Below are 57,671 nucleotides of genomic sequence, written 5' to 3'. Positions count from 1 at the left end.
GAGTTCGTCGACGGCGGGCACGGGTGGGGTGTCGTCGGTGAGTTGTTCGGCGCGGGCCGCGGGCACGGCGCCCTCCCCGAGCCGGTCGGGGGTGAGCTCGTGGTCGGTCCGCGCGGCTGCGCGGCGCTGCGTTCCGGGGAGCCGGGCGCTCCAGCGCGTGAAGTTCACGAATCCTTGCCTCGTGTCGTCGTCTTCGGCCGGCTCCGGACCCGGCCTGGGTCCTCGCGGGTTCGAGGGGCGGGCGTCCACCCGTCCTGGGTCGGGGATCAGTGTGGCAGTGTGACCGACCGGGCCGACATCCGTCAGACGCCTGCCCCGCCGGTGGAGTTCCTCGGTCCGGTCAGGACGACCCCTTCGGGTCGTTCGAGGGGTCGTGAGGAGGCTTTCCACCGGCCGCGAGTTCGAACTCCGCTCGGGGATGTTCGAGGGAACCGAGCGAGACGATCTCCCTCTTGAAGAGCCCGGACAGGGTCCATTCGGCCAGGACGCGGGCCTTGCGGTTGAAGGTGGGCACCCGGCTGAGGTGGTAGACGCGGTGCATGAACCAGGCAGGGTAACCCTTGAGCTTGCGTCCGTAGACGTGTGCGACGCCTTTGTGGAGGCCCAGGGAGGCGACCGAGCCGACGTACTTGTGGGAGTACGTCTCCAGGGGCTCGCCCCGCAGCGCGTGCGCGATGTTGTCGCCGAGGACCTTGGCCTGGCGTACCGCGTGCTGGGCGTTGGGGGCGGTCTCCTTGCCGGGCTCCTCGGCGGTCACGTCGGGGACGGCCGCGGCGTCTCCGGCCGCCCACGCGTGCGTGACGCCCTCGATCATCAGTTCAGGGGTGCATTTCAGCCGACCTCGTTCGGTGAGCGGGAGGTCGCTGGCGGCGAGGATCGGGTGGGGCTTGACGCCGGCCGTCCACACGACCGTGCGGGTGGGGAAGCGGGCGCCGTCGCTGAGGACGGCCACGCGGTCGGCACAGGATTCGAGGCGGGTGTCCAGGCGTACGTCGATGTTGCGGCGGCGCAGTTCGGTGACGGTGTAGCGGCCCATCTCGGCGCCCACCTCGGGGAGGATGCGGTCCGATGCCTCGACGAGGATCCACTTCATGTCCTCGGGACGGACGTTGTGGTAGTACCGCGCGGTGTAGCGCGCCATGTCCTCCAGCTCGCCGAGCGCCTCCACGCCCGCGTAGCCGCCGCCGACGAAGACGAAGGTGAGGGCGGAGTCGCGGATCGCGGGGTCGCGGGTGGAGGAGGCGATGTCCATCTGCTCGATGACGTGGTTGCGCAGTCCGATGGCCTCCTCGACGGTCTTGAAGCCGATGGCGTGGTCGGCGAGGCCGGGGATGGGCAGGGTGCGTGAGATCGAGCCGGGGGCGAGGACGAGTTCGTCGTACGTCAGCTGCCGGGCGCCCGTTCCCTCCTCCTCCGTAGCGAGGGTGGTCAGGGTGGCGGTGCGTTTGGCGTGGTCGATGGCGGTCGCCTCGCCGATGATCACGGTGCACCGGTCGAGGACGCGGCGCAGGGGAACGACGACATGGCGGGGTGAGATGGAACCGGCTGCGGCCTCCGGAAGGAACGGCTGATAGGTCATGTAGGGGTCGGGCGTGACGACCGTGATCTCGACTTCTCCGCGCCTGAGTTCCTGTTTCAGCTTCCGCTGGAGACGCAGGGCCGTGTACATCCCGACGTAGCCGCCGCCGACAACGAGAATGCGCGCGCGTTCCTTCACCACCCCATGACGCACCCGGCGCTTGAGTTTGTCCACAGCCCCGACAATTTGTGTGACCGGCGGTGTGGTGGGCGCGGGGTTGGCCGAATCGACGGCGTGCGGGGAAGGTTTGCAGGTCAGCGGGTGTGCGCCGGGGGTCTTCGGGGGGTGCAATCGGGACGTATGTGACCCGTACTCCTTTCGGGGGGCGCTCTGTGCGGAACCTGCCCCTTCTGAATTGACTCCCTCTCAACTATGTTCGTGTGTCGACGGGGTGTAGGGGGATGCGCTCATCGGGTCCGCGACGGGCGGTCCGTGAACCGGGTTCGTTCCCTGTGTCGCCCCGGCCTTTCAGTGGCGGGGAGAGTCTCCGGGGGGAGACGTCATTACCGGGGGATCGCTTATGCATGTTCAGGACTCTCATTGGTCTTCCGCGTCCGCCATCGCATCCGGTGGCGGAGCGATGAGCGCGGCGGCGGGGAACGGACGCGGGGACGCGTCGCGGTCGACGCCCCTGCGCGTGGACGCACAGCGCAATCTGGAGCACGTACTGCGGGCGGCGCGCGAGGTCTTCGGCGAGCTGGGGTACGGCGCGCCGATGGAGGACGTGGCGCGCCGCGCCCGAGTCGGTGTGGGCACGGTGTACCGGCGCTTCCCGAGCAAGGACGTCCTGGTGCGGCGGATAGCCGAGGAGGAGACCTCCCGGCTGACCGACCAGGCGCGGGCGGCGCTCGGTCAGGAGGACGAGCCGTGGTCGGCGCTGTCGCGCTTCCTGCGGACGTCGGTGGCCTCGGGTGCCGGGCGGCTGCTGCCGCCGCAGGTGCTGCGGGTCGGGGTTCCCGACGAGCAGGCCGAGCACTCCGACGGTGCCGTGTTCGACGCGGCGCGGGTGCCGCAGCAGCGGACGCAGCCCGGCGCCGGTGAGCTGCGACTGGTGTCGGAGGAGCCGCTGTCGGCCGACGACACGGGGGCGGCGGCGCTGCTCGACGTGGTGGGCCAGCTCGTGGAGCGGGCGCGGTCGGCGGGTGAGCTGCGGGCCGACGTGTCGGTGTCGGACGTGCTGCTGGTGATCGCGACGGCGGCGCCCTCGCTGCCGGACGCGGCGCAGCAGGCGGCGGCCTCGGCGCGACTGCTGGACATCCTGCTGGAGGGTCTGCGGTCACGGCCGTCGTGAACCCGGTTGGTCAACGGCGGGTGTCGCGGTGACTCGAAGGGGTGACGCCGGGGTGTGGGCGCTGTGCCGCTCACACCCCGTGCGCATTCCGCCCTTTTCGGATAGGTCCCCCAACTTCCTTGAGAGCCACGACAGTTGAGCCTTCCCCGCAGGGGTGACGGCTAGTACTGCCGTGCCGCGAATCCCCACGGACGAGTGGATGCCCAGTACTGCCGGGGCCCGTTCAAAAGCCGGTATGGCACGCTGACCCGGTGTTCGGGACCGGTAGGGCAGGCGGCGGGGGCTTTCCGCGATGAGTGTTGACGGGCGCGACGAGTCACACGGTGACGGTGAGGCGGACGGTCTCGCATCGCCCCAGGTACCGAGCCAGGGCGGACGGGCGGGACGCCCGCTGAACGCCGGTGACCCGGTCGAGGGCGGTGTCCCGTCACAGCGTGACCGGCGCGACGACGGAGTGCTGCCGCCGCCGCTGCCGCCGCAGAGGGATCTGCCGCCCTCCGACGCCGACCTGATCGGCCGGATGCGCTCGGGCGACGACACGGCCTACGAGGCGCTTTACCGGCGCCACGCGGAGGCGGTGCGCCGGTACGCCCGCACCTGCTGCCGGGACGCCCACACCGCCGACGACCTCACCGCCGAGGTCTTCGCCCGCATGCTCCAGGCCGTGCGCGGCGGCTCGGGACCCGAGCACGCGGTACGCGCGTATCTCCTGACGACGGTCCGCCGGGTCGCGGCGAACTGGACGAAGTCCGCGAAGCGGGAGCACCTGGTCGACGACTTCGCGCTGTTCGCCGCGCAGTCCACGCGCGTCGGCGAGGCCTCCGACGACACCGCGTCCGTCGGCTCCTTCGGAGCGGGCTTGGAACTCGGCGCGGACGTCCGCGCGATGCACGAGGCCGAGCAGTCCATGGCCATGCAGGCCTTCCGGTCGCTGCCCGAGCGCTGGCAGGCCGTGCTGTGGCACACCGAGGTCGAGGACGAGTCGCCGAGCGACGTCGCCACGCTCTTCGGCCTCGACGCCAACGGCACGCGCGTGCTGGCCTCCAGAGCCCGCGAGGGCCTCAAGCAGGCCTACCTCCAGGCCCACGTCAGCGCCACCCTCGCCGACGACGAGGAGTGCGCCCGCTACGCCGACCAGCTCGGCACCTACGCCCGCGGCCGGCTGCGCACCCGCGCCGAGCGCGGTCTGCGCAAGCACCTTGAGGAGTGCGCCAAGTGCCGCCTCGCGGCCGCGCAGATCTCCGAGGTCGCGAGCTCCATCCCGGCCGTCGTGCCGGTCGCGGTCATCGGCTGGTTCGGTGCCGCCGGGTACGCCAAGGTGGCCGCGCTCATCGCCGGAGGCACCGGAGTGGGCGCGGCGGGTGTCGCGGGCGCCGCGGCGGCGAGCAGCGGCTCGTCGGGCGGGGCCGGCGCGGCCGGCGGTGCGGCCGCCTCCGAGGGACTGGGCGCACCGGTCAAGGTCGGTATCGCGGCCAGCGTGCTGGTGGCGGCGGGCGTGGCGGCGGCGCTCGCCCTGGCCGGCAGCGAGAAGCCGGCCGACAACAAGCCCGAGGCCAAGCCGCCCGCGTCCACGCCGGTGGTCGAGCCCGCCGAGCCCACACCCACGCCGAAGAAGAAGCCCGCGCCCGCGCCACCGGTCATCGCACCGACCCCGACGCCGACGCCCACCCCGACACCCACGCCCACCCCGAAGCCCACCCCGACACCGACGCCCACACCCACCCCGAAGCCGACGCCGACCCCCAAGCCGAGCCCCACCCCCACCCCCACTCCGACGCCCACGCCCGCTCCGGCCGTCTATCAGTGGAGCGAGCTGGCGTACAACGTCAACGGCGACGGCACCCAGCCCGAGATGCGCATCGCCGAGAGCAGCTGGGTGTGGCAGCGGTACGGCGTCTCGATCGCCGACAAGAGCTACACGCACGGCGTGACCGTGCACGGCCGGTCCTCCGTCACCATCGACCTCAACCGCGCGTGCACGTCCTACGACGCCTCTGTCGGCGTCGACGACATGACCCTCGGGCTCGGCAAGATGTACTTCTCCGTCTACGCCGACGGGGTCCAGCTGTGGAAGTCCGGCATGGTCCAGGGCGGGGACGCGGCGATCCCGGTCCATGTCGACCTCACCGGGCGCAAGGCCGTACGGCTGGTCGTCGAGCCGCACAGTGAGTACGACGACCTGCTGCTGGCGGACTGGGCCGAGTCGAAGTTCCGCTGCGCGTAGGCCTGCCGCGGCTCAGGGGCCGGTCACACCCTCGCGCAGCACCTCGTCGAGTTCGCGCAGCACGTCGTGCGGGGTGAGGGCGGCACCGCGCGCGTACTCCACGCCGTACCGCACCGGACCGAGCCCGGTACGGGCCGCGGACTCGGCCCGCTCTGCGCGCGCGGCCTCCGGCATGGAGCGGGCGTCGCCGCCGCGCCAGTGTCCGGCGGCGGCCAGCAGGCGGGTCGCGCGCGGAAGGTCGCCGAGGTCGGCGAGCAGGGCCGACGTGGCGTCCACCAGCGTCGCCACGACCAGGTCGGCGCACTGCTTGTCCACCGCCTCCCGGACGGCGGCGGCCAGCTTCGGCAGTCCGTGCGCGGGACCCGACTCGGCGACCGTCACCATGGCCTCGACGGAGTTCAGCATCACGAGGAACTGCGGCGGCGGGGTGCCCCGCGCGGTCTCCACACGGGCCTCCTCCAGCAGCTCACGCGCGGTGACGGTGTCCTTGTCGTCCAGCGCGACATGCGCCCGCAGCAGCAGGACGAACGCCCGGCTGTCCCCGACGCTGTACCGGTCGGCGGCCTCACTCGCCTCGTCCAGGGCCGTGATCGCGGCCGAGCGGTCGCCCGCGCGGTAGGCGATCTCGGCGAGGCGGGCGATGAGGAACGGCGTCTCCGTGTACGCCCCCACCTCGTAGGCGAGTTGCAGCGCCTCCTCGTACTCACCCTTGGCCTGCGCCAGCCTGCCGCGCGCCATGGCCGTCTCCCCCGCCGCGCTGTACACCTGGGCCCGCAGCCAGCGGTCGCCGACGCGACGGCTGAGGAACCGCAGCTCCGCGAGGTCGTCGTCGACGCCCTTCATGCCGCCCGGGGAGTCGACCACCATGTGCGTGCGGAACATCAGGGTGACGCCCATCTCCCAGTCGCCGCCGTATTCGCGGCAGTTGGCGACAGCGGCGTCCAGAACGCTCCTGGCGTCCACCCGGTCGCCCATGAAGAACGAGGTCAGCGGCCAGACCAGCCCGGGCATCCGGGCGGCGTGCGGGCCGCCCTTCTCGAAGTACGCCCGCACCTGGGCGACGTACCGCCCCAGCCGCTCGTCCGGTTCGCGGGTGCGCGCCTCGATCTCCGACACGAGGAGGATGTGCAGCATCCGCAGTTCCATGCGGAGCGCGTGCAGCGGGTGCCCGGCCTCGCCGTCCGGGGCGGAGAGCAGGGCTTCCACGGGGTCCAGGGCCGCCATGAGCGAGCAGCGGGTCCGGGGGTCCGCGGGGAGTGCGGGGCCGGCCGCGGTGTCCGCGGGTGAGGTCGCGTCCAGGGCCGCGCCCAGCCGCAGGATCCGGTCGACCCAGTCCGCGCCCTCGCGCCGGTAGTTGCGCAGCCACCAGAACCAGCCCATGGCGAGGGCGAGGGCGCCGGCCCCCGCCTCGTCGCCGTCGTCCACGGCCCGGTGGAGCGCCGCGCGGATGTTGTCGAGCTCGGTCTCCAGGCGGGAGATCCAAGGGAGTTGACCGTCCGAGCGCAGCTCGGGCTCGGCCTCCGCGACCAGCGCGCCCGCCCACGCGCGATGCCGCCGCTCGGCGTCGGCGCGCTGCTCCGGAGCCTCGGCGGCGCGCTCCACGGCGTACTCGTGGATCGTCTCCAGCATGCGGTAGCGCATGGCGGCGCCGCTGTCCGACCGGTCCCCCGGGGCCGCCACGATCAGGGACTTGTCGACGAGCGCGCCGATCAACTCGGTGGCGGGGCCGCCGCACACGGCCTCCGCGGCGGCGAGGTCCCAGCCGCCCGCGAACGCGGACGTCTCGCGCAGCACCGTCCGCTCCCGCTCGTCGAGCAGGTCCCAGGACCAGTCGACGACCGCGCGGAGGGTCTGCTGGCGGGGCAGGACCGTGCGGCTGCCGGAGGTGAGCAGGCGGAAGCGGTCGTCCAGGCGGTCGGCGATCTGCCGGGGCGTGAGCAGCCGCAGGCGGGCCGCCGCGAGCTCGATGGCGAGCGGCAGTCCGTCGAGGCGGCGGCAGATCTCCGCCACGGCGTCGGCGTCGCGCAGGACGAGGTCCGCCGCGTCCGGGCGGACGGCCGTCGCGCGCTCCGTGAAGAGGCGGTGCGCCTGGTCGGGGAGGAGGGGCTCGACCGGGCGCACGGACTCGCCGGGGACGCCCAGGGGTTCACGGCTGGTGGCGAGGATCGTGAGCCCCGGGCAGTGGGTGAGGAGGGTTTCGGCGAGGTGGGCGGTGGCCTCGATGACATGTTCGCAGTTGTCAAGGATCAGGAGTTGGCTGCGCGGGGCGCAGTACTCGACGAGCAGGGCGACCGGGTCCTCCTGCGGGGTGGACAGCTCGGTGGCCAAGAGCACGGTCTGGCGCAGACCGAGCGCGCTGACCACCGCGCCGGGCACCGCGTCCGGACGGTCCAGCGGTGCCAGTTCGACCAGCCAGGCCTGGGGCAGGCCTGCGGCGGCCTCCTCGGCGAGACGGGTCTTTCCGGAGCCTCCCGGTCCGGTGAGGGTGACGAGCCGGGCCCTGTGCAATTCGGAACGGATGGCGTCGAGTTCGGGTTCCCGGCCCACGAACGAGTCAAGGCGCGGACGCAGGTTGCCGGTGCGGGCGCGATGCGGCGGCGCCTTGGACGAAGGCATCGGAGGCATCGGAGGCGTCGAAGGCATCGAAGCTGTCGGAGATGTCGAGGTCGGCGTCGGCGGCTGGGGCGGCGGCGACAGGAGTTCGGAGTGCAGGGCGCGGAGTTCCGGGCCCGGGTCCGTGCCCAGACCCTCGGACAGGGCGCGGCGGGCCGTCTCGTACGCGACCAGGGCGTCGGCCGGGCGGCCGGTGTCACGCAGGGCGCGGACCAGGAGAGCGTGCAGCTTCTCGTCGTAGGGATGGGCCGCGGTCAGCGCGGTCAGTTCCGGTACGGCGTCCTGGGCGCGGCCGAGCCGCAGGGACGCTTCCGCGCGGGTCCTGGTCGCCTCCAGGCGGAGCGTCTCCGGGCGGGTCGCGGCGGTGCGGTCGGGGAGGTCGGCGAGGGCCGGGCCGTGCCACAGGGTGAGGGCCTCGTCCAGGGCGTGCGCCGCGGCGCCGGGGTCTCCCCGGTGGAGGGCCTCGGTGCCCTGGTGCACGAGGCGTTCGAAGACGAAGAGGTCCACGTCCGCCTTGGTCGCGGCGAGTCGGTAGCCGCCGGGGGCCGAGACGATCGTGGGCTTGCCGACGGCTCGGCGCAGGCGGCCCACGAGGGCCTGGAGGGCGGCGGGGGCGTCCTGCGGCGGATCGGCGGCCCAGATGTCGTCGATGAGGGTGTCGGGGGTGAGGGTCTGGCCCGGACGCAGGGCCAGAGCGGTGAGCAGGGCTCGGACTCGGGGGCCGCCCAGGGGTACGACGGTTCCGTGGTCGTCCGCTGCCTGGGTGACGCCCAGAATTCTGTACCGCACCGGGTCATTGTCGCCGGGGACGCTGTGGGGGGCACGGGGTTTGTGGGCGGTGGGGTGTCGGGGGGCGAGTGGGCGGTGCGCGTCGGATTTTCTCGCCCCCGCCGCCCCTACCCGTCCCATCCCGGGGGCTGCCCCCCCAGACCCCCGCTGTCGGCCCCGAAAGGGCCTCGTCCTCAAACGCCGGACGGGCTGAAAGACGCGGGCCCGCGCTTCAGAGGTGCCGGACGGGCTGAAAGACGCGGACCGGCGCCCCTATCCCCTCCTCGCCCCCGCCCCCAGCGCCCCCCTCTGCGGAGTGATCCCCGCCGGTACCGCACGCGCGCGGGCCGGGGTGCCGGTCCAGCAGGTTCCTCGGCGGGAGAGGAGGCGGCGCAACCAGAGTTCCAGGGAGACGAGGTCGGCGAGGCCGTCCAGGGGCAACGGCTCGCCCTCTGCCGCCGCACGGAGGGCCTTGCGGACCACCCTTGCCTCCACCAGGCCCGCTTCCGCCAGCAACGGGGTGCCGAAGAGGGCCATCAGGGAGTCCGCGGCAACGCGCAGGCCCGTGCGGGCGGCCACCGCCGCGGAGGCGTGGGACGGGGCGCCCCAGCCCGGAGGAAGGTCGGCCACGCCGGCGCCCTGGAGGACGGTGCGGAGGATCGCGGCCCGGGCGCCCGGCTGGACGCGGAGGGCCTCGGGGAGGGCGCGGCAGGCGCGGACGACCTGGTTGTCGAGGAACGGGGCGTGCAGCCGCTGGAAGCGGATCTCCGCCGCCTGCTCCAGGACCCTCAGGTCCGCCGCGTGCCTCGCCAGCGCCGCACGCGCGCGGTAGTCGCCGGGACGCTGGCCCGGGCCCACCCCCGAGCGGCTCGTCCCGCCCTGGAGGCGAACCGATACTTCAGCCAGGGCCTCGCCGGTCAGCCAACGGGCCGCGGGGCCCGGTCTGGCCCAGGTGAGCGCGGCCAGGGACGCCCCGACCGCGCCGCCCGGCTCGTCGAAGCGGCGGTCCATCAGACGGTCGGCCAGGACCTCCAGGCCGGTGCGGTACGGCGTACGGGACAGACGTCGCGCCGCGCTGTACACGCGCGCGGGGACCATCACCGAGCCGTCCGCCTTGGCCAGCGCGGCGACCGGACGGACGAGATGGCGCCGTTTGCGGTCCATCAGGAGGTCGGCGAGGCGGGCGGGGTGGGCGTCCAGGACCTGGCGGGCGCCGTAGCCCGTGAAGTGGTCCGCGCTGCCCGAGGCCAGGCGCGCACGGTGGCGGGCGGCCGTCACCAGGCTCGCGCCGGGCTCGTCCGTCAGCGGGCCGTCCAGGTCGGCGTACGGCAGTGTCTCCTCGCCGCCGGCCACCACCACGTGGTGCAGGCGCGGGTTGGCGGCGAGGTTGCCCGCGCGTTCCAGTTCCCCTTCGCGGCCGCCCACCGCCAGGTCGTTGAACGTGACGGCCAGCAGCCGCTCGCCCGCTCCCGTGCCGTGGCCCAGGACCGTGCCCGGCATGCCCGGGAGGCCGGCGGCGAGCAGGGCGAGGGTGCCGGAGGCGGGGCCGCCGGAGAGGTCGGCGCCGATCCCGGGGACCGGCATCCCACGCGCGGCACGGCGTTCGGCGGGGCCCATGCCCGGGACCGGGCCGGGGTCGATGTCGGCGCCGGGCACATGCCGAGGGGCCGACAAGCGCGCGCGTACCGCCTCGACCAGCGCGTCCCGTACGGCGTCCACCGCGCGGTCGGGATCGGCCGCGGGCGCCGCCACCGCGAGGGAGGCCACCGGCTCGTACCCGGCGATCTCACGCGCCCCGGCGCGCAGGATCAGCGCGTGCCCCGGCGGGATGCGCCGTACGCCGTCGTAGGGGGTGGAGTCGTGCAGCGCCGCGGGGACGTCGGGGGCGGCCAGCAGCGCCGCCAGGTGGCCGAAGTCGAGGTTGGCCTCGATGAGGTCGGCGAGCGGGAGCGCGGCCGTCGCGTACGCCGTACCGCCGGCCCAGGGGGTGTAGAACACCGGGCGGGCGCCCGCGAGATCGCCGCAGACCGTGACACGACGGCCCACCTGGACGACCGCCGTGTAGCTGCCGGGCCAGTTGGTCAGATGGCGAAGTGCCCCTCCGCGTGCGGCGAACAGGCCGACCCGCAGCTGCTCGTCGGTCGCGCCGCAGGTGCCGAGGACGGCGATCCGGGTCTGGGCGTCGGCCGTCACGACCCGCACCTCGTCGGGACGCCAGTCGCCGACCGCCCACAGCGGATCGGGATCTCCCCACAGGAGTTGGGACCCCACCGGGTGCACCGTCTCGCCGTCCGCGCCGGTGGCCCCGGCGGAGCCGATCTCGGCCGCTCCCGCTGCGGTGCTGCTCCACCCCACCAACCACCGCATGGACGCCTCCACAGGCTGTGGACAACCAGTGCACCGTACGAATCGGTTCACCATGCTGCCATGAAGGACGCGCACCGGAGGGGCGGCGGGGCGGCTTGAGCTCCGCTGAATACGCCCCCGCGCGCGTGCCCGTGAAGAAGCGAACATCCGTACAGGGGAGGGGTCTGCGACCTGAATGCGCCCCCGATACGCTCCCCCCGAACGCCCTTAGCGCCGCCAACTTCCGTGGTGGGAGCGGTAATTACCCGAGGAAGGCGGGGTCGGTTTTCAGCCAAATTGGCGCTGCGGCGACAGGCTCGCGCACGCTCCGTACAGGCTCTGCGCAGCGCCTCGACAACGCGCAGTCCGGGGAACGGAGTTCGCCCCCCGGACCGTTCCGCCGCCCGCGGGGATGGAGGCGGCGGAATCCCCCAGCCCACTGGATCCAGTACAGCGGGCCGACCCACGCACGATCCATGGAACCGCTCCCCCGATGGCCGGAGAAGAGCGCACGCGCAGGCGCACGGCCACACAGCGGGAGCACGCCGCGACGGTGCGTGTGGGGCCCGTACGCGCGTACGGACCACAATCCCGCCATCCGGAAGAATGCCCCTTAACGCTTGGGATGCGGCGAACTACGCTGGGTTTACGAATGCCGCGTGGTTATGCCAGCGCGGCAGCCGTCTGTGTCGAGGGGTGGCGCATGTCCAGGGAGCAACGCGGGCCGAACGAAAAGCTCGGCGCCGTTCTCGCCCTCGCGGGAATCAGCAACGCAGGACTCGCGCGTCGCGTCAACGATCTTGGCGCTCAACGCGGGTTGACTCTTCGCTACGACAAGACCTCGGTGGCGCGCTGGGTGTCGAAGGGCATGGTGCCGCAGGGCGCTGCGCCGCACCTCATCGCCGCCGCGATCGGCCAGAAGCTCGGCCGCCCGGTGCCGCTCCACGAGATCGGTCTGGCGGACGCGGATCCCGCGCCCGAAGTGGGCCTGGCCTTCCCCCGGGACGTCGGACAGGCGGTGACGTCGGCGACGGAGCTGTACCGGCTCGACCTCGCGGGCCGCCGGGCCGGCTCCGGTGGCATCTGGCAGTCGCTGGCCGGATCGTTCGCAGTAAGCGCCTACGCAACGCCCGCTTCACGGTGGCTGATAACCCCGGCCGACAGCTCGGTCGCGCGCGAGGTGAACACCTGCGAGGACTCCGGCGCACCGCTCAAAGTCGGCCACAGCGATGTGCAGAAGCTGCGGGAGGCCGCCGAGGACGCCAGGCGCTGGGACTCCAAGTACGGAGGCGGCGACTGGCGTTCGTCCATGGTGCCCGAGTGCTTACGGGTGGAGGCGGCTCCGCTGCTGCTCGGCTCCTACTCCGACGAGGTGGGCCGGGCACTCTTCGGTGCCAGCGCCGAACTCACCCGTCTCGCCGGGTGGATGGCCTTCGACACCGGTCAGCAGGAGGCGGCGCAGCGCTACTACATCCAGGCCCTGCGGCTGGCCCGCGCGGCGGCCGACGTCCCCCTCGGGGGCTACGTCCTGGCCTCCATGTCCCTCCAGGCGACCTACCGGGGCTTCGGCGACGAGGGCGTCGACCTCGCCCAGGCCGCTCTGGAACGCAACCGCGGTCTGGCGACCGCCCGCACCATGAGCTTCTTCCGGCTCGTCGAGGCACGCGCGCACGCACGCGCGGGTGACGCGCACGCGGCGGGCGCCGCGCTGCGGGCCGCCGAGGGCTGGCTGGAGCGGGCGCGGGACGGCGACCAGGACCCGTCCTGGCTCGGCTTCTACTCCTACGACCGCTTCGCCGCCGACGCGGCCGAGTGCTACCGCGACCTCAAGGCGCCGCGGCAGGTGCGCAGGTTCACGGAGCAGGCCCTGTCGAAGCCGACGGAGGAGTTCGTGCGCTCGCACGGACTGCGGCTCGTCGTCTCGGCGGTCGCCGAGCTCGAGTCGGGCAATCTCGACGCGGCATGCGAGCAGGGCGTGCGGGCGGTGGAGGTCGCGGGGCGCATCTCGTCGGCGCGCACCACCGAGTACGTGAAGGATCTGCTGCACCGCCTGGAGCCGTACGGCGACGAGCCGCGGGTGGTGGAGCTGCGGGAGCGGGCGAGGCCTTTGCTGATGGCTCCCGCCTAGGCGCTGTCGTATCCCGCGTTTGAAGGGACTGTCAGTGGCGCAGTGCACTATCGAGGTGGGAGGTGGTGCACATGCGTTCAGCGGTCGCTTACGACTGTGACGTGCTCGTGGTCGGCGGAGGCATCGTCGGGCTGTCCACGGCGTTCGCGATCACGCGTGCCGCGCCCGGGACGCGGGTGACCGTGCTGGAGAAGGAGGCCGGGCCCGCCCGGCACCAGACGGGGCGCAACAGCGGGGTCATCCACAGCGGCATCTATTACCGCCCGGGGTCCCTGAAGGCGCGGTACGCGGTGAAGGGCGCCGCGGAGATGGTGAAGTTCTGCGCGGAGTACGGCATCGCGCACGCCGTCACCGGAAAGCTGATCGTCGCGACCGAGCGGGACGAGCTGCCGCGACTGCACGGACTGGTGCAGCGCGGGAGGGAGAACGGCATTCCGGTCCGGGAGCTGGGCGCCGCCCAGATCGCGGAGTACGAGCCGGAGGTGGAGGGCCTCGCCGCCATACACGTCGGCACGACCGGCGTCTGTGACTTCGTCGGCGTCGCCCGGCAGCTCGCGGAGGCGTCCGGAGCGGAGATCCGGTACGGCGCCCGGGTAGAGCGGATCGACCGCCGCCCCGAGCTGGGCGTCGCCGTGCGCACCGCCGCCGGGGACGTGGTCCGCGCGCGCGTGCTGGTGAACTGCGCCGGGCTGCACTGCGACGAGGTGGCGCGGCTGGCCGGGGACGACCCGGAGATGCGGATCGTGCCGTTCCGCGGCGAGTACTACGAGCTGGCGCGGCCCGAGCTGGTGCGGGGGCTGGTGTATCCGGTGCCGGACCCGGCGTTCCCGTTCCTCGGCGTGCATCTCACGCGCGGGTTCGACGGGGGCGTGCACATCGGGCCCAACGCGGTACCTGCGCTCGCCCGCGAGGGGTACGGGTGGGGTGTCGTACGGCCGCGGGAGCTGGGCGTGACACTCGCGTGGCCGGGGTCGTGGCACATAGCGCGGCGGCACTGGCGGTACGGGGCGGGTGAGCTGCGGCGGTCGGTGTCCAAGGCGGCGTTCACCGAGGCGGTGCGGCGGCTGCTGCCGGTCGTGCGGGAGGACGATCTTGTGCCTACTGCGGCGGGGGTGCGGGCGCAGGCCGTGTTGCGGGACGGGACGCTGGTGGATGACTTCCTGATCAAGGAGGGGGCGCGGACGGTGCATGTGCTGAACGCGCCTTCGCCTGCGGCGACGGCCTCGCTGCCGATCGGGCGGGAGGTGGCGAGGCGGGCGTTGGCCACGCTGGGCGAGGGCTGAGCGGGTGCCCGGCGTCGCTGTCGGCCGGGGGAGGGTTTCGCTCGCCCGCGCCGCGGGGTGCCGCCGCGCCCACCCGTGCCGCCCGAGCGGCACGACTGCCCGCAGCCAGGACGGGGAGACGCACGTAAAATCGACCCCACTGTGTCTGACTCCCGCAACGCCCCCGACGCGTCCCAGCCCTCCCACACTCCCGGTGTGTCCGTCCGGCACACCCGAGGCAAAGGCGAGCCCCGGTTCCCCGATGGGCCCAAGCCCGATCCCGCCGGGTCGCACTTCGAGCGGCGGATCCGGAGTTTTCAGCCGCGGCGCAGTCGGGTGACCGCAGGGCAGGCCGACGCGTTGCAGCGGCTGTGGCCCAAGTGGGGGCTGGACATCGACGGGCAGCAGGTCATCGACCTCGGTGAGCTGTTCGGCAACACCAACCCCGTCGTCCTGGAGATCGGGTTCGGCATGGGTGAGGCCACCGCGCAGATGGCCGCCGCCGATCCCGGCACCAACGTCCTCGCCGTCGACGTGCACACCCCCGGCCAGGGCAATCTGCTGGGCCTCGCCGACCAGGGCGCTCTGGCCAACGTCCGGGTGGCCAACGGCGACGCCATCATCCTGCTGCGCGAGATGCTCGCCCCCGACGCCCTCGACGGACTGCGCGTCTACTTCCCCGACCCCTGGCCGAAGAAGCGGCACCACAAGCGGCGGCTGATCCAACCGGAGTTCCTCAGCCTCGCCGCGACCCGTCTCAGGCCGGGCGCGATCGTGCACTGCGCGACCGACTGGGAGCCGTACGCCGAACAGATGCTTGAGGTGCTCACGGCGCACCCCGACTTCGAGAACACCCAGGCGGACGGCGGTTTCGCGCCGCGTCCCGACTACCGGCCGCTGACCCGTTTCGAGGGCCAGGGACTGGACAAGGGACATGTCGTGAACGACCTGTTGTTCCGCCGCGTACAGCGATGAAGAAGCAGCGACGAAGAAGCAGGACAGAAGCGAGCGAGACAAGCACCGCAGCCACCCCCCTCGTAAGGTCGATGCCGTGGCCACCTTTCCCCCGTACCCGACGCACCCTCCCACCGGCCCCGCCGGCGGTGCGCTGCGGCACGCGCACTGGTGGCAGCGGAACTGGGTGCGGTACGGCGCTCTGATCACCCTGCTGGCGCTGTCCGGGCTCGTCATCCTCGCCCTGGTGCGGGAACAGACCGGCACCGAGGGCTTCCTGGTCGGCCTCGGCCTCGCGATCCTCCCGGTGCCGCTGCTGATAGCCGCGTTCCGCTGGCTTGACCGCGTCGAACCGGGCCCCTGGCGCAATCTGCTGTTCTGCTTCGCCTGGGGCGCCTGCGCGGCGGCGCTGATAGCGATCGTCGCCAACAGCTTCGCCACGCGATGGATAGCGACGGCGACAGCCGACCCGTCCAGCGCGGACACCCTCGGGGCGACGGTGATAGCGCCGGTCGTGGAGGAGTCGGCGAAGGCCGCGGCCGTGCTCCTCGTGTTCCTCTTCCGCAGACGGGACTTCACCGGGATCGTCGACGGCGTGGTGATAGCCGGGGTCACCGCCACCGGCTTCGCGTTCACCGAGAACATCCTCTACCTCGGCACCGCCTTCGGCACCGACCAGCTCACCGGCGACCGCGGCATCGCCTCCGTGACCGCGGCGACCTTCTTCGTGCGGGTCATCATGTCCCCGTTCGCGCACCCCCTGTTCACGGTGCTCACGGGCATCGGCTTCGGCATCGCGGCCCTGTCCGCCGACCGGCAGCACGTCCGCCGGGTCCTGCTCCCCCTGTCCGGCCTGGTGCTGGCGATGGGCATGCACGCCGTCTGGAACGGCTCGTCCACCCTCGGGGAGTACGGCTTCTTCGCCGTCTACGCGGCCTTCATGCTCCCCGCGTTCGGGCTGCTGACCTGGCTGGTCATCTGGACCCGGCAGCGCGAGCTGCGGACCGTCCGCGAGGAGCTGCCCGCCTACGCCGTGACCGGCTGGCTCACCCCCGCCGAACCCTTCGCGCTCGGCTCGATGCGGGCCCGGCGCATCGCCCGCCAGTACGCCCGCCACCACGCCGGAAGGCCCGCGGCGCGCGCGGTGGCGCAGTACGAGGCGTACGCGACGTCCCTCGCGTTCCTGCGGCACCGCGGGCGCCGTGGCCGCGCCGGTGCCGACTTCGTCGTACGGGAGCGGGAGTTGCTGCACGAGCTGTGGGCCCGGCGCGAGGTCGCCCGCCCCGCGCTGGACCACGCGGCCCGTGTGACGGCACCGCCGGTTCCGGTGGTCCCGGCGCCCTGGCCGATGTACGGGGTGTACGGGTACGGGCAGCAGCCGGCGCCGTACTCCCAGCCGGCGTATCCCGCGTACAACCCGTACCAGTCCTGACGAGGGTTACGCCGACGCCTCCGTGAGCCGCTCCACCTCCGCGTCCGTGAGCGTCACCTCCGCCACCCGCACCAGCGCCGGCAGCTGCTCCACCGTGCGGGCCGAGGCGATCGGGGCGGCGACCGTCGGCTGGGCGGCGAGCCAGGCCAGGGCGATCGTGGCGACCGGCACGCGGTGGTCCTCGGCGATGTCGTCGAGGGCGGCGAGCACCGAGCGGCCCCGCTCGGTCTCCAGGTGCTTGCCGGCGCCCGCGGCGGCCCGGGCGCCCTCCACCACCTCGCCCTCGCGGTACTTGCCCGTGAGGAACCCGGACGCGAGCGAGAAGTACGGGACGGCGGCGAGGCCGGTGCGCTCCGCCAGGTCCTGGAGCTCACCCTCGTAGGTCGCGCGCGAGACCAGGTTGTAGTGCGGCTGGAGTGCCACGTACCGGGCCAGGCCCTCGCGCTCGGAGAAGGCCAGCGACTTCTCCAGCCGCTCGGCGGAGATGTTGGAGGCGGCGATGTGCCGCACCTTGCCCGCCCTGACCAGTTCGTCGAGTGCGCCGATGATCTCCTCGACCGGCACTTCGGGCTTGTCGAAGTGGGTGTAGTAGAGGTCGATGTGGTCGGTGCCCAGGCGGCGCAGGGAGGCGTCCGCGGCGGCCTTGATGTTGGCGGCCGTCAGGCCCTGGTACTCCGGGTGCTGGCTGACCTTCGTGGCGATCACGACGTCGTCGCGGTTGCCGCGCGCCTTGATCCACTTCCCGATGATGGTCTCGGACTCACCGCCCGAGTTGCCCTCCACCCACGCGGAGTAGGAGTCGGCGGTGTCGACGAAGTTGCCGCCCGCGGCGGCGTAGGCGTCCAGGACGGCGAAGGACTGTGCCTCGTCGGCGGTCCAGCCGAAGACGTTGCCGCCGAGGGAGAGCGGGAAGACCTCGAGGTCGGACGTGCCCAGCTTGCGAAGAGAAGTCATGTACGGGATCAACACCCGTACCGGAAGCCGATATTCCGGACACGGAGAACCGGCAGCCCTGACGTCGGGGGGTGAGCGTCAGGACCGCCGGGGTTCAGAAGGAGACCCGCCTCAGGGAGTGAGGCCCTTGCTGCGCAGCCATGCCATCGGGTCGATGCCGGTGTCCGCCCCGCCGGGGTGGACCTCCAGGTGCAGATGGGCCCCGGTCACGTTGCCGGTCGCGCCCACGCGCCCGATCACCTCACCGGTACTGACCTTCTGGCCGACGCTGACGCTGATCGAGGACTGGTGGCAGAACCACAGCTCGGTGCCGTCGTCGAGGGTGAGGATCGTGCGGTAGCCGTAGGAGCCGGCCCAGCCGGCCTCCGTGATGGTGCCGCTGTGGATGGCCTTGATCAGCGTGCCCGTGGGGGCCGCGAAGTCGAGACCGGTGTGGTAGCCGGAGGACCACAGCGAACCGGCCTGACCGAAGGTCGAGGTGATCGTGTACGAGGAGGTCGGCAGCGTGAACTGCTTGGCGAGCTCGGCGAGACGCTTGGCCTCGGCCTCCTTCGCGGCCTTCTCCTCGGCGGCCTTCTTCGCCTCGGCGGCGTCGTCGGCGGCCTGCTTCAGCGCGGCGGCCTCGGCCTTCGCGGACTGCTCGGCGACCTCGGCCTCGGCGGCGAGCTGGACCTTGTTGTCGACCTGGTTCTGCTGACTTTCGGCCTGCGCCATGATCCGGTTGCGCAGCGCCTCACCGGCGTCCGAGCCGCTCTCCGCGGTCTCCGTGGTGCTGGTGGCCAGGCTGCTGAGCGCGGTGGCGGAACCCTTGGGGGCCTCGTCGTCACCGCCGAAGACGCCGCCCACGGAGGGCAGGTCGGGCATCGAGATGGAGACCGGCGGCTTGCCGGTGTTGGCGCTGGCCATACCGCCCGCGCCGACGGCGGCTATGACACCGACGCCCAGGACGGTGGAGCTGCGGGCGAGTCCCCCGCCGCGCTGCTTGGCCACCCGGTGCTTGCCGCGAGCCGGCCGGAGGGAGTCCTCGGTGGGATTCCAGACCTCCTGCGGACCCTCGTCGTGGTGGTAGCTGCCGTAGCCGAAGGCATCGGTGCTGCGCTGGCTCGGCACATACGGGGCCTCGGGGGCAGGCCGGTTTGACGCCACGTGGGCGTGCTCCTTTCCTTCCTTCTCGCCTACCGGGTTAGCTGACGGGTTCGGAGCAGGAAGGTCTCCTACGCGCGTATAACCGCCGTGCTGCCACGGCGACTTCCGCGTGATTCACCCCAAGTTGGTGGTTCCCCGGTTCCCTTGCGGGATTCGGCGCGTGCGCACGGAGCCGACTCTTGTGACGGCTGGGACGACCGCGCTGCGTTATCGAACGTTAATAGACCCGGGGTGCTGATTCCAAGCTGTTCCGCTTGATCATTAACCTTTTTCAGCAGGACGTAGGGGTCATGGCCGGTGAAAAACGGGCGAGTTGACCCGACCTCAGGAAGCTCACAGGTACTGACGGTATGTCAGTTGTTATGCGGAGGGGGGTCGAGCGATCACCCGCCGTGACAACTGCCGCGTGAGGGGAAACGACCCGGAAACGACTCAGGGCCGGAATCCATTAGATTCCGGCCCTGGGCCATCAGTAGCGGGGACAGGATTTGAACCTGCGACCTCTGGGTTATGAGCCCAGCGAGCTACCGAGCTGCTCCACCCCGCGGCGATGACTCAATAGTACGCCATCCGCGGGGCTGCTCGCGCACGCATTACCCCTGGGCCCGCTCGACCTGTGTTTCTCAGTCGGCCGGGTTGCCCGCGTGGGTCAGGGTCTCCCAGGAGACGAAGAGGTTGTCGGTGCCTGCCGGGCGGGTCTCCTCCGCGAGTTTGCGGGCCGCCGGGACGGAGAGGCCGAGGCGGCCCTCCAGGTGGTTGAGGGCGACCTCCAGGTCCGGGCCCATGTTCCGGTCCACCTTCCCGCCGCACAGCCACGCGGGCGCGGACTCGCCGGCCTGGTAGCGGGCGTGGAAGGCGAGGGTGCTCTTCAGCCGGTCCTTGATCTCGCCGTAGAGGTCGATGCCCTGGTGCCAGGCGGTCTCGGCGATGTGGGCGGTGGCGGCGACGGAGTAACCGACGTGCTTGAAGTTGCGGCAGGTCTCCTGGGACATGCCGTCCTTGTACGTCTTCTGCCCGAACCAGTACGTCGTCAGCTTCTGCGGTGTGGTGATGCTCGCCCCCTTGGGGGTGAGCGGCAGCGTGCCGTCCTCGGCCAGGTAGAAGTAGGCGGGCACGCGCTCCCGGAACCGTTCGAGGGCGTGGTCGAAGGCCCTCCGGTCCTCCAGGAAGACGGCGATCCCGATGGCCGCGTCGGTCATCACGAGGTCCCAGTTGCCGTTGTAGTCGGGGACCTTGCGGGTCACGGTCGGCAGATACGCCGTGCGCAGCATGGTCTCGAACCGCGCGACCCGGTCCGCCGGCCAGCCCGCGCCGGGGCTGTGCCGGACGATCTCGGCGGCCCGGGCCCAGGTCGACCCGGCCCACCCGGTCTGGAGCCCGGCGTCCTCCTCGGTGTGCCGGCGCATCTTCGCCGACCAGGCGTCCAGGATCTCCCTGGCCTTCAGGGCGTGCTGCCGCTTGCCGGTGATCCGGAAGAGGAGGGCCTGGGTGTAGGCGGCGATGGCGTCCTCGCGCTCCTCGACACAGCCGTGCGCCGGGCGGTCGGCGTGGTCGCCGCCGGGGCAGTCGACACTCGCGTACGGCTCGGGCTCGTACTTGTACGCCCCGTACTTGCTGTCCCGCATCCCGAGGTACGCCTTCAGCCACGGCTGCTTCCCGGCGGTGACGTTCTTCCTCACGGCCGCCAACTGCGCCTCGCTGACGAGGACACCGGGGTGGATGAAGGCGGCGTCCGCGGGGAGGGCGCGGGCCATGGTGCGGGTGTCGGCGCCGGTCGTCCCGCAGGCGGTGGCGAGGAGGGGGACCAGCAGGAGAGCGGCGGTACGTCGGGACCTCATAGGGGAAGCGTGGCCCGGGGGGTGTCGGGGCGCAGGATCTGATGGGCCGATAGGAGTCGGCGTGGCCCGCGGCGGCGCGAACTCACCCCAGCAGATGCAGGTTCGGCGCCTTGGCCCGCTCCTCGTACTCCGGCAGGACGACGACGTCCACACCCGCCGACGACAGCAGTCCGTTGCCGTCCGCCGCCGTCACGAACGTGTCCGGCTCCCGCCAGCTCGTCACCACCCGGCGTACCCCGGCGTCGAGGATCAGCCGGGCGCAGGGTGCCGGGCGGGAGGCGCGGCGGGCGCACGGTTCGAGGCTGCTGTAGACGGTCGCCGACGCCAGCCGGGGGTCGTCCGCGCCGATCTTCGCCAGCGCGGCCTCCTCCGCGTGTACGACGGGGTCGGCGCCCTCCCTCGAATATCCGCGGGCGAGTTCCGTTCCGTCGGCGGCGACCACGACCGCGCCGACGCTGAAGGCGGTCCGCGAGGGCGGACAGAGGGCGGCCAGTTCGCAGGCGAGGCGGAGCCAGTGGTGGTCGGCGGGCGTGGCGAGCGGGCCGGTGCCGGGGGCCGTGGGCTCGTAGCGCATGAGGACCACGTCCTCGATCTGCCGGGTCTCCACCAGGCGCAGGCGTCCGTCCTGGTAGCCGCCGGGGCCGAAGAGGCGGGGGGCCTCCGGGGTGCCGACGAACAGCGGGGCGAGGACCAGTTGGAGTTCGTCGGCGAGGCCCTGCTGGAGGAGCTGGGTGTGGATACGGCCGCCGCCCTCGACCATGAGGCGGTCCACGCCCCGGGCGGCGAGGTCGGTGAGGAGGCGGTGCCAGTCGATGTCGGGGCCGAGGGCGGCCACCTCGGCGGCGAGGCCGTGCGCCTTGGCCCGGTCGGCGCCCTGGTCCGTCGTGTAGACGAGCTTGTCGCCGCCCGTGTGCCAGAACCTCGCCTCCGGGTCGAGGTCGCCGGAGCCGCTGACCGTGACCTTCAGCGGGTACTCCGGCTGGCCGGCCGCCACCCGGGCCGCGCGGCGCTCCGGGGAGTTCACGAGAAGGCGCGGGTTGTCGGCGCGGATGGTGCCGGCGCCGATCAGGATCGCGTCGACGGAGGCGCGGACCTCGTCGACGCGGTCGAAGTCGGCCGGGGAGGAGAGCAGGAGCCGGTCGGGGCCCAGGTCGTCGAGGTAGCCGTCGAGGGAGACGGCGGCGGAGAGGAGGACGTACGGGTGAGGCATCGGAGCGGTCCCTCTCGCTGTGACGTGCGGCTCTTGGTTCAAGTTTGAAACAAACTTACACTGGCGGTATGACGACTCGCTGGCTCACTCCCGAGGAGCAGCGCGCCTGGCGCGCGTACATCGCCGCGGCGCACCTCCTGGAGGACGCGATCGACCGGCAGCTCCAGCAGGACGCCGGCATGCCGCACCTGTACTACTCCATCCTCTCCACTCTCTCCGAGGCGCCGGAGCGGCGGCTGCGGATGACCGATCTCGCCGAGGGGCTGAAGATCACGCGGCCCCGGCTCACCTATGCCGTGACCCGGCTGGAGAAGGACGGGCTGGTCGGGCGGGAGAGCTGTCGCTGGGACAAGCGCGGCAGCATCGCCGTACTGACCGACGAGGGCATGGCGGAGGTGGAGCGGGCGGCGCCGGGACATGTCGACACGGTCCGCTCCGCCCTCTTCGACCGGCTCACCCCGGAGCAGGTGGGGCAGCTGGAGGAGATCTCCCGGGCGATCGCGGACGGGCTCCAGGAGGACACGGGGGACGAGGTTCCGTGGCGGCGGCGGTCGTCGCCGTCCTGTTCGTGACGAGCGCCATAATTCTATTGCTTCAAATTTAAAGCATGGGGTAGGGTCTCGAACCGTAGATCTGATTCAAATCTGAAGCAGATAAGTCTACGGACCGGAGTACCCGCATGACCGAGATCCCCGCCGCAACCCAGCGCTCCCGTGTCCGCGTGCCCCTGCGCTTCGGTGACGGCTACCGCGTCGACTCCGAGCTGGTCACCTTCCACGGACTGGTCGACGGCCAGGAACACCTGGCGGTCGTCCTCGGTGAGCCGGGCCCGAACCCCCTGGTCCGGCTGCACTCCGAGTGCCTCACCGGCGACGTCTTCGGCTCCGCCCGCTGCGACTGCGGCCCGCAGCTGCGCGAGGCGGTCGAGCGCATCGCCGAACGCGGCGGCGTGCTGCTGTACCTCCGTCAGGAGGGCCGCGGCATCGGTCTCTACAACAAGCTCGACGCGTACGCCCTCCAGGACCAGGGTCTCGACACCTACGCCGCGAACACCGCGCTGGGCCTGCCCGAGGACGACCGCGACTACACGGCCGCCGCGCAGATGCTGAAGGCCCTGGGCATCGAGTCGCTCGACCTGCTGTCCAACAACCCCGACAAGGCGGGCCAGCTGCGCGACCTCGGCATCGACGTCCGCGACCGGGTGCCCACCGGCGTCTTCACCACCGCCCACAACGTCCGCTATCTGCGGGCCAAGGTGCTCCAGACCCAGCACACGCTGCCGCTGGGTGAGCTGAGCGTCGGCTGACTCACTTCGGCGGGGTGTGCGCGAGGTAGGCCAGGACGGCCAGCACCCGGCGGTGGCCGCTGTCGCTCGGGGGCAGGCCGAGCTTCAGGAAGACGTTGCCGATGTGCTTGTGGACGGCGCGTTCGGTGACGACGAGGGTCTTCGCGATGGTCGCGTTGTCGTGGCCCTCCGCCATGAGTTCGAGGGTCTCGCGCTCGCGCGGGGTGAGCGAGTCCAGCGGGGTGTCCTTGCGGCGGGTCAGCAGCTCGGCGACGACCTCGGGGTCCAGGGCGGTGCCGCCGGCGGCGACCCGCTCCAGCGCGTCGAGGAACTCGTCGACCCGGCCCACCCGGTCCTTGAGGAGGTAGCCGACCCCGCTGGTGCCGCCGGCGAGCAGCTCGGCGGCGTAGGACTCCTCGACGTACTGCGAGAGCACGAGGACCGGGAGGCCGGTGATCCGCCCGCGGGCCTCCAGCGCGGCCCGCAGCCCCTCGTCCCGGAAGCCCGGCGGCATCCGCACGTCCAGGACGGCGATGTCCGGCCGGTGTTCCAGGAGCGCGGGCATGATCTCGGGCCCGGTTCCGGCGACGGCCACCACCTCGTGCCCGGCGGACGTCAGCAGCAGCACCAGTCCCTCCCGCAGCAGGGCGTTGTCCTCGGCGATCACCACACGCACGGCAGCTCCACTTCGATCACGGTCGGCCCCCCGGCGGGGCTCGACACGTCCACGGTCCCGTCCAGCGCGGCGACCCGGCGCCGCATCCCGAGCAGCCCCGAACCGCCGCCTTCGTCGACCCCGCCCCGCCCCTCGACATCGCTCACCCGCACGCGCAGTCCGCGCCGGGTGCGGGTCAGCCGTACCTCGGCGCGGGGCGAGCCACTGTGTTTCGCGGCGTTGGTGAGGGACTCGGCGACCACGAAGTAGGCGGCGGCCTCGACGGCAGCCGGCGCCCGCACCCCTTCGTCCAGCCCCTCGTCCTCGATGCTCACCCGCAGCCCGCTGCTCGCCGCCAGGGCCCGCACCGCGCCCACGAGGCCACGGTCGCTGAGGATCGGCGGGTGGATGCCGCGCACCACCTGACGCAGCTCGGTCAGCGCCTGCTCGGCCTGGTCCTGGGCGTCGTCCAGCAGTTTGCGGGCGGCCTCGGGATCACGGTCGTAGGCCCGTTTCGCCAGCCCGATCCGCATCGACAGCGCGACCAGGCGGGCCTGGGCACCGTCGTGCAAGTCCCTCTCGATACGGCGGAGTTCGGCGCCGTGCGCGGAGATCGCGTCGGCGCGGGTCGCGGCCAGCTCCTCGACCCGGCGGGCCAGCACCGCCTTCGGGGACGGCTTGAGCAGCGCGGTCGACCAGTCCGCCTCCAGGTCGGCGATCCGCACGATCAGGGGAAGGACGACGGGCCGCTGCCGCAGCAGGCCGCTCCACACGCCGTCCACGACGAGCCCGAGCGGCCACAGCGGAAGCGCGACGAGGACCAGGGCGCCGTACAGGTAGTAGGCGACCATCCAGCGGAAGTCGGTGAGCGTGCCGGGGTCGTGCACGGCGGTCCGGAACCGCTCGCGGGTCGTGCCGGTGAGGGGCTGGTAGGCCTCGGGGATCCGCACGCCGGTCCACGCGGCGGTCGTCTTCCGCTTGGCGCCCGCGATCCGCCGGATCAGCAGCACCGTCTCGGGCAAGAGCCAGGCGCCGACCAGCACGAGGGTGCCGACGGCGGTGATCAGCAGCACGCAGACGAAGATCCACACGCCGAACGCCATCGCCGCGGCGAGCAGCAGATGCCCCGTCGCCCGCACGGCCCGCCGCATGGTCTTTCCCATGCGGGAAGGCTAGGCCACGGGGGTGCGGGCAGGCGGTCGCGCAGACTCCCCTGCCGGGGTGTAGCGGGCTACACCATCAGCGCCTCAGCCCGTGTCCTTCTCTCTACACCAGCACCACGCACCCCCGCCGCTCCAGCTCCCCCACCAGCGGCGACGACGGATCGCACGGGTTCCAGCGCAGGTCCAGCTTCTCCAGTGCGGGCAGGTCGGTGAGCCAGTCGGGGAGGTGGGTGAGGTGGTTGCCGCGCAGGTCCAGGTGGCGCAGGAGGGGGAGGCCGGCCAGGGCGTTCGGGACGTCGGTGAGGGAGTTCTCCCGCAGCTCCAGGTGGCGCAGCTCGCGCAGAGCGGAGACGGACGCCGGCAGGCCGGTGAGCCGGTTGCCGCGCAGCCAGAGCTCCCGGAGGGCGTGGAGGGCGCCGAGGCCGTCCGGCAGGGTGGTGAGGAGGTTGTGCTGGGCCCGGAGTTCGACGAGCCCGGTCATCCGGCCGACGGTCTCCGGCAGTGCGGAGAGCTTGTTCTCGCCGACGTTGAGATAGCGCAGCCGGGTGAGTGCGCCGAGGGTGTCGGGGAGTTCGGTGAGGTCGTTGTCGTGCAGGTAGAGGAAGCCGCTGAGGCCGGTGAGGGCGCCGAGTTCGGCCGGCACCGAGGTGAGGCGGTTGTGGCCGAGGTCCAGCGTGGTGAGCCGGTGGAGTCGGCCGATGGCGGGCGGGAGGTCCGTGAGGTCGTTGTCCGCGAGGATCAGGACCTGGAGCTCGGTGCGCTGCCAGACCGACCCGGGGATCTGGCCCAGGTGCCTGCGCCAGAGGTCGAGGACGGAGGGTGCCGTCACGCCCGCGCCCCTGCTTGCGCGTCGGCCGCCGCGGTCAGCAGCCCGAGGGTCTCGGCGATACGGCGGCGGAACTCCGGGTCGGTGACGGTCCCGTCCGCGCCGAGCATCCCCCGGTCCACGGGCAGTCTCACGCAGGCCCGCTCCACGATGTCGGCGCCGGTGTAGCCGAGGACCGTGCGCAGGGTGGCCTCCGCGCCTGTGCCGCGTCCCTGGGCGGCGGCGCCGACCCAGGCGACCGGCTTGTCGCAGATCTCGGTGCCGCCGACCGTCCAGTCGAGCAGGTTCTTGAACGAGCCCGGCAGCGTCCCCGCGTACTCCGGGGTGCAGATCAGGATCCCGGCCGCCGAGTCGATCGCCTCCCTGAGCCCGGTCACGGGCGCGGGCAGCGGGTCGGTGTCGTCATCGGGGTTGAAGTGCGGAAGGCCGGCGAGACCGTCGTAGCGCACGGCCCGCACCCCCGCCGACGGCGCCACGGCCTGCGCGGTGCGCAGGACGGCCTCGTTGGTGGAGCCCGAGCGCAGGCTCCCCGACAGCAGCAGGATCACCGGTGACGTCGACATGGCCCCAACCTACGCCGCCCACACAGGCGTTGGACTTCCGCTGGGCCTGTCACGCGAGCGGGCCGAGGATCTCCTGGGACTCGATGAGGCCCTGGTCGCTGGGGGCCTCGCCGTCGTCGAAGACGCGAGCGGCCTGCCGGGCGCGGAAGTCGAGGTGGGCCTCGGCGGGCCTCGGGTAGCCGTGGCGGGCGCGGGCCTCGGCGGGCGTCAGCACCTCCGGTGTGCGGGGCGGTACGCCGAGCTTCATCGGTGCGATCACCGGGACGGTCGAGGGCGAGAGGCGTCCGATCAGGAGCAGTTCGAGCCGCGGGCTCAGATGGGCGAGCGCGAAGGCCGTCCTCATGACGGGCACGATGAGCGTGTCGAGGAGGCGGGACTGCCGGATGCCCGCCAGTTCGCGCATCCAGCGCGGCATGGTGGCGATCGTGGCGATCCGCTGGGCCCGCGCGACGGCGAGGCTCGCGGGCTTCGCCCACCAGGGCGTCGGCGGGAAGACGAGTTCGGCCCTGAGCAGATGGTGCATGGCCTGCCGGGCGATCGGGCTGCCGGACAGCCGCGGGCGGGTCTCCTCGAAGTACGCCCTTACGCCCTCCCGGCTGCGCGGGACGTCGTCGGGCGAGCAGGTCTGGAGCTCCGCGGCGAGGGCGCAGGCCTCCCAGTACTCGCTCTCCTCCCGCTCGGTGAGCTTGCCGGGGCCGTACTTCTCGTAGGCGTAGAGGATCGAGTGCCAGCCGGTGAGCTGGATCCACAGTTGGGAGGCGGGGTCGTTGGCGTCGTAGGTCCCGCCGCCGTACGGCAGCTCGCCGATCGCCTTGGAGTGCACCTTGACCAGCACGTCCGCGGCCTTGCACACCTCACGCGTACCGGCGAAGGCCACCATCGCGAAGTAGCGCAGGGTGCGGTCGTAACGGGTGCGGGAGCGGCGGTAGATGCCCTGGGTGGCGTGTACGGCGGCCACCAGCGGCGGGTCGAGTTCCTCGACGACGACGGCCCGCTGGAAGCCGACCGTCGGGGCGGTCGGATAGCTCCAGACCTTCCACACCACCGAGCCGGGTCCGAAGAAGCCGTGGTCCTCGTGCGGCAGGACGTCACCGCGCCTCAGCTTGGCCATGAACCCGCTCCTCACTTACGACACTGGTGTCGTAAATTAAGACACGACTGTCGTAAACTGCCAAGGTGTCAGCGCCCACGACTTCCGAGGACAGGCCCCGCAAGCGACGCCCCTACGCCCCGCGCGTCCCGATCGAGCAGCGCCGCGAGCAACTCCTCGACGCCGCCCTCGCCGTGATCGTGAACGAGGGCTACGACCGGATCTCCATCGACGCCATCGCCAAGCGGGCCGGTGTCGCCCGGTCCGTGGTCTACGGCGCCTACGACCATCTCGACGCCCTGCTGACCGCACTGCTGGACCGCCAGCAGGCCCGCGCCTTCGACCGATTGCTCGCCACGATCCCCGACGACCCCGCGGAACGGGGCGACCCGGCCACGTTCGCCGCGGAGACCGTGCGCCGCATGTCCGCGATGCTCCGTCAGGACCCGGACACCTGGGGGCTGATCCTGGCGCCGCCCGGCAACATGCCCCCGGTCGTCCGCGAGCGCGTCGAGGCGGACAGGGACCGTTTCCGGCGCCGCGTCGAGGCGTGGCTCTCCCACCTCCCGGCCGACCGGAACGGCCCCGCCCTCGACGCCCGGATCCTCGCCCACGCCCTGGTCGCCTGCGCGGAACACTTCGGCCGCCTGGCCCTCACCGACCCGGGGACGTTCGAACCGGAGCGGCTGATCGAACAGGTACGGGTGCTCCTCGGCGCGCTGTGGCCGGAGCGGCACTGACCCCGAACACACGACAGCGCCCGAGCCGACCAAGTCGACTCGGGCGCCGCGTCCGTAGGCCCTGTGGGACTCGAACCCACAACCAATGGATTAAAAGTCCACTGCTCTGCCAATTGAGCTAAGGGCCCAGGCGATGTTGCCTCCCCGAGCATAGCCGGACGCGGCCGTCTCTCCGATCGGGTATCGGGGACACGGCCGCGCCGGGCGTGGGGGACGGGCCGTAAAGATCACGGATCGACCGGTTCGGGGGCACCCTTGCGGGCCGCCTCCCTCGCCAGCGTCCGTTCGTGGTCGGGGTTGAGGAACCAGTGCCGGGCCGAGGCCAGCCACCAGGTCGCCGCGAAGCCCAGGACCGCGAGGACGGCTATCGGCGCGTAGTTGAAGGTCTCCCAGGTGACCGGCGAGACCTGCGGGAGCATGAAGAGCACCGTGATCACGCCGACCCAGATCACGGACACCACGCCGATCGCGCGCGACCAGCGGCCCAGATGCCACGGTCCGCGCTCGAACTCCTCGCCCTTGCGCAGCCGCAGCAGGGTCGGGATGACGTACGCGATGTAGAGGCCGATCACCGCCACCGAGGTCACCGCCGCGTAGGCCGTGTAGTTGATCAGGTACGGCAGTCCCAGCAGCAGCGCCCCGCCCGCCGCCAGCCACACGGCCGCCACGGGCGTGCGGGTGCGCGGGCTGACGGTGTGCCAGAGGCGCGAGTACGGGAGGGCTCCGTCGCGCGAGAACGCGTAGATCATGCGGCTGTTGGCGGTCACGGACGCCATCCCGCAGAACAGCTGCGCCCCGATGACGACGAGCAGCAGCAGCTTTCCGCTCGTCGCGCCCAGCGCGTCCAGCAGGATCTGCGCCGGTGGCGCCCCCGTCGAGGACGTCCGCGCCCCCTCGTACGACTGGATGGCGAACGTGAAGCCGAGGAGCAGCACGAAGCCGGCTATCCAGGAGGTCCAGATCGACTGCACGATCCCCTTCGGGCCCGCCGTCGACGCGTCGTGCGTCTCCTCGGTCATGTGGGCGGACGCGTCGTAGCCGGTGAAGGTGTACTGGGCCATCAGCAGACCCAGCGCGACCACGTACACCCCGCTGCCCCAGCCCGTGTTGTTGACGAACTCGCCGAACACGAAGGACGCCGACTGGTGGTGGTCGGGGGCGAAGGTCAGCGCGCCGACGATGACCGCGACGCCGATCACGTGCCACCACACGCTCACGCTGTTCAGCAGGGCCACGATCCGCACGCCGAAGGTGTTCAGGAGACCGTGCAGGACGAGGATCGCGGCGAAGAGCAGGATCGTCCGGCCCGGTGTCACCTCGAAGTCGAACTGGAGGTTCAGGTACGCCCCCAGGAAGGACGCGGCCCCGAAGTCGATGCCGGCGGTCACGGCGACCTGCCCCAGCACGTTGAACCAGCCCGTGAACCACGCCCACGCGGCCGCGGTGCGGGGCGGGGCGAGGCGGTGGGCCCAGAAGTACAGCCCCGCGGAGGTCGGGTACGCCGAACAGATCTCGGCCATCGACAACCCGACGAACAGGGTCATCAGCCCGACGGCGACCCACCCCCAGGTGATCACCGCGGGGCCGCCGGTGTTCATGCCGAACAGATACAGCGTCAGACAGCCCGACAGGACCGAGATGATGGTGAAGGAGACCGCGTAGTTGGAGAACGCCGACATACGGCGGGCCAGGACCTGCGTGTAACCGAGCTGGGCCAGCCGTTCCTCGTCCGACAGGCCGGATGGCCCCTTGGACGGCCCGCTCGCTATCGCGTCATCTGTCATGCCCCCAGCAATTCCCTCGCCGGGGGCGTGACACACGTCACAGCATGGCCAAAAAGTGCCGTGCGGAGCGCCGCCGCCCAGCCTCACCGGGGGCCGCGGCGCTCCGCTTCTCAGCTACCGCCCGTCAACCGCAGCTCAGACCCCTGCCCGTCCGCGGGCGTGGCCACCAACTCCCAGGTGTACGAGCCGTCGTCGGCCCCGTCCCACGTCACCTCCAGCGCGGCACCCCGCTGCACGGCGTCCAGGGTCTTCACGGTCGCCCCTGACGCGTCCTTGACGACGACGTACGCGCCGGGCGCCGCCGGCTTGGAGAGCTGCCAGGCGCCGGTCCACCGGCCGTCGGAGGACTCGGTGCGTGTCTCGATCGCCGTCAGCGCCGACGTCGGCACCCCGGAGGCCACCGCCCGCATCGCCCCCGGCTTCCCCCGCCCCGGGAGCCAGGCCACGCCGCCGCCGAAGCGGTCGACGGCGTAGGCGCCGTGGGAGAGGTAACCCGGGAGGTCGGTCGCGAGGACGCGGGTCTCGACCGTGTCGGCCGTGTGGAAGTCGACGAGCCGGAGCTCGCCCGTCCCCTCGTCGTGCACGACCACGTACCCGTCACCCAGCTCCCCGTCCGCCGGTACGTCGAGCATGCGCCCGGTGTCCCGGTCCCAGACGCCGGAGCCCGCCGGGTCGCCTGAGGCGGCGCACGTCCAGTAGACCCAGCGGCCCACCGCCTGGAGATCGGTCGGCGTGCACTCCTTGCCGAGCGCGAAGGTCTCGGTCGCTCCGGACCCCAGATCGGTCGACGTCACCGTCCCCTTGGTGTCGCCCGGCGTCCAGAAGTCGCTGCCCCAGACGGCCGCGGCCGACGCGGGCCGGGTGAGGAGGACCTTGTCGGAGCCGGGCTTCGCGCGGTCGATGACGTACTGCTGGTACGAGCCGAACCCGGACATGTAGCCGTAGCCGAAGACGACGTACCGACCGGAGGCGTCCACGATCTGGCCGCCGCCCGGCACCGCCACGCTCGCCGCGTCGTCCGGGGTCGACCGTACGTCGATCCCGGCGCCCGACGGATAGGCGAAGGCGCCGTCGCCCAGCGCGAAGGCCCCGCTGCCCGCCGTACCGCCCGTGCCGTCGGTGCTCAGCGGCGGCTGGGCGACGAGGGCGCGGGTGCCGGCGGACACGGCCGCCAGGTCGATGTGGCGCTTGTAGAGGGAGGGCAGGTAGTTGGTGTCCGGCTCGCTCGTCGCCAGGTCGCCGGCCGCCAGGGTCACCGCGCTGTACGTGCCCGCCTTCGGCGCCACCGACCGCAGGGTGCTCAGCGCGAGGGTCCCGTCGGAATTCGCCGTCACCTTCCGTACGCCCCAGTCCCCCGCCGACGCGCCGCCCGCGACCAGGACCCCGCCGTCCGGCGTGGGGTTCAGACCGTAGGTGCCGCCGAGGCGGGCGTGCGGCAGCAGCGTGCGCGTGCGACCGTCGGTCACCGAGACCGCCAGCAGCGGCTCGCCGCGGTCCTTCGGGGCGTCGCTGTTGCGGAAGGACTCGGTCTGGCGCAGGGAGAGCAGCCAGTCGCCGACCAGCGCGACGGACGCCCGCTGCTCGTACGACGAGGCCACGTCCACCGTCGTCTCGGTGCCGTCGAGGGCGTCCCGGCGCAGCAGGTGCGCCTTCTGGTCGCCGTACGCCGGGTCGAACCAGGCGACGTACGTCGCGCCGAACGCGACCTGCGTGTACCCGCTGCCCCAGGTGCCCTTGAGCACGCCGGTGATCCGGCCGGACACCGTGTCCAGCAGACCGATCTGGCCGGTCGGGTCGCCGGAGACCCAGATCGCGAGGGTGTCCGCGTCACCGCCGAGCACCTTGTACGACGCCGGCCTCACCCCGTCCTTGCCGGTGACCTCCGTGTCCTTCAACTCCCCGTCGTCCCGGGGGCGCAGGAGGTGCAGGGACGCCACGGAGCCGTCCGCGGCCCAGGTGGCCGTGAGCACCGTGTCGCCGTACGTGCCCTGGTAGGTCTGGCCCTCGGGGAGCGTGAAGCGGATCGACGTGCCCGCCTTCATGTCCTTGAGTTCCACGGACCGGTCGGCCGGGGTGTAGCGGCCGACGACGTCCGAGGCGAAGCCTCCGACGCGTTCGGCGGACGGGGCGGCCGGGTCCTGGCCGATGGCCGTCGGAGCGCCGGACGTGGGGGTCCAGCGGAATCCGGTGAAGTCCTCGGAACCGTCGCGCTCCACCCGGCCGAGGTCGCCGACGCCACCCGCCGACTCCAGGTTGAGGCCACGCGGCAGATAGCGGTCGGGGGCGTCGATGGTGAGGGGCGCGGGGGTCGTTTCGGCGTGGGCGGCGGGCGCGAACGCGACGGAGGCGACGAGTGCGCCGGGAACGAGGAAACGGATACGGGTGGGCCTGTGGCGTGGGGCCACGACACCTCCAACTGACTAGGGAGGCGCGGAAGTTAACACAGGCCACGCACAGAATTCGAACACATTCACGAATCACAAGGAGTCCGGCAAACCGACCCCCGCACACCGCCCCGGGAAAGCCGAAGGGCCCGTACGACCGAAGTCGTACGGGCCCTTCACAGACCTACTTGTCAGCCGTTGCGCTTCCAGCGCGGCTTGTCGTCACGGCGGCCGAAGGACGAGCCGGAACCCGAGCCGGTGCCGGTGCCACGGTGGTCGTCACGGCGGCCGTACGGGCGCTCGTGGCCACCGGAGCGGAAGCCCGGACGGTCGTCACGACGGTCACGGTTGAACGGGCGGTCGCTGCCACGGTGTCCACCGCGCTCGTCACGACGCTCGAAGGAACGGCCGGCCGGACGGTCGTCGCGGCGGAACCCGCCACGGTCACCGCGCTCGTTGTCCCGACGCTCGAAGGAACGGCCACCGCGGTCGTCACGGCGCTCGAAGGAACGGCCACCACGGTCGTCGCGACGCTCGTCACGACGGAAGCCGCCACGGTCGTTGTCCCGACGCTCGAAGCCACGCTCACCGCGGTCACGGTTGTCGCGGTTGTCGCGGTTGAAGCCGCCCCGGTCGTCACGGCGCTCGAAGGAACGGCCCCCACGGTCGTCGCGACGCTCATCGCGGCGGAAGCCGCCACGGTCGTTGTCACGGCGCTCGAAGGAACGGCCACCACGGTCGTCGCGACGCTCGTCACGGCGGAAGCCGCCACGGTCGTTGTCCCGACGCTCGAAGCCACGCTCGGCCTCCTGGGCCGCCGGCTGCGCGGGCACGGACGCCTCGACGGCCTCGGCGGCGGCGACGACCGCGGCCTGCGCCTCGGCGACGGCGGCCTCCGGGTCCTCACCGCGGTCGCGGGCGGCGCGGGCGACGAGGCGGTCGGCCTCCTCGCGCAGCTCGCTCGCGCGCCGCTGCGCCCGCTCCAGCTGCTTGGTCAGGGAGGCGACCTCACGCTCGGCCTGCTGCGCGGCGTTGCCCGCGGACTCGGCCTGGACCTCGGTCATCGACCGGGCACCGGTGATCTCGGCGACCTCGGGGTCGAAGGCGCCGGCGCCCTGGATGATGTGACGCCCGGCGTCGACGCCCGCGTCCTCCATCAGGCGGAAGATCTGGCGGCGCTGGTGCGGCAGCGAGAGGGAGACGACCGTACCCGTGCGACCGGCGCGCGCCGTGCGGCCCGCGCGGTGCAGGTAGTCCTTGTGGTCGCCGGCCGGGTCCACGTTCAGGACCAGGTCGATGCCGTCGACGTGGATACCGCGAGCGGCGACGTCGGTGGCGACCAGGACGTTGACGTACCCGTCCTTGAAGTCGGCCAGCGTGCGGGTGCGGGCGCCCTGGGTCATGCCGCCGTGCAGCGCGTCGGCCTTCACACCGGCCTCGCACAGCTGCTCGGCGACGCGGTCGGCGCCCAGCTGGGTGCGGACGAAGATGATGGTGCGGCCCTTGCGGGAGGCGATGGCCGCGGTGACCGGCGCCTTGTCCTTGGGCTTCACGATGAGGATGTGGTGCGACATGGTCGTGACGTTGCCCTGGGCGCTGTCGACCTCGTGCGTGACGGGGTTGCTCAGGTAGCGCTTGACCAGCGTGGAGATCTCGTTCTCCATGGTGGCGGAGAACAGCATCCGCTGGCCGCCGGCCGGGACCTGGTCGAGCAGCTCGGTGACCTCGGGCAGGAAGCCCAGGTCGGACATCTGGTCGGCCTCGTCGAGGACGGCGACCTCGACGTTCTCCAGGGAGCAGGCGCCGCGGTTGATGATGTCGCGCAGTCGGCCCGGGGTGGCGACGAGGATGTCGACGCCGCGCTCCAGGGCGTAGATCTGGTTGCCCATCGACGTACCGCCGCAGACGACCTTCATCTTCAGGCCGAGGACGTCGCCGTAGGGCTGGAGGGCGTCCGCGACCTGCATCGCGAGCTCACGGGTCGGGGTGAGGATGACCGCGCGGGGCTTGTGCTTCTCGGTGCGGCCGCCGGCCAGACGCGCCAGCGTCGGCAGACCGAAGGAGAGGGTCTTGCCGGAGCCGGTGCGCCCACGGCCGAGGATGTCCTTGCCGGCCAGGGCGTCCGGGATGGTCGCGGCCTGGATCGGGAAGGGGGTGGTCACACCGTTCTGCGCGAGCTTGCGCACGACGCCCTCGGGGAGACCGAGGTCGGCGAAGGTGACCTCGGGGGTCTCGTCGACCGAGTCGACCGAGTCGGTGGTGTCGGCCGAGTCGACGGTCTCGAGCGCCTCGACGGCCTCGTTCTCGTCGTTCTCGGGCATGACGATGTGATCAGAACTGGAAATGGACATGCGTAAGCGAAACCTTCCGGAGTCTCGTCGGCACGCGCCCGTCAACTCCGTGATTTCGCAATACGACCGCCTCTATGCGGTCAGCCACGGCAAGGGAGAGAACGCGCCACACGGCGCTCTCTGCAATGGCGCCGGGCAATGGGATCAAACGATCTACCACCATACGCACCCTCCACCCCCCAAGGCAAACCGATCCCCGTGGACTAGACGTACGTCACATCACCGCGGCCGTCACACCGGTGATCCCGCCGTCGGCGCCGGCTCCCGCTGCACCAGTTGCGGCTCGGTGTCCGGGTGGGCGGAGGAGGACGGCTCGGCGGAGGGCGTCGGCGGGTCCGGCGTCGGCGGCTCGGGGGTGGGCGTCACCGGGTCGGGGTCGGCCGGCTTCGTCGGGGTCGGCGGCGCCTTGGTCGGCGTCGGCTGCCCCGGCTCGTCCGGCTTCCCGGGCTTGGGCTTCGCCGACGGCGACGCGTCGTCCTCGGCCGACGCCGAGGCGGAGGGCGACGCGGACTCCCCGTCCTTCTTCCTGCCCTTGTCCTTCCCGCCGTGCTTGCCGTCGGCGCCCGCCGCCCCGTACCCGGAGCCGCCGCCCGACATCCCCGTCCCGCCGTCCGGCGCCTCACCGCCCCGCTCTCCCGCGGAGTGCGAGGGCTTGGCGCTCTTGCCCCCTTCGTCGTCACCGACGCTCATGCAGCCGGCGGCAGCGGCGACGGCCATGACCGTCGCGGCCAGACGGACGGGTACGTACTTGGGGCGCACGGGCAGCCACCTCCGAGGGCGGGTGAGGGAGTCAACCTGTCCAACTCCCGCCGCCCGCAAGAGGACACGCGCGGTGCCCCGCACGGCCCGACCGCACACCGGCCGTGCCCGACCCCGCGGATCACGTCCCCGTCCCCGACAATGTCCCTGTGCTGGAGATGACGCGCGACGCCTTCGAAGAGCTGGTGGCCGAGGCCCTGGACCGGATCCCGCCCGAGCTGACCCGGGTCATGGACAACGTGGCGGTGTTCGTCGAGGACGAACCCCCGGCGGACGACCCCGAACTGCTCGGCCTGTACGAGGGCACCCCGCTCACCGAGCGCGGCGAGTGGTACGCGGGCGTCCTCCCCGACCGCATCTCGATCTACATGGGCCCGACCCTGCGCTACTGCGAGACCCGCGACGACGTGGTCCACGAGGTCGCCGTGACCGTCGTCCACGAGATCGCCCACCACTTCGGCATCGACGACGCGCGCCTGCACGAACTCGGCTGGGGCTGAAGCCCCCTGCGCGGACCCCCCGCATAGCCACGCCCGCACTTGGGCATACGGGACCAATGGCCCGCGTCCCCGTCGCCGCCCTGAACGTCCTGATCCGCCTACGCCGCTCGCCGCACGCCCTCGCCCGGCACTACCGCACCCGCCGCCCGCACCCGACCGTCGAACTCGTGCCCCAGCCGCACCCGTGGGGCCGCGCCCTCGGTCTGGTCGCGGTCGTGCTGCTCGGCGCCTGGCTGGGCCTGCTGATCGTCGGCAACGTCCGCACCCCCGTCGGGCCCATGAACACCACGATGACCCTGCGCCCGTCCCTCACCGGCGGCACGAAGATCAACGTCTCCCCGCTCGGCGCCCTGGAACTGGACAGCCATCACGCCCCGGTCCGCCTGGACGTCAACGTCGACCAGCTCGACCCGGTCCGCTCCCAGGCCCTGGTCGACCACCCCGAGCGGATCTCCGGCCTCCAGGACGAGGTCGCCAGGGACGTCGAGCACGGCACCCTCGACCTGGCCGTACGCTCCTGTGTCGCGGTCGTCGCGGGCGCCACCGCCCTCGGCCTCGCCGTCTACCGCCGCCCGCGCCGCGCCCTCGCCGCCGGCGGGCTCGCCCTGACCCTGCTGGCCGCGTGCGGCGGGACGGCGTACGCCACCTGGAACCCCGACTCGGTCCTCCAGCCGAAGTTCTCCGGACTGCTCTCCTCGGCCCCGTCCCTGGTCGGCAACGCGCGCAGCATCGTCACCGAGTTCGACGTCTACCAGCGGGAGTTGGCCCGCCTGGTGACCAACGTGACCAAGCTGTACGACGTCACGTCCACGCTCCCCGCCTACCAGCCGGACCCCACCACCATCCGGGTCCTGCACGTCTCCGACATCCATCTCAACCCGGCGAGCTGGAAGATCATCGCCTCGCTGGTGAAGCAGTACCAGGTCAACGTGATCGTCGACTCCGGCGACACCATGGACCACGGCACGGCCGCCGAGAACGGCTTCCTGGACCCGGTCGCCGACCTCGGGGCGCCGTACGTCTGGGTCCGCGGCAACCACGACTCCCGGGTCACCCAGCGCTATCTGGAGCGCATGAAGAACGTCCACGTCCTCGACGACGGCCGCGCCGAGACCGTCGCCGGGCTGCGCTTCGCCGGGCTCGGCGATCCCCAGTACACCCCCGACCGCAGCGAGAAGTCCGGTGCCCAGGAGACCCAGGAGGCGGCGGGCGGCCGGCTCGCCGCCTCGCTGCGCGACTGGACGACCGCCGGGAAGCCGGTCGACGTCGCCGTGATCCACGAGCCCTCGGCCGCCCGCGAGGTCGACGGCTCCGTCCCGCTGGTCCTCTCCGGCCATCTGCACCACCAGGAGACGGAGGTCATGCGCAACGGCACCCGGCTGCGCGTCGAGGGCTCCACCGGCGGCAGCGGGCTGCGCGCGGTCGAGGGCAAGTACCCGGACCCGATCGAGGCCTCGATCCTCTACTTCGACCGCGACACCCGGCATCTCCAGGCCTGGGACGCGATCAAACTGGGCGGCCTCGGCCTGACGACGGCGGAGGTCAGCCGCCATCTCCCGGAGGAGAACCTGCCGGGGGCGACCCGGTCGCCGACGCCCTCACCGAGCCCCTCGCGGAGCAGCCGCTAAACAGTTTTGGCGATCCTTCTTGCCATCCCATATGCTTCTCCCGTCCCCGCCCTCATCGTCTAGCGGCCTAGGACGCCGCCCTTTCAAGGCGGTAGCACGGGTTCGAATCCCGTTGGGGGTACCAGCAAGAAGTCGTGCACAAGCCCGTTCCCGCAAGGGAGCGGGCTTTCGTGTCTCACGCGTGCTTGCGCAGATGCGCGGTCACCCGCGCGCCCACGTCCGGAGTCAGCCGCTCCCCCGCCGCCACCGCGAACCCCAGCTCCCGCGCCAGCAGCCCGCCCCGCAGGTCGAAGGCCGCCTCGGTCAGATGCGCGAGCGTGTCCACGGCGGCCCGCGTCCGCCGCAGTCCTACGGCGACCAGGGCGCCCGCCGGCAGCACGGCCGGCCACCACCACAGCGCGGGCAACAGCGTCAGCACGCCCCAGCCGGCCAGGGCGACAGCGGCGTCCAGCTCGGTACGGGCGGCGCGCAGGGCGTTCTGCTCGGACTCGGTCAGCACCAGCCACAGCCGGGGCCAGGAGAACACCACGTCCAGCCGGTACCAGCCCCACACCCGCACATCGACCGCCCGCAGCCGGTCCCCCGACCAGGTCGGCCGGGCCGGCGGCACCAGAGCGACGGCGTTGCGGCGGGCGGCGAGCGCGTCGAGCCGGGCGGGGGTCCGGTCCGGCTCCGCCCGGAACGCCGCGTCCGCCGCCTCCCAGCGCGCGGCCCGGGCCGCGGTCAGCCGCCGCGCCGGACGGCCGAGAGCACGGGGCCACGGGTCGAACCACAGCCGCCCGAGCAGCGCGGCGGCCCCTCGCGCGGCCAGCCCGGCGGCGGCCGACAGCACCGGCAGCACGACGACCGCGAGCAGCCACACCGACGACACGCTCCGCCCGTCCTCCTCCACGAGGCCGGTGAGCCGCCCCAGGTCGGCCCAGTGCGTGTGCCCCAGCCGCCGGGCGGCCGCCGCGCCGGCGACGTACAGCAGACCGGGCAAAACCAGCATCGCCACCCAGCGCTCGACGTACTTGCGGCCGAGCTCGGCGACGACCGTGTTCATCCGAAGCCGAGGGGCCGGCCGTGCAGGGCGCACACCGGCAGGTCGTCGCCGGGTCGCGGCTGCTCGATGCGCGAGCAACTGCCCGCCGGACAGCGGTAGTCGCCGTGCGCGACCCGGCCGGAGTGGTCGACGCCGGGCAGCGCGACCAGGCCGCCGCCGGGCGGCCCGGTGTCCCTGGGGGTCGCACGGGCGGCGAAGGGCTCCAGCACTCTCAGGAGCCCGAGTTCGCGCAGCCCCTCGACGACCGGCTCGCCCCGCCGGGCCGCCGCGAGGACCTCCTCCAGCGCGGCACCGTCACCGGTCTGCCGGGCGTAGTCCCGCAGCACGGGAAGCTGCCGACACAGCGCACCCAACAGCTCCGCCGTCTCCACGAATACCTCACCTCCGCCGCAGAGTTGATGGACCATCATGATGCATCGGGGGGCGTACGCGGCAGCCGACGGGGGCGAGCGAACGATGCGGGACGACAGCGCGTGGCAGCGGTCGGAGCTGCTCGTCGAACGGCTCGGGCAGCGCCTTGAGGCCTTCCTCGACCGCGGCGACCGGCAGGCGGTCCTCGACCCGGCCGCCGTGACCGAGGCGGAGGAGTTACGGGCGATCGCCCTGGTGGCGCCCCAGGGGCCGACGGGACCGCTGTACGTCATGGAGCGGGGCGTCGTACGGGCCATCGCGTTCCTGTTCCACGCCCGCTGCACCCTGCACGAGGCCGAAACCCCGGAGAACCTGGCCGAGTTACAGCTCGCCGTGCTGCTGTACGCGGTGGTCTGGCGGCTGGTCCCGGACGAGGTACCGCCCGAAGTGCGAGAGACGGTGGCCCGGTTGGAGGTACCGCCGGTGGAGGATCTCGGCGTCTCCACCACCCGCGCCCTGGAACTCTTCGCGCTGTGGCAGACCACCGGCGACCCGGCCGCGCTGGAGGAGGCGATCGCGCGCTGGCGCCGGGCGGCCGACGTCCTGCCCGCCGCCTACCCCGGCCGCGCCATGATGCTGTCCAACCTGGGCAGCGCCCTGCGCTTCCGGTACGCCCAGCGGGGCGCCCGGCCCGACCTGGAGGACGCGGTGGACCTCGGCCGGGAGGCGGTGCGCACGGCGGAGCCCGGCGACCCCAACCGGGGCATGTACCTGGCCAACCTGTCGGGTTCGCTGAGCCTGCGCTACGGCGTCCGGCAGGACCCCGCCGACCTGGACGCGGCCGTCGACACCGGAGCCGAGTCCGTCCGGGTCACCCCGGTGCCGCACGCGCTGTTCCACTCCAACGCCGGGATCGCCCGGCTCATCCGGTACGAGCGGACGTCCGCGCCCGCCGACCTGGACGCGGCGACCGACGCCTTCGAACGCTCCGTACGGGACGCGGAGGCCGGTGATCCACAACGGCCGATGTACCTGGCCAACCTGGGGCGGGCACTGCACCAGCGGTTCAAGCTGCACGGCCGGCGGGCCGACCTCGACGAGGCCGTCGCCGCCGCCCGCCGGTCCACGGCCGCCTGCCCGCCGGGCCACCCCCTGCGGCACGGCTGTCTCACCGCCCTGAGCGACGTCCTGCGCTCGCTCGCCGGGGTGACCGGGGCGCCCGCCGACCTGGACGCCGCCGTCGACACGGGACGCGAGGCCCTGGCCGCCGTACCCCCGGCGCACCCGGAGCGGTCCGGGGCGGCCGAGAACCTGGCGCTCGCCCTGCGCGACCGCTTCCCGTGGCTGCACCGGCGGGCCGACCTCGACGAGGCCGTCACCCTGCTGCGGGACTCCCTCCACCCCGGCAGCCCCGCCGAGCACCTCTACAACCTCGGCGGCACCCTGCTGGCCCGCTTCCGCGCCTTCGACGACCTTGCCGACGCCGACGCGGCCGTCGCCGCCGCCCGCCGCGGCCTCACCGTCTGCGCCACCGGCACCCCGCAGGAGGGCGTCCTGCTCACCCACCTCGGCGAGGCCCTGCACGCCCGCTCGGTACGGACCGCTTCCCCCGCCGACAACGACGAGGCCGTCACCGCCCTGCGCCGCGCCCGCACCCTGCTGACCGGCTTCCACCCCACCGCCGTCAGCAAATGCCTCTCCGAACTCGGCCTCGCCCAACGCCGCCGCCACCACTTCACCGGCGCCCCGGCCGACCTCGACGAGGCCGTCACCGTCTTCCGGGCCGCCGTCCACCACAACCCCGACGCCCCCCAGCAGCTCGTCGACGAGTCCCACCTCGCCGGCGCGCTCTTCCTGCGCTACGCCGACAGCGGCGACCCCGCCGACCTCGACGAGGCGATCCTCTGGAACCGCCGCGCCCTCGCCCACCTCCCCGACGAGACCGGCCCGCACGCCACCCAGGTCCTCTTCAACCTCGGCCGCGCCCTCCAGGCCGTCCACCAGCGCACCGACGACCTCACCGCACTCGACGAGGCCGTACGACGACTGGAGGGCGCCCTGCACGCCCAGCGGTCCGCCGGCTCCCGGCACCACAGCGGCACCGACCGCGCCGCCGGACTGTCCAACCTCGGCGCGGCCCTGCGCGTACGAGCCGAACGCCTCGGCAACCGCGCCGACCTGGACCGCGCCATCGAGCTCAGCCGCGAGGCACCGGACGCCCTGCCCGCCGACCACCCCGACCGGGCCACCTACTTCACCAACCTGTGCACCACCCTCCTGGTCCGCTACACCTGGGCAGGCGACCAGCAGGACCTCGCCGACGCGGTCCGGGCCGCCCGGCAGGCCGTCGACACCACCGCCCCCGCCGACACCGCCGCCCTGGTCGTCCACCTGTCCAACCTCGGCATCGCGCTGCGCCGCCGCTACGAGTGGTCGCGTGCCCTCACCGACCTCGACGAGTCCATCGAGGCCGCCCGCGCCGCCGTCGCCGCCCTGCCGCCGGGCCACGTCGACACCGCCCAGCACCACGGCAACCTCGCCGTCGCCCTGCTGTCCCACTACGAACGCACCGACGCCGCCGCCGACCTCGACGAGGCGATCGACGCCGCCCGCGTCGCGGCGGACGGCGTGGACGACACACACCCGCAACGCCACATCCACCTGTCCAACCTGGGCCTCGTCCTAGGCCACCGGCACGACAGCGCGGGCCGGCGCGTGGACGCCGACGAGGCGGTGGACCGGCTGCGCCACGCGGTACGCCTGTGCCCCACCGGCCATCCGCAACGCCCGATCTACCTCTCCAACCTCGCCATGGCCCTCGTCGCCCGCGCCGGCGGCCTCGACCCCACGACGACCCGCACCGCGGACGGCTCCGCCGACGCGCACGAGGCGGCCCTCGCGGCCCGCGCCGCCCTGCGCGCCGTACCCGAGGACCACCCGCAGCGGATCATGTGCCTCAACAACCTGGGGTCGGCGCTGCTGGTACGGGCGGGGACGGGGCCGTCGGCGACGGACACGGACACGTACGAGGAGGCCGAGGCCGACCTCTACGCCGCCTTCGACGCCTTCCGGCAGGCCACCACCGTCACCACCGCCCCCGCGCTCGCCCGCTTCCACGCCGCGCAGACCTGGGCCAGGGCCGCCGCCCAGTTCGGCGACTGGACCGAGTCCCTCGAAGCGCACCGCGCCGCCCTCGCCCCGCTGCCGCTCATGGCCTGGCACGGACTGGACCGCCGGGACCGGCTCGACGCCCTCGGCCGGGCCGCGGGCCTGGCCGGCGAGGCCGCCGCCGTGGCCCTGAACTGCGGCCGCCCGCACGAGGCGCTGCGCCTCCTGGAACAGGGCCGCGGCGTGCTGCTCGCGCAGGCCCTGGACGCTCGCGACGAGATGACCGAACTCCGGGAACGCGCGCCCCACCTCGCCGACCGCATCCGCGAGATCCGCGCCTTCCTGGACGCCGCCGCCCCCGACCCGGCGGACACCGCCGAACGGATCCGGCGCACGGCGGCCGAACAGCGCCGCGAACTCGCCCAGGAGATGGACGCGTTGACCGCCGAGGCCCGTCGCCTGCCCGGCCTGGAGGACTTCCTGCGGCTGCCGTCCGTGGAGCGGCTGCGCACCGCCGCCGCGCACGGCCCGGTCGTCGTCGTGAACACGAGCGCGCTGCGCTGCGACGCCCTGATCGTCACCGCCGACGACCTCCACGCGGTGCCGCTCCCCGACCTCGACCTCGCCGGGGACGACGGCCTCACCGGCCGCGCGGTGGCCCTCCTCGACGCCCTCTCCCTCGTGGGCCGCTCACCGGCCGACGCCTGGCGTGCCCAGCGGCTGCTGCTGCGCACCCTGGCCTGGCTGTGGGACACGGTGGCGGCGCCGGTGCTGCCGGCCCTGGAACAGCTGGTGCCGGACGCCGACCGCGTGTGGTGGTGCCCGACCGGCCTGCTGTCCCTGCTCCCGCTCCACGCGGCGGGGCACTACTCGCACGACGCCACCCCCGACGACCGCTCCCTCCCCGACCGCTACGTCTGCTCGTACACGACGACGCTCAGAGCCCTGGCCGCCGAGACCCGGCGGCCCGACGACGGCCACACCGCCGCCCGCATGCTGGCCGTGGACCAGTCGGACACCCCGGAGCTGCCCCACCTCCCGCACGCCCGCGAGGAGGTACGCAAGCTCGCCGCCCGCGTGACCCCCACCACGGTCCTCACCGGCCCCGAAGCCTCCCGCGCCGCCCTCCTCTCCGCCCTCCCCGACCACGCCTACCTGCACTTCTCGGGACACGGCACCCAGGACCCCACCGACTCGGCGGGCGGCGCGCTCTACCTCCACGACCATGCGCAGGCCGGCCCGCTCAGCGTCGCCGACATCTCCCGCCTGCGGCTGCGCGAGGCGCGGCTCGCCTTCCTCTCCGCCTGCGAGACCGCCCGCGGCGCCGCCGTCCTGCCCGACGAGGCCGTGCATCTCGCCGGCGCCCTGCAACTGGCGGGCTTCGCCCATGTGGTGGCGGCCCAATGGGTGGTGGACGACGCCTGCGCGCTCCAGGTCGCGGACTCCTTCTACGAGGGCCTGACCTCTCCTCCCGGCCCGGGCCTCGACCCCTCCCGCGCCGCCCGTGCCCTGCACGAAGCGGTCCGCGGACTCCGCCGCGGCCCGAACAGCGACCCCCTCTGGTGGGCCGCCTACGTGCACACCGGACCCTGACCGAACCCTGAAATAAGCGGTGCGGGACACCATCCGAGCTCTGATATGCTGATCCAGCGACATCGGGCACCGACAAAGTGCAGGTCGCACACAAAGCCTGGTCCTGTGGAGCAGTTTGGAGTGCTCGCCACCCTGTCAAGGTGGAGGCCGCGGGTTCAAATCCCGTCAGGACCGCTGAAGTTCCTTCTGGAACTTCGTGGCTGGGTAGCTCAGTTGGTACGAGCGATCGCCTGAAAAGCGATAGGTCGCCGGTTCGACCCCGGCCCCAGCCACAATGATCGAAGTCCCTCTGGGTGTTCCCAGAGGGACTTCGGCGTTTCACGGTGGGGGAGACGATGACCAAGGCTGTACAGGGGGACGGGCTGGAGCTCGCGCGGGCTCGGTACGGGCTGCTGGCGGTGGTGTCCAGCAACCTGGCGATAGTGGTCGTGGCGATCATCGGCGTCTGGCGGTTGGACGGCGACAAGTCGGTCGTCGTGGCCGTGCTCACCGCCGCCTTCACCGCGGTGAGCAGCATGACCACGGCCTACCTGGGGATCAAGGCGGTGTCCAACACGGCCAAGTCCCTCGCCCGCCGGAGCCCGGAGGAGTAGCCGGCGCTACGGCCCGCCCAAAAGCGTTCGCCATGAATTTGGCCGGGATGAGATCCTGGATCGCGTATGTCTACGCATCCCGCCTCCGCCCCCGGCGCCTCCGACGCCCCCAGCCTCGGTGCTCTCGCCCCCCGCCTGACCGAGCTGTCCCTGCGCGACGCGCACCGGATCGGCCGCAGGCTCGAAGGCGCGCGCAAGATCCGCAAGCCGGAGGCGCGCGCCGCCGTGCTCGCCGAGATCGAGGGTGAGGTGACGAAGGCGGAGGAGCGGATGGCCGGGCGGCGCTCCCGCGTACCTGCCGTCAGCTACCCCGAGCAGCTCCCGGTCAGCCAGAAGAAGGACGAGATCGCGGACGCGATCCGCGATCACCAGGTCGTGATCGTGGCCGGTGAGACCGGGTCCGGCAAGACCACCCAGATCCCGAAGATCTGTATGGAGCTGGGGCGTGGCGTGCGCGGCATGATCGGGCACACGCAGCCCCGCCGTATCGCCGCCCGGACCGTCGCCGAGCGCGTGGCCGAGGAGCTGAAGACCCCCCTCGGCGAGGCCGTCGGCTGGAAGGTGCGGTTCACCGACCAGGTGAACCAGGACGCCACGTTCGTCAAGCTGATGACCGACGGCATCCTGCTCGCAGAGATCCAGACCGACCGCGAGCTGCGCGCCTACGACACGATCATCATCGACGAGGCCCACGAGCGGTCCCTCAACATCGACTTCCTGCTGGGCTATCTCGCCCAGCTGCTGCCCAAGCGCCCGGACCTCAAGGTTGTCATCACCTCCGCCACCATCGACCCCGAGCGCTTCTCCCGGCACTTCGGGGACGCCCCGATCGTCGAGGTCAGCGGGCGGACGTATCCGGTGGAGGTGCGCTACCGTCCCCTCCTCGAAGAGGACTCCGACGACTCCGACCGCGACCAGATCACCGCGATCTGCGACGCCGTCGAGGAGCTCCAGGGGGAAGGCAAGGGCGACATCCTGGTCTTCCTCTCGGGCGAGCGGGAGATCCGGGACACCGCGGACGCGCTGAACAAGAAGAATTACCGCTTCACGGAGGTTCTCCCCCTCTACGCCCGGCTCTCGCACGCCGAGCAGCACCGCGTCTTCCAGCAGCACACCGGGCGCAGGATCGTTCTGGCTACGAACGTCGCCGAGACCTCCCTCACCGTCCCGGGCATCAAGTACGTCATCGACCCCGGCTTCGCCCGCATCAGCCGCTACAGCCACCGCACCAAGGTCCAGCGGCTGCCCATCGAGGCGATCTCGCAGGCCAGCGCCAACCAGCGCAAGGGCCGCTGCGGCCGTACGTCCGACGGTGTCTGCATCCGCCTGTACTCCGAGGACGACTTCCTCGCCCGCCCGGAGTTCACGGACGCGGAGATCCTCCGTACGAACCTCGCCTCCGTCATCCTCCAGATGACCGCGGCCGGCCTCGGCGACATCGAGAAGTTCCCCTTCATCGACCCGCCGGACCACCGCAACATCCGCGACGGCGTACAGCTCCTCCAGGAGCTCAACGCCCTCGACCCGGCACAGAAGGACCCGCGCAAGCGACTCACCGACACCGGCCGCAAACTCGCCCAGCTGCCCGTCGACCCGCGCCTCGCCCGGATGGTCCTGGAGGCCGACAAGAACGGCTGTGTCCGCGAGGTCATGGTCATAGCGGCGGCGCTGTCCATCCAGGACCCGCGAGAGCGCCCCGCCGACAAGCAGACCCAGGCCGACCAGCAGCACGCCCGCTTCAGGGACGAGACCAGCGACTTCCTCGCCTATCTGAACCTGTGGCGGTACGTCCGCGAACAGCAGAAGGAGCGGGGGTCCAGCTCCTTCCGCCGGATGTGCAAGCAGGAGTACCTGAACTTCCTGCGCATCCGCGAGTGGCAGGACATCTATACGCAACTGCGTACGGTCGCCAAGCAGATGGGCATCCATCTCAACGAGGACGACGCCCCCGAGCAGTCCGTCCACGTCTCCCTCCTCGCGGGCCTTCTCTCGCACATCGGGATGAAGGACGTGAAGGACGGCAACAAGAACGAGTATCTGGGCGCCCGCAGCGCCAAGTTCGCGATCTTCCCCGGCTCGTCCCTCTTCAAGAAGCAGCCCCGTTTCGTCATGTCGGCGGAGCTGGTGGAGACTTCACGCCTCTGGGCCCGGGTCAACGCGAAGGTCGAGCCGGAGTGGGTCGAGCCGCTCGCCGAGCATCTGCTGAAGCGGACGTACTCCGAACCGCACTGGGAGAAGGACCAGGCGGCCGTGATGGCGTACGAGAAGGTCACGCTGTACGGCGTACCGATCGTCGCCCAACGCAAGGTCAACTACGGCCGGATCGACCCCGAGACGTCCCGCGAGCTTTTCATCCGCAACGCGCTCGTCGAGGGCGACTGGCGGACGCACCACAAGTTCTACGCCGACAACCGCAAGCTGCTGAGCGAGGTCGAGGAGCTCGAACACCGGGCCCGGCGCCGGGACATCGTCGTGGACGACGACACCCTCTTCGACTTCTACGAGCAGCGGGTTCCCGAACACGTCGTCTCCGGCGCCCACTTCGACTCCTGGTGGAAGCGCAAGCGGCACGAGCAGCCCGACTTCCTCGACTTCGAGCGGGAGATGCTCATCCGCGAGTCGGCGGAGGCGGTCACCAAGGCCGACTATCCGGACTCCTGGCGGCAGGGGCAGCTGAAGTTCCGGGTCACCTACCAGTTCGAGCCGGGCGCGGACGCCGACGGTGTGACCGTCCACATCCCGCTCCAGGTCCTCAACCAGGTCACGGACGAGGCCTTCGACTGGCAGATCCCGGGCCTGCGGGAGGAGGTCGTCACGGAGCTGATCCGTTCCCTCCCCAAGCCGATCCGCCGCAACTACGTCCCGGCCCCGAACTTCGCGAAGCGCTTCCTGGACACGGCGGTCCCCCTCCAGGAGCCGTTGACCCTCACGATGGCCCGTGAGCTGAAGCGCATGGTCGGCGTGCCCTTCGAGGCCGAGGACTTCGACTGGTCGAAGATCCCGGACCACCTGCGCATCACCTTCCGGATCGTTGACGAGCGCCGCCGCAAGCTGGCCGAGGACAAGGATCTGGAGGCGCTGAAGCTCCAGCTGAGGCCGAAGGCGCGCCAGGCCCTCTCCCAGGCCGCCGCGGCCACCGCGGAGCGCCAGGGCGGCGAGTCCCTGGAGCGCAAGGGCCTGACGGACTGGACGATCGGCTCCCTCACCCGCGTCTTCGAGACCCGCCGGGCCGGCCAGCCGGTCAAGGCGTACCCGGCCCTGGTGGACGACGGCGACACGGTCTCGGTCCGGCTCTTCGACACCGAGGCCGAGCAGGCCGAGGCGATGTGGAAGGGCACGCGCAGACTGGTGCTGCGCAACATCCCGGTGAACCCGGCGAAGTTCGCGAGCGACCACCTGACGAACGCGCAGAAGCTGGCGCTCTCGGCCAACCCCCACGGCACGGTCCAGGCCCTCTTCGACGACTGCGCGATGGCGGCGGCGGACAAGCTGATCGGCGACTTCGGCGGGCCGGCGTGGGACGAGGAGTCGTACCGGAAGCTGTACGACAAGGTCCGCGCGGAGATCGTCGACACGACCGTCCGTACCGTGGGGCAGGTGCAGCAGGTCCTTGCCGCCTGGCAGGCCTGTGAGCGCCGCCTGAAGGCCGTACGGAGCCCCGCGCTCCTCGCGAACCTGACGGACGTCCGCAAGCAGCTGGACGCCCTCGTGAAGCCGGGGTTCGTGACCGCGACGGGCCTGCGCCGGCTGCCCGACCTCATGCGCTACCTGGTCGCCGCCGACCGCCGCCTCCAGCAGATGCCGACGGCCGTGCAGCGGGACACGACGCGCATGGAGAAGGTCCACGAGATGCAGGACGAGTACGCCTGGCTCCTGGAGCAGCTCCCGCAGGGCCGCCCGGTCCCGGCCGCCGTCCTGGACATCCGTTGGATGATCGAGGAGCTCCGGGTCAGCTATTTCGCCCACGCGCTGGGCACGGCGTACGCCGTCTCGGACAAGCGGATCGTGAAGGCGATCGACGCGGCTGTCCCGTAACCGACCCCGCACACTGGGTGAGTTCGCGCAGCGCCCTCACCCTCCTGTACAGTCCTGTCTCGCAGCGCAACGCAGGAACAAGCGCCGCGAAACCTGGTCCTGTGGAGCAGTTTGGAGTGCTCGCCACCCTGTCAAGGTGGAGGCCGCGGGTTCAAATCCCGTCAGGACCGCAGTGAGAAGCAAGGCCCGCACCCTTCGGGGAACGCGGGCCTTCTTCATGCTCGCCTCACACTCCAAGCCGACTCGCCACCCGGTCAAGATGGAGGCCGCGCCCGCGGCGCAGCCGCAATCGGGTACAGCAAATCCCGTCAGGACCGCAGTGAGAGGCTCGGATCTTCGGATCCGGGCCTCTTTTCGTGCGTCGACCATCGGATCCGGGGTCTTTTGGAGCGTCGACCAGGTGGACGTCTCCCCACGCAGCCCCCCAAGTCGCCTCACGCCGTCTTGACGGCGTCACATTCGGTCGGTACCCAGAAACCAGGGCCCGTTCCCCGTGCGGCCCTGGAGGTGGCGTATGGCGGCTTCGGTCAGGCACGAGACGCGGGCGTTGCTCCGTGCCCATCTGGCGGCCGCTTCCTCCTATCGACATCTGACGCGCCACTGCCCGATCTGCCATCAGCTGCTGCGACTGGCCATGGACTCCCCACCGCGGGCCACGGAGCGGGCCGGTGAGCCGGCGGGGGACGAAAGTCCCGCCGACGCGTGACCGTCGGCGGCCCCAACGCCCGTACCACCGTGGGGCGGTGGAACGCGTGCCTCCTCTAGCGCACCCGAGTCAGACGCAACAAGGACTCTGGCATGTGACGGGTGTCACCGCATGAGTTTCTGAAACCGAGGTACTTACACCTCGCCTACAACTGGTCAATTTAATATGTGCAATTGCACCAGCTCGGAGGGCCACCCACAGGAGATCCGACACCCCTCCCCAGACTCCGACAAGCCCGCTCACAGGGGCCATGCGCAGGGGTCGCCGCACGCACAAAAAAGATCGCGCTGGACCCGGCGGAGTCCAGCGCGATCGACGACGCACCCTGTGAGGTTCTGGGATGAGCTCGGGCGAGGGTCCCGTTGGGGCGGAACCCGCGTCGCTTGGAGCTTTTGAAGCGTTGTCACGGGCGTATCGGCACGTTGGGGGACCTGCCGGTTTGCCCGTTATTCAGTTGGTTCAGGCCTCGCTGCGCTGCTGCGGGATGCCCGCGAGCAGTGCACGGACCTCCGCCTCGCGGTAGCGGCGGTGCCCGCCGAGCGTACGGATGGAAGTAAGCTTCCCGGCCTTCGCCCACCGCGTGACCGTCTTCGGGTCCACACGGAACATGGTGGCGACCTCAGCCGGGGTCAGCAGCGGCTCGGCATCAGGGGTGCGAGCGGTCATGAGCGGCCTCCTCGGGAGAACCGATCGTTCTCGGTTCTTTCCTCTAAATTCTGCACCTTGACCCGCGTTGCCCGAAATGGCGGACGCGAGTCGAGTCGGTTATAGGACGAACGGCTTGTCCTCGGCACTACAACTACACCATCTGTCCAGCCGCGTCGGCCAAACCGATGGAATTGCCCCCCAGGTGTTCATCGGCGACAGAGGCCGATGGACCATGCCATAGCGGACAGTCACGCCGCTGTGACGATCAGTCACAGAGCGATCAGGAGTCACCAGACCCCCCAAAGCGGAACCTCCCCCGGGCCCCTTGTCCTATTTTGGCATGAGGAGGGGGAAGAGACGCAAGAGCCAGGTACGTGCGGTCCATCACGCTTGACCGCACTTGAGCCTCAGTTGAGGCGAACGCCCGGATCGTGACGTACGTCCCATGTCGGGAGAGCCTCAAGGCACACAGGCAACTCAGTGCGAGGACAAAACCCCAAAACGAGCGTCACGTCAAACGTCCGTTCGTTATCTGAGCCGCGCTCAGTTCGCCGAGCGCCGGTCCCTGACCGCCCGCCAGCGCTCCACCAGACGCCCGTACGCCTCCCCCGCCGCCGCCCCGTCCCCCTGCCGCAGCGCCTCGATGCCCTCGGCCACGTCCGCCGCCGAGTGGTCGTCCTCCAGCTCGCCGGCCGGCAGTACGTGCACGAGGCCGCCGTAGTCCAGCTCCACCAGCGAGCGCGGATGGAACTCCTCCAGCCAACGCCCCACGTCCACCAGGCCGTCGATGAGCGGCCCCTCGTCGAGCGTGTCCTTGAGGGTCCGCAGGGCCCGCGCCACCCGCCGCCGCGCCTGCACCATCGGCGTCCGGTAGCGCAGCATCGGCGGGATGTCCCCCGACCCCTTGTCGAAGGACCGCTCCTCGTCCCCGACCAGCACGAACCAGTGCAGCGGCACCTGCCAGGTCGAGGAGCGGATCCAGGGGCGGGCGTCCGGGTTCCGGATCAGCCAGCGCTCGTAATCCTTGGCGGCCTGGAGCCGTACGACCTCCGGCAGCACCGCTTCCAGGACCGGCTTCGGCAGCTCCTCGGCCAGCTCCTCCAGCGCCTGCCAGCCGCGCAGCCGGGTCCGCCAGGGGCAGACGCAGACCACGCCGTCGACGTCCAGCACGAAGGCGTCGCTGCTCTCGTGCACCGGCACCGGGATCGGCGGGGTGGGCAGCAAGTCGGCCAGCGAGCGGCGCAGTTCGTCCTGGTACGAGGGACGGTCGGGGCGGCGGGCGTAGCGGGCCCAGTGGCCGCGTTCCGCCTCCGGGAAGGCGGCCAGCGGTTCGTACACGCGGAGATAGGTCGGGTACGGGACGACCACCGAGGACACCTTGGGCACGCCTGCTCCCTCCCCCGCCCACTGCCAGGAAAACCTGCGGAACCCGCTCACAAACGGGCGGGAAATCTATGCAAATCGTCGCACGGGGGTACTCCGTGGGTAGGTGATCCTGAGCACGGCGAGGTGGGCGGGTGCAGCCAGGCTCTAATCTCGTGCCCACAGCGCCCGCCACCCTTACGGGAGCTGGTCCCAACCGCCGCTACGCATCCAGGAGTCACCACAGTGACCGAAGTATCAGCCGGCGTCCTGCACACCCTGTTCCACTCGGACCAGGGCGGTCATGAGCAAGTCGTGCTCTGCCAGGACCGTGCCAGTGGCCTGAAGGCCGTCATCGCCCTCCACTCCACCGCGCTGGGCCCCGCACTCGGCGGCACGCGCTTCTACCCGTACGCGACCGAGGAGGAGGCCGTCGCCGACGCCCTGAACCTCGCGCGCGGGATGTCGTACAAGAACGCCATGGCCGGGCTCGACCACGGCGGCGGCAAGGCCGTGATCATCGGCGACCCGGACACGGTCAAGAGCGAGGAGCTGCTCCTCGCCTACGGTCGGTTCGTCGCCTCCCTGGGCGGTCGCTACGTCACGGCCTGCGACGTCGGCACGTACGTCGCCGACATGGACGTCGTCGCCCGTGAGTGCCGCTGGACGACCGGGCGTTCGCCGGAGAACGGCGGCGCGGGCGACTCCTCCGTGCTCACCGCGTTCGGCGTCTACCAGGGCATGCGGGCCTCCGCCCAGCATCTGTGGGGCGACCCCTCGCTGGCGGGACGCAAGGTCGGTATCGCGGGCGTCGGCAAGGTCGGCCACCACCTGGTGACCCACCTGCGCGAGGAGGGCGCCGAGGTCGTCATCACGGACGTGCGCGAGGAGGCCGTGGGCCGCATCCTCGCGGCGCATCCGACCGGCGTCACGGCCGTCGCCGACACCGCGACCCTGATCCGCGCCGAGGGCCTGGACATCTACGCCCCCTGCGCGCTGGGCGGCGCCCTGAACGACGACACCGTGCCGGCGCTGACGGCGAAGATCGTCTGCGGCGCGGCCAACAACCAGTTGGAGCACCCGGGCGTGGAGAAGGATCTCGCCGACCGCGGCATCCTCTACGCGCCGGACTACGTGGTGAACGCGGGCGGCGTCATCCAGGTCGCCGACGAGCTCCACGGCTTCGACTTCGACCGCTGCAAGGCCAAGGCGGCGAGGATCTACGACACCACGCTCGCCATATTCGCGCGTGCGAAGGCGGACGGCATCCCGCCGGCCGCCGCGGCCGACCGGATCGCCGAGCAGCGGATGCACGAGGCGGCGCTGGCGCGCAGGGCGCGCTGATCGTCGTGGCCGGGCCGTGAGCGGTACCCGCCGACGGGCACTTAGAGAGAACTCTCACGTTCGTCGGCGGGTCGGCCGCCAAGAAGTGGTTAAAATCGCGGTTGACCAGCGAGGACAGGGCACCTCGAGGGTTCTGGGGCCAGGCACGTCCTGCGGGCGACGTACCGTATGGGCGCGGGCTCAGGTACCGTGGAAGCCCTACGGACCGGTCTCTCCACGGAGAGCCCGTTCCAGATCATGAACGCGTGTCAAGACTCTGGGGCCACCGAGCCCCGTATCCGAGGGGGTCGAGCCATGGGGCGCGGCCGGGCAAAGGCCAAGCAGACGAAGGTCGCCCGCCAGCTGAAGTACAGCAGCGGCGGGACTGACCTGTCGCGTCTGGCCAATGAGCTGGGCGCTTCGACTTCGAGCCAGCCGCCGAATGGCGAGCCGTTCGAGGACGACGAGGACGAAGACGACCCGTACTCCCAGTACGCGGATCTCTACAACGACGACGATGAGGACGAGGACGACCAGTCCGGTCCGTCGTCGCAGCAACGCCGCGGCGCTTGACGCTCCAGCTGTGCTTCACCCGGTCCGATGTGGTCCACACCACCGGACCGGGTTTTGCGCTGCCTGTCGGCGTCCTGACTGTCAGACGGCGTAGTCGCCGACCAGTTCCGCACCCGTGGTGTGGTCACCGCGGTCGGTGATCTCGCCCGCGATCCATGCCTCGACCCCACGATCGGCCAGGGTGGTGAGCGCCACGTCCGCCGATTCCTCGGGGACGATGGCGATCATGCCCACGCCCATGTTCAGGGTCTTCTCCAGCTCCAGCCGCTCGACCGAGCCGGTCCTGCCGACGAGGTCGAAGATCGGGGCCGGGGTCCAGGTGGAGCGGTCGACGATCGCGTGCAGGTCGTCGGGGATGACGCGGGCCAGGTTGGCGGCGAGGCCACCACCGGTGACGTGCGAGTAGGCGTGCACGTCGGTGGTCCGCGTCAGTGCCAGGCAGTCCAGCGAGTAGATCTTGGTGGGCTCCAGGAGCTCCTCGCCGAGGGTGCGGCCCAGCTCGTCGATCCGCGCGTCCAGGGGCAGGCCCGCCTGGTTCAGCAGGACGTGCCGGACGAGCGAGTACCCGTTCGAGTGAAGACCGGAGGCCGCCATGGCGATCACCGCGTCACCCGTACGGATGCGATCCGGGCCGAGGAGCCGGTCGGCCTCCACGACGCCCGTACCGGCGCCGGCGACGTCGAAGTCGTCCGGGCCCAGCAGACCGGGGTGCTCGGCCGTCTCGCCGCCGACCAGGGCGCAGCCGGCCAGGACACAGCCCTCGGCGATGCCCTTGACGATCGCGGCGACCCGCTCGGGGTGGACCTTGCCGACGCAGATGTAGTCGGTCATGAACAGCGGCTCGGCGCCGCACACCACGATGTCGTCCATGACCATCGCGACCAGGTCGTGGCCGATGGTGTCGTAGACGCCCAGCTGACGGGCGATGTCCACCTTCGTGCCCACGCCGTCCGTTGCGGAGGCGAGGAGGGGACGCTCGTAGTTCTTGAGGGCGGAGGCGTCGAAGAGACCGGCGAAACCGCCGAGGCCGCCGAGGACCTCGGGGCGCTGGGTCTTCTTCACCCACTCCTTCATCAGCTCTACGGCGCGGTCACCCGCTTCGATGTCGACGCCCGCGGCTGCGTAGCTGGCACCAGTTGTCTCAGACATGACGGTGAGAACTTTCGTGTCGTACTGCAGGGCTTACGGGCGACGGATCGCGTCGGCCGCCGCCGTGGCTGCCGGACCGGCGGCCAGTTCGGTCTCCAGGAGCTGCTTGCCGAGCAGCTCGGGGTCCGGGAGCTCCATCGGGTACTCGCCGTCGAAGCAGGCGCGGCACAGGTTCGGCTTGGCGATGGTGGTCGCCTCGATCATGCCGTCGATGGAGATGTACGCCAGCGAGTCGGCGCCCAGCGAGGTGCCGATCTCGTCGATGGTCATGCCGTTGGCGATGAGCTCGGCGCGGGTCGCGAAGTCGATGCCGAAGAAGCAGGGCCACTTCACTGGCGGCGAGGAGATCCGGATGTGGACCTCGGCGGCGCCCGCCTCACGGAGCATCCGCACCAGCGCCCGCTGGGTGTTGCCGCGCACGATCGAGTCGTCGACGACGACCAGGCGCTTGCCCTTGATGACTTCCTTCAGCGGGTTCAGCTTGAGGCGGATACCGAGCTGCCGGATGGTCTGGGAGGGCTGGATGAACGTACGGCCGACGTACGCGTTCTTGACCAGGCCGGCGCCGAACGGGATGCCGGACGCCTCCGCGTAGCCGATGGCGGCCGGGGTGCCGGACTCCGGAGTCGCTATGACCAGGTCGGCTTCGACCGGGGCTTCCTTGGCCAGCTTGCGGCCCATCTCCACACGGGAGAGGTACACGTTGCGGCCGGCGATGTCGGTGTCGGGGCGGGCGAGGTACACGTACTCGAAGACACAGCCCTTGGGCTTCGCTTCCGCGAATCGGGAGCTGCGCAGACCGTTCTCGTCGATGGCGATGAACTCGCCCGGCTCGATCTCACGGACGAAGCTCGCGCCGCAGATGTCGAGGGCGGCGCCCTCGGACGCGACGACCCAGCCGCGCTCCAGACGGCCGAGGACCAGCGGGCGGATGCCCTGCGGGTCGCGGGCGGCGTAGAGCGTGTGCTCGTCCATGAAGACGAGGGAGAAGGCGCCTCGGACCTGCGGGAGGACCTTCGAGGAGGCCTCCTCGATGGTCAGCGGCTTGCCGTCCTCGTCGACCTGGGCCGCGAGGAGCGCGGTGAGCAGGTCGGTGTCGTTGGTGGCCGCGACGCGGGTCGAGCGGCCGTTGGTGTCCTTGGGGAGGTCGGCGACCATCTCGGCGAGCTGCGCCGTGTTGACCAGGTTGCCGTTGTGGCCGAGCGCGATCGAGCCGTGCGCCGTGGCACGGAACGTCGGCTGGGCGTTCTCCCACACGGAGGCACCGGTGGTCGAGTAGCGGGCGTGACCGACCGCGATATGACCCTGGAGCGAACCGAGAGAGGTCTCGTCGAAGACCTGGGAAACGAGGCCCATGTCCTTGAAGACGAGGATCTGGGAGCCGTTGCTGACCGCGATACCCGCGGATTCCTGGCCCCGATGCTGGAGGGCGTAGAGCCCGAAGTAAGTGAGCTTGGCGACCTCTTCACCCGGAGCCCAGACACCGAAGACGCCACACGCGTCCTGGGGGCCTTTCTCGCCGGGGAGCAGATCATGATTGAGTCGACCGTCACCACGTGGCACGTCCCCGAGTGTAGGCGAGGTCGACCACTGGTCCGAATTGGGGATACGGACCTTTAAGGGATCACTCGGCCGCGACCGCGTTGGTGGTTTTTCCGTTTTCGCTGGTCAGCGTGAGGGCGCGATGATCCAGTTCGTACTTCACCGTGCTGTCGAAGAGGCCCAGGAGGGCCTTCTCCGTCTTCATGAGTGAGGTGTCGCACACCATTCGGGTGGTGGCGGGAGCGCCCAGGGTGATATGTCCGTCGCGGACCGTGGCAGTCGCCGTCACCTTGTTGCAGCCGAGGCTGCCGGTCACCTTCCCGGTCTTCTCGTCGAAGCTGAGGTGGGCCTCACCGGTGGGAGCGGGCGAGGTGATGTCCCATCGGGTGCCGTGGAGCGGGGCGTCCTTCTCCTCGGTCAGCCGGACCCTGTCGCCGTCGTCGGTGGTGAGCGTGAGCCGGTCGCCCGTGACGTCGGTCTTCAGGGCGCTGCTCGCGAGGGTGCGGGCGAGGGTCGTCTCGAAGGCCATGGGCCGTTCCTCGCAGGCCATCTCCGTGGTCGTGGTGTCGCTGAGCCGGAGAGCGCCGTCCTCGAAGGCGACCTTGGCGGTGAAGTGGTTGCAGCCGTAGTTGCCGGCCGCCTTGCCGTCCTCGATCGTCACGTTCGCCCCGGTGGGGGCCCGGTGGGTGGTGCCGTCGACGGTGACGCTGTCGACGCTCCAGTGGACGCCGGTGACGGATCGCTCGGCGCTGACCGAACCGCCGTCGGCCTGCTCGGTTCCGCAGGCCGCGGCGAGCGGGAGGACGGTCAGGACGGCGAGGGTGATTCGCTGTGTGTCCATGCCGCTGGGACGGGTGGGGCGGGAAGCCGGTTCCACCGACACCCCCTGCCCGCCGTCCCCGGTCAGCCCATCAGGGGAAGGAGTCCGGCCAGGTCCGCCCGCTCCCCGCTCGCGCTCACCTTCGCCTCCTCGACGGCGTCCTTCCAGGTCAGCCGCCCGGTCGCGAGCCGGATCCAGGTCAGTGGGTCGGTCTCGACGACGCTGGGCGGGGTGCCGCGGGTGTGCCGGGGCCCCTCGACGCACTGGACCACCGCGAACGGCGGCACCCGCACCTCGGTCGAGCCGCCGGGGGCCTTCGCGGCGAGGGCGTCGGCGAGGAGGCGGGTGCAGGCGGCCAAAGCCTGGCGGTCGTGGGGGATGTCGAGGCCGGGGACGGCGGCGTTCAGGTCGTCGGTGTGGACGACGAGTTCGACGGTCCGGGTGACCAGGTAGTCGGCGAGGGTCATGGCGCCGGTGCGGCTGCCGATGAGGCGGTCGTCGGGAGCCCGGTCGAGGCTCTCGGTGAAGCGTTCCCCGGTGCGGGTGTAGAGGGCGTCGAGGTCGGGGTGGGCGGCGGCGAGCTCCTGGGTGCCGTCCGAGATGTCCTCGGCGCGGCCGGCGGTGGTGGCGGGCCAGTCCAGGAGGGCGAGCGTGCGCCTCGGCGGTTCCTCGGCCTCCAGGGCGCGGCTGATGGCTCCGACGGCCATGGTGACGTGGGCGGCGAGGTCGCGGACGGTCCAGTCGCCGAGCCGGGTGGGGGCGGCGAGCTGTTCCGGGGTGAGGGTGCCGACGGCTTGGCGTACGTGCCCGAACTGGGTGAGCACCGCGGTGCGGATCCTGGCGGGGTCGTAGCTGCGGGTGCGCTTCTTGGCCGGTGGCATGGGGGCCAGCCTAGGCCTGTCCGACGGCGTACCCGGCAAGGCCGCCCTCCACCAACGCGAAGGCCCGCTCGGCCCGTTCGGCGGCGTCGGCGGCGACCTCCTCGACGCTCTCGCCGGCGTCGATGCGCAGATGGTGCTCCTCGACCAGGACCTGGCGGACGGTGGTGAGCGTGGCGGCCACGATCAGCGACGAGGTCCGTTCACCGGTCTCCTCGATGAGCAGGTCGGCGAGTTCGCGGGCGCCCTTCTCGGCCGTCAGGTAGGCCCTCTCGCGGAGCACCGGTGTCGCCAGGATGACCGAGCGGATGCGGCGGGCGAAGGGCTCGGCGTTGAGGCCGACCGAGGGGTCGCGGGCCTCGATCATCTCCAGGAACTGCCGGCGTACGGCCTCCAACGCGGACTCGCCGGGCGGGCGCTCGCGCACCGCGCGCGCCGGGTCGGAGAAGTGCTCCTCCATCGGCTTGAAGAC

43 protein-coding genes, 6 tRNA genes and 1 riboswitch (2 of these 50 cut by a window edge) are annotated in these 57,671 nt (G+C 71.8%); of the genes, 21 read left to right on the top strand and 28 right to left on the bottom strand.

What is annotated here, in order from left to right; genetic code table 11:
- Positions 1-168 carry the start of a SpoIIE family protein phosphatase gene (locus ACIHIX_RS44055; RefSeq protein WP_399966245.1) on the bottom strand. The gene continues 1,473 nt to the left of window position 1, outside the view, so the window shows 168 of its 1,641 coding nt (coding positions 1-168); the start codon lies at positions 166-168; its stop codon lies beyond the left edge, outside the window.
- A gap of 172 nt (positions 169-340) precedes the next feature.
- On the bottom strand, positions 341-1,720 hold the full coding sequence (locus tag ACIHIX_RS44050; protein WP_399966250.1) for an NAD(P)/FAD-dependent oxidoreductase: 1,380 nt from the start codon (positions 1,718-1,720) through the stop codon (positions 341-343).
- Between the two features lie 379 nt (positions 1,721-2,099).
- On the opposite strand from ACIHIX_RS44050, the gene ACIHIX_RS44045 reads away from it, so the two are divergent.
- Both ACIHIX_RS44045 and ACIHIX_RS44040 read left to right on the top strand, forming a co-directional pair.
- On the top strand, positions 2,100-2,870 hold the full coding sequence (locus tag ACIHIX_RS44045) for a TetR/AcrR family transcriptional regulator (protein ID WP_399966244.1): 771 nt from the start codon (positions 2,100-2,102) through the stop codon (positions 2,868-2,870).
- A gap of 292 nt (positions 2,871-3,162) precedes the next feature.
- Entirely contained in the window at positions 3,163-5,094 is a 1,932-nt protein-coding gene (locus tag ACIHIX_RS44040; protein ID WP_399966243.1) for a sigma-70 family RNA polymerase sigma factor, read from the top strand.
- A 12-nt stretch (positions 5,095-5,106) separates the two neighbouring features.
- Here the strand turns inward: ACIHIX_RS44040 and ACIHIX_RS44035 are convergent, their stop codons facing one another.
- Together ACIHIX_RS44035 and ACIHIX_RS44030 are read right to left on the bottom strand one after the other, a co-directional pair.
- Complete coding sequence (locus tag ACIHIX_RS44035; RefSeq protein ID WP_399966242.1) at positions 5,107-8,496, bottom strand: BTAD domain-containing putative transcriptional regulator; 3,390 nt, start codon at positions 8,494-8,496, stop codon at positions 5,107-5,109.
- Positions 8,497-8,748: 252 nt separating this feature from the next.
- Positions 8,749-10,842: an asparagine synthase-related protein gene (locus ACIHIX_RS44030; protein WP_399966241.1), complete on the bottom strand. Its 2,094-nt coding sequence runs from the start codon at positions 10,840-10,842 to the stop codon at positions 8,749-8,751.
- A gap of 682 nt (positions 10,843-11,524) precedes the next feature.
- Here ACIHIX_RS44030 and ACIHIX_RS44025 point away from each other — a divergent pair.
- From ACIHIX_RS44025 to ACIHIX_RS44010, 4 genes are all read left to right on the top strand, one after another.
- Positions 11,525-12,949, top strand: a complete 1,425-nt coding sequence (locus tag ACIHIX_RS44025) for an MFS transporter (protein WP_399966240.1) — start codon at positions 11,525-11,527, stop codon at positions 12,947-12,949.
- Positions 12,950-13,020: 71 nt separating this feature from the next.
- Positions 13,021-14,232: an L-2-hydroxyglutarate oxidase gene (lhgO, locus tag ACIHIX_RS44020; protein WP_399966239.1), complete on the top strand. Its 1,212-nt coding sequence runs from the start codon at positions 13,021-13,023 to the stop codon at positions 14,230-14,232.
- Between the two features lie 141 nt (positions 14,233-14,373).
- Positions 14,374-15,186, top strand: coding sequence for a tRNA (guanosine(46)-N7)-methyltransferase TrmB (gene trmB, locus ACIHIX_RS44015; RefSeq protein WP_399966238.1), 813 nt, complete (start codon positions 14,374-14,376; stop codon positions 15,184-15,186).
- Positions 15,187-15,262: 76 nt separating this feature from the next.
- A complete protein-coding gene (locus ACIHIX_RS44010) occupies positions 15,263-16,597 on the top strand; it encodes a PrsW family intramembrane metalloprotease (protein WP_399966237.1) in 1,335 nt (444 codons plus the stop codon).
- Between the two features lie 6 nt (positions 16,598-16,603).
- On the opposite strand, the gene ACIHIX_RS44005 is transcribed toward ACIHIX_RS44010, so the two are convergent.
- The 5 genes from ACIHIX_RS44005 to ACIHIX_RS43985 form a co-directional block, all read right to left on the bottom strand.
- Positions 16,604-17,551: an aldo/keto reductase gene (locus tag ACIHIX_RS44005; RefSeq protein WP_399966236.1), complete on the bottom strand. Its 948-nt coding sequence runs from the start codon at positions 17,549-17,551 to the stop codon at positions 16,604-16,606.
- Positions 17,552-17,662: 111 nt separating this feature from the next.
- Positions 17,663-18,697 carry a M23 family metallopeptidase gene (locus ACIHIX_RS44000; protein ID WP_399966235.1) on the bottom strand — a complete coding sequence of 345 codons (1,035 nt, stop codon included), beginning with the start codon at positions 18,695-18,697 and terminating at the stop codon, positions 17,663-17,665.
- Positions 18,698-18,708: 11 nt separating this feature from the next.
- Positions 18,709-18,866, bottom strand: a riboswitch (cyclic di-AMP (ydaO/yuaA leader).
- A gap of 304 nt (positions 18,867-19,170) precedes the next feature.
- Positions 19,171-19,244: transfer RNA gene (locus ACIHIX_RS43995), tRNA-Met, on the bottom strand.
- 76 nt (positions 19,245-19,320) lie between these two features.
- Positions 19,321-20,535, bottom strand: a complete 1,215-nt coding sequence (locus tag ACIHIX_RS43990) for an alginate lyase family protein (protein WP_399966234.1) — start codon at positions 20,533-20,535, stop codon at positions 19,321-19,323.
- Positions 20,536-20,617: 82 nt separating this feature from the next.
- Positions 20,618-21,745 carry a dihydrofolate reductase family protein gene (locus ACIHIX_RS43985; protein WP_399966233.1) on the bottom strand — a complete coding sequence of 376 codons (1,128 nt, stop codon included), beginning with the start codon at positions 21,743-21,745 and terminating at the stop codon, positions 20,618-20,620.
- 68 nt (positions 21,746-21,813) lie between these two features.
- Between ACIHIX_RS43985 and ACIHIX_RS43980 the strand changes: the two genes are divergently transcribed.
- Together ACIHIX_RS43980 and ribA are read left to right on the top strand one after the other, a co-directional pair.
- A complete protein-coding gene (locus ACIHIX_RS43980) occupies positions 21,814-22,317 on the top strand; it encodes a MarR family transcriptional regulator (protein WP_329337434.1) in 504 nt (167 codons plus the stop codon).
- A 107-nt stretch (positions 22,318-22,424) separates the two neighbouring features.
- The gene (gene ribA / locus ACIHIX_RS43975; RefSeq protein ID WP_399966232.1) at positions 22,425-23,051 is read left to right on the top strand and encodes a GTP cyclohydrolase II; all 627 of its coding nucleotides are present in this window, start codon (positions 22,425-22,427) and stop codon (positions 23,049-23,051) included.
- A gap of 1 nt (position 23,052) precedes the next feature.
- Here ribA and ACIHIX_RS43970 read toward each other — a convergent pair whose 3' ends face one another.
- The 5 genes from ACIHIX_RS43970 to ACIHIX_RS43950 form a co-directional block, all read right to left on the bottom strand.
- On the bottom strand, positions 23,053-23,706 hold the full coding sequence (locus ACIHIX_RS43970) for a response regulator (protein WP_399966231.1): 654 nt from the start codon (positions 23,704-23,706) through the stop codon (positions 23,053-23,055).
- On the bottom strand, positions 23,694-24,848 hold the full coding sequence (locus ACIHIX_RS43965; RefSeq protein WP_399966230.1) for a histidine kinase: 1,155 nt from the start codon (positions 24,846-24,848) through the stop codon (positions 23,694-23,696). Before ACIHIX_RS43965 ends, ACIHIX_RS43970 begins: the two co-directional genes overlap by 13 nt.
- A gap of 103 nt (positions 24,849-24,951) precedes the next feature.
- Positions 24,952-25,677: a leucine-rich repeat domain-containing protein gene (locus ACIHIX_RS43960; protein WP_399966229.1), complete on the bottom strand. Its 726-nt coding sequence runs from the start codon at positions 25,675-25,677 to the stop codon at positions 24,952-24,954.
- A complete protein-coding gene (locus tag ACIHIX_RS43955; protein ID WP_399966228.1) occupies positions 25,674-26,237 on the bottom strand; it encodes an NADPH-dependent FMN reductase in 564 nt (187 codons plus the stop codon). Before ACIHIX_RS43955 ends, ACIHIX_RS43960 begins: the two co-directional genes overlap by 4 nt.
- Before the next feature lie 49 nt (positions 26,238-26,286).
- A complete protein-coding gene (locus ACIHIX_RS43950; RefSeq protein ID WP_399966227.1) occupies positions 26,287-27,348 on the bottom strand; it encodes an oxygenase MpaB family protein in 1,062 nt (353 codons plus the stop codon).
- Between the two features lie 65 nt (positions 27,349-27,413).
- Here ACIHIX_RS43950 and ACIHIX_RS43945 point away from each other — a divergent pair, with 65 nt between their 5' ends.
- Complete coding sequence (locus tag ACIHIX_RS43945; RefSeq protein WP_399966226.1) at positions 27,414-28,067, top strand: TetR/AcrR family transcriptional regulator; 654 nt, start codon at positions 27,414-27,416, stop codon at positions 28,065-28,067.
- A gap of 55 nt (positions 28,068-28,122) precedes the next feature.
- Here ACIHIX_RS43945 and ACIHIX_RS43940 read toward each other — a convergent pair.
- From ACIHIX_RS43940 to ACIHIX_RS43920, 5 genes are all read right to left on the bottom strand, one after another.
- A tRNA-Lys gene (locus ACIHIX_RS43940) sits at positions 28,123-28,195 on the bottom strand.
- 99 nt (positions 28,196-28,294) lie between these two features.
- The gene (locus tag ACIHIX_RS43935) at positions 28,295-29,851 is read right to left on the bottom strand and encodes an amino acid permease (RefSeq protein ID WP_399966225.1); all 1,557 of its coding nucleotides are present in this window, start codon (positions 29,849-29,851) and stop codon (positions 28,295-28,297) included.
- Positions 29,852-29,961: 110 nt separating this feature from the next.
- Positions 29,962-32,256, bottom strand: a complete 2,295-nt coding sequence (locus ACIHIX_RS43930) for a hypothetical protein (protein ID WP_399966224.1) — start codon at positions 32,254-32,256, stop codon at positions 29,962-29,964.
- A 170-nt stretch (positions 32,257-32,426) separates the two neighbouring features.
- On the bottom strand, positions 32,427-34,586 hold the full coding sequence (locus tag ACIHIX_RS43925; protein WP_399966223.1) for a DEAD/DEAH box helicase: 2,160 nt from the start codon (positions 34,584-34,586) through the stop codon (positions 32,427-32,429).
- Between the two features lie 231 nt (positions 34,587-34,817).
- On the bottom strand, positions 34,818-35,345 hold the full coding sequence (locus tag ACIHIX_RS43920; protein ID WP_399966222.1) for a hypothetical protein: 528 nt from the start codon (positions 35,343-35,345) through the stop codon (positions 34,818-34,820).
- Positions 35,346-35,494: 149 nt separating this feature from the next.
- Here ACIHIX_RS43920 and ACIHIX_RS43915 point away from each other — a divergent pair, with 149 nt between their 5' ends.
- From ACIHIX_RS43915 to ACIHIX_RS43905, 3 genes are all read left to right on the top strand, one after another.
- Positions 35,495-35,845, top strand: coding sequence for a metallopeptidase family protein (locus ACIHIX_RS43915; protein WP_399966221.1), 351 nt, complete (start codon positions 35,495-35,497; stop codon positions 35,843-35,845).
- Between the two features lie 56 nt (positions 35,846-35,901).
- Positions 35,902-37,473, top strand: a complete 1,572-nt coding sequence (locus tag ACIHIX_RS43910; protein ID WP_399966220.1) for a metallophosphoesterase — start codon at positions 35,902-35,904, stop codon at positions 37,471-37,473.
- 48 nt (positions 37,474-37,521) lie between these two features.
- Positions 37,522-37,597 (top strand) — tRNA-Glu (locus ACIHIX_RS43905).
- 51 nt (positions 37,598-37,648) lie between these two features.
- Here ACIHIX_RS43905 and ACIHIX_RS43900 read toward each other — a convergent pair.
- Entirely contained in the window at positions 37,649-38,518 is an 870-nt protein-coding gene (locus tag ACIHIX_RS43900; protein ID WP_399966219.1) for a hypothetical protein, read from the bottom strand.
- Positions 38,515-38,889 carry a hypothetical protein gene (locus tag ACIHIX_RS43895; protein WP_399966218.1) on the bottom strand — a complete coding sequence of 125 codons (375 nt, stop codon included), beginning with the start codon at positions 38,887-38,889 and terminating at the stop codon, positions 38,515-38,517. The genes ACIHIX_RS43900 and ACIHIX_RS43895 overlap by 4 nt, the downstream gene beginning before the upstream one ends.
- A gap of 85 nt (positions 38,890-38,974) precedes the next feature.
- On the opposite strand from ACIHIX_RS43895, the gene ACIHIX_RS43890 reads away from it, so the two are divergent.
- From ACIHIX_RS43890 to ACIHIX_RS43860, 7 genes are all read left to right on the top strand, one after another.
- Positions 38,975-43,570: a CHAT domain-containing protein gene (locus ACIHIX_RS43890; protein WP_399966216.1), complete on the top strand. Its 4,596-nt coding sequence runs from the start codon at positions 38,975-38,977 to the stop codon at positions 43,568-43,570.
- A gap of 99 nt (positions 43,571-43,669) precedes the next feature.
- Positions 43,670-43,744, top strand: a tRNA-Asp gene (locus ACIHIX_RS43885).
- 24 nt (positions 43,745-43,768) lie between these two features.
- Positions 43,769-43,842 (top strand) — tRNA-Phe (locus ACIHIX_RS43880).
- A gap of 63 nt (positions 43,843-43,905) precedes the next feature.
- On the top strand, positions 43,906-44,163 hold the full coding sequence (locus ACIHIX_RS43875) for a hypothetical protein (protein ID WP_399966215.1): 258 nt from the start codon (positions 43,906-43,908) through the stop codon (positions 44,161-44,163).
- Positions 44,164-44,229: 66 nt separating this feature from the next.
- Positions 44,230-48,198 carry an ATP-dependent RNA helicase HrpA gene (hrpA, locus tag ACIHIX_RS43870; protein ID WP_399966214.1) on the top strand — a complete coding sequence of 1,323 codons (3,969 nt, stop codon included), beginning with the start codon at positions 44,230-44,232 and terminating at the stop codon, positions 48,196-48,198.
- Between the two features lie 95 nt (positions 48,199-48,293).
- Positions 48,294-48,368 (top strand) — tRNA-Asp (locus ACIHIX_RS43865).
- Between the two features lie 344 nt (positions 48,369-48,712).
- Complete coding sequence (locus ACIHIX_RS43860) at positions 48,713-48,904, top strand: DUF6274 family protein (RefSeq protein WP_399966213.1); 192 nt, start codon at positions 48,713-48,715, stop codon at positions 48,902-48,904.
- Between the two features lie 459 nt (positions 48,905-49,363).
- On the opposite strand, the gene bldC is transcribed toward ACIHIX_RS43860, so the two are convergent.
- Positions 49,364-49,570 carry a developmental transcriptional regulator BldC gene (gene bldC / locus ACIHIX_RS43855; protein WP_003949541.1) on the bottom strand — a complete coding sequence of 69 codons (207 nt, stop codon included), beginning with the start codon at positions 49,568-49,570 and terminating at the stop codon, positions 49,364-49,366.
- Positions 49,571-50,095: 525 nt separating this feature from the next.
- Entirely contained in the window at positions 50,096-50,938 is an 843-nt protein-coding gene (locus tag ACIHIX_RS43850) for a hypothetical protein (protein ID WP_399966212.1), read from the bottom strand.
- Positions 50,939-51,160: 222 nt separating this feature from the next.
- Between ACIHIX_RS43850 and ACIHIX_RS43845 the strand changes: the two genes are divergently transcribed.
- Together ACIHIX_RS43845 and ACIHIX_RS43840 are read left to right on the top strand one after the other, a co-directional pair.
- A complete protein-coding gene (locus tag ACIHIX_RS43845; RefSeq protein ID WP_399966210.1) occupies positions 51,161-52,258 on the top strand; it encodes a Leu/Phe/Val dehydrogenase in 1,098 nt (365 codons plus the stop codon).
- 294 nt (positions 52,259-52,552) lie between these two features.
- On the top strand, positions 52,553-52,810 hold the full coding sequence (locus ACIHIX_RS43840; RefSeq protein ID WP_399966209.1) for a DUF3073 domain-containing protein: 258 nt from the start codon (positions 52,553-52,555) through the stop codon (positions 52,808-52,810).
- Between the two features lie 81 nt (positions 52,811-52,891).
- Here the strand turns inward: ACIHIX_RS43840 and purM are convergent, their stop codons facing one another.
- The 5 genes from purM to ACIHIX_RS43815 form a co-directional block, all read right to left on the bottom strand.
- The gene (gene purM / locus ACIHIX_RS43835) at positions 52,892-53,959 is read right to left on the bottom strand and encodes a phosphoribosylformylglycinamidine cyclo-ligase (protein ID WP_399966208.1); all 1,068 of its coding nucleotides are present in this window, start codon (positions 53,957-53,959) and stop codon (positions 52,892-52,894) included.
- Between the two features lie 33 nt (positions 53,960-53,992).
- Entirely contained in the window at positions 53,993-55,522 is a 1,530-nt protein-coding gene (purF, locus tag ACIHIX_RS43830) for an amidophosphoribosyltransferase (protein WP_399966207.1), read from the bottom strand.
- Between the two features lie 61 nt (positions 55,523-55,583).
- Positions 55,584-56,342, bottom strand: coding sequence for an META domain-containing protein (locus tag ACIHIX_RS43825; protein WP_399966206.1), 759 nt, complete (start codon positions 56,340-56,342; stop codon positions 55,584-55,586).
- A gap of 62 nt (positions 56,343-56,404) precedes the next feature.
- Complete coding sequence (locus ACIHIX_RS43820; protein ID WP_399966204.1) at positions 56,405-57,202, bottom strand: sterol carrier family protein; 798 nt, start codon at positions 57,200-57,202, stop codon at positions 56,405-56,407.
- A gap of 10 nt (positions 57,203-57,212) precedes the next feature.
- Positions 57,213-57,671, bottom strand: the 3' portion of a protein-coding gene (locus tag ACIHIX_RS43815) for a TetR/AcrR family transcriptional regulator (RefSeq protein WP_399966203.1). 189 nt of this gene lie beyond the right edge of the window; only the last 459 of its 648 coding nucleotides appear in the window; its start codon lies beyond the right edge, outside the window; its stop codon occupies positions 57,213-57,215.

Source organism: Streptomyces sp. NPDC051913 (assembly GCF_044593635.1).
Taxonomy (GTDB): Bacteria; Actinomycetota; Actinomycetes; order Streptomycetales; family Streptomycetaceae; genus Streptomyces.
The sequence above is the reverse complement of the archived record's forward strand: the minus strand, read 5'-3'. Positions and strand labels throughout refer to the sequence as shown.

What these genes read in the sequence shown, in the direction of transcription:
- ACIHIX_RS43820 (WP_399966204.1), bottom strand. Translation starts at nt 57,202, where the DNA reads ATGCCACCGGCCAAGAAGCGCACCCGCAGCTACGACCCCGCCAGGATC.
- ACIHIX_RS43990 (WP_399966234.1), bottom strand. Translation starts at nt 20,535, where the DNA reads ATGAGGTCCCGACGTACCGCCGCTCTCCTGCTGGTCCCCCTCCTCGCC.
- lhgO (WP_399966239.1), top strand. Translation starts at nt 13,021, where the DNA reads ATGCGTTCAGCGGTCGCTTACGACTGTGACGTGCTCGTGGTCGGCGGA.
- ACIHIX_RS43950 (WP_399966227.1), bottom strand. Translation starts at nt 27,348, where the DNA reads ATGGCCAAGCTGAGGCGCGGTGACGTCCTGCCGCACGAGGACCACGGC.
- ACIHIX_RS43890 (WP_399966216.1), top strand. Translation starts at nt 38,975, where the DNA reads ATGCGGGACGACAGCGCGTGGCAGCGGTCGGAGCTGCTCGTCGAACGG.
- ACIHIX_RS43980 (WP_329337434.1), top strand. Translation starts at nt 21,814, where the DNA reads ATGACGACTCGCTGGCTCACTCCCGAGGAGCAGCGCGCCTGGCGCGCG.
- ACIHIX_RS44030 (WP_399966241.1), bottom strand. Translation starts at nt 10,842, where the DNA reads ATGCGGTGGTTGGTGGGGTGGAGCAGCACCGCAGCGGGAGCGGCCGAG.
- ACIHIX_RS43825 (WP_399966206.1), bottom strand. Translation starts at nt 56,342, where the DNA reads ATGGACACACAGCGAATCACCCTCGCCGTCCTGACCGTCCTCCCGCTC.
- ACIHIX_RS44045 (WP_399966244.1), top strand. Translation starts at nt 2,100, where the DNA reads ATGCATGTTCAGGACTCTCATTGGTCTTCCGCGTCCGCCATCGCATCC.
- ACIHIX_RS43955 (WP_399966228.1), bottom strand. Translation starts at nt 26,237, where the DNA reads ATGTCGACGTCACCGGTGATCCTGCTGCTGTCGGGGAGCCTGCGCTCG.
- hrpA (WP_399966214.1), top strand. Translation starts at nt 44,230, where the DNA reads ATGTCTACGCATCCCGCCTCCGCCCCCGGCGCCTCCGACGCCCCCAGC.
- ACIHIX_RS44040 (WP_399966243.1), top strand. Translation starts at nt 3,163, where the DNA reads ATGAGTGTTGACGGGCGCGACGAGTCACACGGTGACGGTGAGGCGGAC.
- ACIHIX_RS44025 (WP_399966240.1), top strand. Translation starts at nt 11,525, where the DNA reads ATGTCCAGGGAGCAACGCGGGCCGAACGAAAAGCTCGGCGCCGTTCTC.
- ACIHIX_RS44005 (WP_399966236.1), bottom strand. Translation starts at nt 17,551, where the DNA reads ATGACTTCTCTTCGCAAGCTGGGCACGTCCGACCTCGAGGTCTTCCCG.
- ACIHIX_RS43935 (WP_399966225.1), bottom strand. Translation starts at nt 29,851, where the DNA reads ATGACAGATGACGCGATAGCGAGCGGGCCGTCCAAGGGGCCATCCGGC.
- ribA (WP_399966232.1), top strand. Translation starts at nt 22,425, where the DNA reads ATGACCGAGATCCCCGCCGCAACCCAGCGCTCCCGTGTCCGCGTGCCC.
- bldC (WP_003949541.1), bottom strand. Translation starts at nt 49,570, where the DNA reads ATGACCGCTCGCACCCCTGATGCCGAGCCGCTGCTGACCCCGGCTGAG.
- ACIHIX_RS43860 (WP_399966213.1), top strand. Translation starts at nt 48,713, where the DNA reads ATGGCGGCTTCGGTCAGGCACGAGACGCGGGCGTTGCTCCGTGCCCAT.
- ACIHIX_RS43910 (WP_399966220.1), top strand. Translation starts at nt 35,902, where the DNA reads ATGGCCCGCGTCCCCGTCGCCGCCCTGAACGTCCTGATCCGCCTACGC.
- ACIHIX_RS43965 (WP_399966230.1), bottom strand. Translation starts at nt 24,848, where the DNA reads ATGGGAAAGACCATGCGGCGGGCCGTGCGGGCGACGGGGCATCTGCTG.
- purM (WP_399966208.1), bottom strand. Translation starts at nt 53,959, where the DNA reads ATGTCTGAGACAACTGGTGCCAGCTACGCAGCCGCGGGCGTCGACATC.
- ACIHIX_RS43900 (WP_399966219.1), bottom strand. Translation starts at nt 38,518, where the DNA reads ATGAACACGGTCGTCGCCGAGCTCGGCCGCAAGTACGTCGAGCGCTGG.
- ACIHIX_RS43985 (WP_399966233.1), bottom strand. Translation starts at nt 21,745, where the DNA reads ATGCCTCACCCGTACGTCCTCCTCTCCGCCGCCGTCTCCCTCGACGGC.
- ACIHIX_RS43925 (WP_399966223.1), bottom strand. Translation starts at nt 34,586, where the DNA reads ATGTCCATTTCCAGTTCTGATCACATCGTCATGCCCGAGAACGACGAG.
- ACIHIX_RS43840 (WP_399966209.1), top strand. Translation starts at nt 52,553, where the DNA reads ATGGGGCGCGGCCGGGCAAAGGCCAAGCAGACGAAGGTCGCCCGCCAG.
- ACIHIX_RS43875 (WP_399966215.1), top strand. Translation starts at nt 43,906, where the DNA reads ATGACCAAGGCTGTACAGGGGGACGGGCTGGAGCTCGCGCGGGCTCGG.